The sequence below is a fragment of the Verrucomicrobia bacterium CG1_02_43_26 genome (assembly GCA_001872735.1).
Taxonomy (GTDB): Bacteria; Verrucomicrobiota; Verrucomicrobiia; order Opitutales; family CG1-02-43-26; genus CG1-02-43-26.
In genome coordinates this window covers 1-53324 of the sequence record MNWT01000017.1, presented here as the reverse complement: position 1 = coordinate 53324, position 53324 = coordinate 1, and the positions used below count along the sequence as shown (strand labels likewise).

42 protein-coding genes, 2 tRNA genes and 1 other RNA gene are annotated in these 53324 nt (G+C 43.7%); 21 read left to right on the top strand and 24 right to left on the bottom strand.

What is annotated here, in order from left to right:
* Positions 1–534: 534 nt before the first annotated feature.
* Together AUJ82_06745 and AUJ82_06740 are read right to left on the bottom strand one after the other, a co-directional pair.
* The gene (locus AUJ82_06745) at positions 535–3120 is read right to left on the bottom strand and encodes an ATP-dependent chaperone ClpB (protein ID OIO59248.1); all 2586 of its coding nucleotides are present in this window, start codon (positions 3118–3120) and stop codon (positions 535–537) included.
* 198 nt (positions 3121–3318) lie between these two features.
* Positions 3319–3999 carry a hypothetical protein gene (locus AUJ82_06740; GenBank protein OIO59247.1) on the bottom strand — a complete coding sequence of 227 codons (681 nt, stop codon included), beginning with the start codon at positions 3997–3999 and terminating at the stop codon, positions 3319–3321.
* 510 nt (positions 4000–4509) lie between these two features.
* Here AUJ82_06740 and AUJ82_06735 point away from each other — a divergent pair.
* The 6 genes from AUJ82_06735 (at position 4510) to AUJ82_06710 (ending at position 12368) form a co-directional block, all read left to right on the top strand.
* Entirely contained in the window at positions 4510–6741 is a 2232-nt protein-coding gene (locus tag AUJ82_06735) for a hypothetical protein (protein ID OIO59242.1), read from the top strand.
* A gap of 37 nt (positions 6742–6778) precedes the next feature.
* Complete coding sequence (locus AUJ82_06730; GenBank protein ID OIO59241.1) at positions 6779–7252, top strand: hypothetical protein; 474 nt, start codon at positions 6779–6781, stop codon at positions 7250–7252.
* A gap of 42 nt (positions 7253–7294) precedes the next feature.
* Positions 7295–8005 carry a hypothetical protein gene (locus tag AUJ82_06725; protein OIO59240.1) on the top strand — a complete coding sequence of 237 codons (711 nt, stop codon included), beginning with the start codon at positions 7295–7297 and terminating at the stop codon, positions 8003–8005.
* A 26-nt stretch (positions 8006–8031) separates the two neighbouring features.
* The gene (locus AUJ82_06720) at positions 8032–10668 is read left to right on the top strand and encodes a hypothetical protein (GenBank protein OIO59246.1); all 2637 of its coding nucleotides are present in this window, start codon (positions 8032–8034) and stop codon (positions 10666–10668) included.
* A gap of 123 nt (positions 10669–10791) precedes the next feature.
* Positions 10792–11934 (top strand): response regulator, encoded by a 1143-nt coding sequence (locus AUJ82_06715; GenBank protein OIO59245.1) that lies wholly within the window; start codon positions 10792–10794, stop codon positions 11932–11934.
* A gap of 29 nt (positions 11935–11963) precedes the next feature.
* On the top strand, positions 11964–12368 hold the full coding sequence (locus AUJ82_06710) for a hypothetical protein (protein ID OIO59239.1): 405 nt from the start codon (positions 11964–11966) through the stop codon (positions 12366–12368).
* A gap of 13 nt (positions 12369–12381) precedes the next feature.
* Here the strand turns inward: AUJ82_06710 and AUJ82_06705 are convergent, their stop codons facing one another.
* Positions 12382–13737, bottom strand: coding sequence for an MBL fold metallo-hydrolase (locus AUJ82_06705; GenBank protein ID OIO59244.1), 1356 nt, complete (start codon positions 13735–13737; stop codon positions 12382–12384).
* Between the two features lie 351 nt (positions 13738–14088).
* On the opposite strand from AUJ82_06705, the gene AUJ82_06700 reads away from it, so the two are divergent.
* From AUJ82_06700 to AUJ82_06690, 3 genes are all read left to right on the top strand, one after another.
* Positions 14089–15720, top strand: a complete 1632-nt coding sequence (locus AUJ82_06700; protein OIO59238.1) for a hypothetical protein — start codon at positions 14089–14091, stop codon at positions 15718–15720.
* 212 nt (positions 15721–15932) lie between these two features.
* On the top strand, positions 15933–16562 hold the full coding sequence (locus AUJ82_06695) for a hypothetical protein (GenBank protein ID OIO59237.1): 630 nt from the start codon (positions 15933–15935) through the stop codon (positions 16560–16562).
* A gap of 90 nt (positions 16563–16652) precedes the next feature.
* Positions 16653–16740: transfer RNA gene (locus AUJ82_06690), tRNA-Ser, on the top strand.
* Positions 16741–16747: 7 nt separating this feature from the next.
* Here AUJ82_06690 and AUJ82_06685 read toward each other — a convergent pair.
* Positions 16748–18052, bottom strand: a complete 1305-nt coding sequence (locus tag AUJ82_06685; GenBank protein ID OIO59236.1) for a hypothetical protein — start codon at positions 18050–18052, stop codon at positions 16748–16750.
* A 166-nt stretch (positions 18053–18218) separates the two neighbouring features.
* Between AUJ82_06685 and AUJ82_06680 the strand changes: the two genes are divergently transcribed.
* Positions 18219–18404 (top strand): hypothetical protein, encoded by a 186-nt coding sequence (locus AUJ82_06680; protein OIO59235.1) that lies wholly within the window; start codon positions 18219–18221, stop codon positions 18402–18404.
* A gap of 8 nt (positions 18405–18412) precedes the next feature.
* On the opposite strand, the gene AUJ82_06675 is transcribed toward AUJ82_06680, so the two are convergent.
* From AUJ82_06675 to AUJ82_06665, 3 genes are read right to left on the bottom strand one after another with little or no spacing between them, the layout of a single operon-like run.
* Positions 18413–18919: a signal peptidase II gene (locus tag AUJ82_06675; GenBank protein OIO59234.1), complete on the bottom strand. Its 507-nt coding sequence runs from the start codon at positions 18917–18919 to the stop codon at positions 18413–18415.
* A 34-nt stretch (positions 18920–18953) separates the two neighbouring features.
* Positions 18954–19826, bottom strand: a complete 873-nt coding sequence (locus AUJ82_06670; GenBank protein ID OIO59233.1) for a hypothetical protein — start codon at positions 19824–19826, stop codon at positions 18954–18956.
* Positions 19823–22648 carry an isoleucine--tRNA ligase gene (locus AUJ82_06665; GenBank protein ID OIO59232.1) on the bottom strand — a complete coding sequence of 942 codons (2826 nt, stop codon included), beginning with the start codon at positions 22646–22648 and terminating at the stop codon, positions 19823–19825. Before AUJ82_06665 ends, AUJ82_06670 begins: the two co-directional genes overlap by 4 nt.
* A 279-nt stretch (positions 22649–22927) precedes the next feature.
* Between AUJ82_06665 and AUJ82_06660 the strand changes: the two genes are divergently transcribed.
* From AUJ82_06660 to AUJ82_06650, 3 genes are read left to right on the top strand one after another with little or no spacing between them, the layout of a single operon-like run.
* The gene (locus AUJ82_06660) at positions 22928–23914 is read left to right on the top strand and encodes a hypothetical protein (GenBank protein ID OIO59231.1); all 987 of its coding nucleotides are present in this window, start codon (positions 22928–22930) and stop codon (positions 23912–23914) included.
* Between the two features lie 15 nt (positions 23915–23929).
* Entirely contained in the window at positions 23930–25534 is a 1605-nt protein-coding gene (locus AUJ82_06655) for a phosphoglycerate mutase (2,3-diphosphoglycerate-independent) (protein OIO59230.1), read from the top strand.
* A 22-nt stretch (positions 25535–25556) separates the two neighbouring features.
* Positions 25557–25886, top strand: coding sequence for a hypothetical protein (locus AUJ82_06650; GenBank protein OIO59229.1), 330 nt, complete (start codon positions 25557–25559; stop codon positions 25884–25886).
* A gap of 59 nt (positions 25887–25945) precedes the next feature.
* Here the strand turns inward: AUJ82_06650 and AUJ82_06645 are convergent, their stop codons facing one another.
* On the bottom strand, positions 25946–27913 hold the full coding sequence (locus AUJ82_06645) for a hypothetical protein (protein OIO59228.1): 1968 nt from the start codon (positions 27911–27913) through the stop codon (positions 25946–25948).
* Here AUJ82_06645 and AUJ82_06640 point away from each other — a divergent pair.
* The 4 genes from AUJ82_06640 (at position 27912) to AUJ82_06625 (ending at position 32757) form a co-directional block, all read left to right on the top strand.
* A complete protein-coding gene (locus tag AUJ82_06640) occupies positions 27912–28109 on the top strand; it encodes a hypothetical protein (protein OIO59227.1) in 198 nt (65 codons plus the stop codon). The two genes, AUJ82_06645 and AUJ82_06640, sit on opposite strands and share 2 nt — an antisense overlap.
* Positions 28110–28200: 91 nt before the next feature.
* The gene (locus tag AUJ82_06635) at positions 28201–29922 is read left to right on the top strand and encodes a sodium:calcium symporter (protein OIO59226.1); all 1722 of its coding nucleotides are present in this window, start codon (positions 28201–28203) and stop codon (positions 29920–29922) included.
* 182 nt (positions 29923–30104) lie between these two features.
* Positions 30105–31832, top strand: coding sequence for a sodium:calcium symporter (locus tag AUJ82_06630; protein OIO59225.1), 1728 nt, complete (start codon positions 30105–30107; stop codon positions 31830–31832).
* A gap of 4 nt (positions 31833–31836) precedes the next feature.
* Positions 31837–32757, top strand: a complete 921-nt coding sequence (locus AUJ82_06625; GenBank protein OIO59224.1) for a tRNA (adenosine(37)-N6)-dimethylallyltransferase MiaA — start codon at positions 31837–31839, stop codon at positions 32755–32757.
* Here the strand turns inward: AUJ82_06625 and AUJ82_06620 are convergent.
* The 7 genes from AUJ82_06620 to AUJ82_06590 form a co-directional block, all read right to left on the bottom strand.
* A complete protein-coding gene (locus AUJ82_06620; GenBank protein OIO59223.1) occupies positions 32754–34373 on the bottom strand; it encodes a hypothetical protein in 1620 nt (539 codons plus the stop codon). The genes AUJ82_06625 and AUJ82_06620 overlap by 4 nt on opposite strands.
* A 103-nt stretch (positions 34374–34476) precedes the next feature.
* Positions 34477–35253, bottom strand: a complete 777-nt coding sequence (locus AUJ82_06615) for a hypothetical protein (protein ID OIO59222.1) — start codon at positions 35251–35253, stop codon at positions 34477–34479.
* Positions 35254–35291: 38 nt separating this feature from the next.
* Positions 35292–36107, bottom strand: coding sequence for a hypothetical protein (locus tag AUJ82_06610; GenBank protein OIO59221.1), 816 nt, complete (start codon positions 36105–36107; stop codon positions 35292–35294).
* Positions 36108–36166: 59 nt separating this feature from the next.
* A complete protein-coding gene (locus AUJ82_06605) occupies positions 36167–37498 on the bottom strand; it encodes a protoporphyrinogen oxidase (protein OIO59220.1) in 1332 nt (443 codons plus the stop codon).
* A 6-nt stretch (positions 37499–37504) separates the two neighbouring features.
* Positions 37505–38533: a uroporphyrinogen decarboxylase gene (locus AUJ82_06600; GenBank protein OIO59219.1), complete on the bottom strand. Its 1029-nt coding sequence runs from the start codon at positions 38531–38533 to the stop codon at positions 37505–37507.
* Positions 38534–38536: 3 nt separating this feature from the next.
* Positions 38537–39469, bottom strand: a complete 933-nt coding sequence (locus AUJ82_06595; GenBank protein ID OIO59218.1) for a coproporphyrinogen III oxidase — start codon at positions 39467–39469, stop codon at positions 38537–38539.
* A 90-nt stretch (positions 39470–39559) separates the two neighbouring features.
* Complete coding sequence (locus tag AUJ82_06590) at positions 39560–39973, bottom strand: hypothetical protein (protein ID OIO59217.1); 414 nt, start codon at positions 39971–39973, stop codon at positions 39560–39562.
* Between the two features lie 115 nt (positions 39974–40088).
* On the opposite strand from AUJ82_06590, the gene AUJ82_06585 reads away from it, so the two are divergent.
* Positions 40089–43190, top strand: coding sequence for a hypothetical protein (locus AUJ82_06585; GenBank protein OIO59216.1), 3102 nt, complete (start codon positions 40089–40091; stop codon positions 43188–43190).
* 159 nt (positions 43191–43349) lie between these two features.
* On the opposite strand, the gene AUJ82_06580 is transcribed toward AUJ82_06585, so the two are convergent.
* Together AUJ82_06580 and AUJ82_06575 are read right to left on the bottom strand one after the other, a co-directional pair.
* A complete protein-coding gene (locus AUJ82_06580; GenBank protein ID OIO59215.1) occupies positions 43350–44078 on the bottom strand; it encodes a hypothetical protein in 729 nt (242 codons plus the stop codon).
* 116 nt (positions 44079–44194) lie between these two features.
* Entirely contained in the window at positions 44195–45766 is a 1572-nt protein-coding gene (locus AUJ82_06575) for a murein biosynthesis integral membrane protein MurJ (GenBank protein ID OIO59214.1), read from the bottom strand.
* A gap of 119 nt (positions 45767–45885) precedes the next feature.
* On the opposite strand from AUJ82_06575, the gene AUJ82_06570 reads away from it, so the two are divergent.
* Complete coding sequence (locus AUJ82_06570) at positions 45886–46881, top strand: aspartate-semialdehyde dehydrogenase (protein ID OIO59213.1); 996 nt, start codon at positions 45886–45888, stop codon at positions 46879–46881.
* Here the strand turns inward: AUJ82_06570 and AUJ82_06565 are convergent.
* A complete protein-coding gene (locus AUJ82_06565) occupies positions 46878–47381 on the bottom strand; it encodes a hypothetical protein (protein OIO59243.1) in 504 nt (167 codons plus the stop codon). The genes AUJ82_06570 and AUJ82_06565 overlap by 4 nt on opposite strands.
* Before the next feature lie 179 nt (positions 47382–47560).
* Between AUJ82_06565 and AUJ82_06560 the strand changes: the two genes are divergently transcribed.
* Complete coding sequence (locus tag AUJ82_06560; protein ID OIO59212.1) at positions 47561–48064, top strand: hypothetical protein; 504 nt, start codon at positions 47561–47563, stop codon at positions 48062–48064.
* 61 nt (positions 48065–48125) lie between these two features.
* Complete coding sequence (locus tag AUJ82_06555; protein OIO59211.1) at positions 48126–48365, top strand: ferredoxin; 240 nt, start codon at positions 48126–48128, stop codon at positions 48363–48365.
* Between the two features lie 34 nt (positions 48366–48399).
* On the opposite strand, the gene AUJ82_06550 is transcribed toward AUJ82_06555, so the two are convergent.
* The 6 genes from AUJ82_06550 to rnpB form a co-directional block, all read right to left on the bottom strand.
* Positions 48400–49875, bottom strand: coding sequence for a hypothetical protein (locus tag AUJ82_06550; protein OIO59210.1), 1476 nt, complete (start codon positions 49873–49875; stop codon positions 48400–48402).
* A gap of 64 nt (positions 49876–49939) precedes the next feature.
* Positions 49940–51358, bottom strand: coding sequence for a hypothetical protein (locus AUJ82_06545; GenBank protein OIO59209.1), 1419 nt, complete (start codon positions 51356–51358; stop codon positions 49940–49942).
* Positions 51359–51373: 15 nt separating this feature from the next.
* A tRNA-Ser gene (locus tag AUJ82_06540) sits at positions 51374–51463 on the bottom strand.
* A gap of 33 nt (positions 51464–51496) precedes the next feature.
* Positions 51497–52288 (bottom strand): hypothetical protein, encoded by a 792-nt coding sequence (locus tag AUJ82_06535; protein ID OIO59208.1) that lies wholly within the window; start codon positions 52286–52288, stop codon positions 51497–51499.
* Positions 52289–52397: 109 nt separating this feature from the next.
* Complete coding sequence (locus AUJ82_06530; protein OIO59207.1) at positions 52398–52640, bottom strand: hypothetical protein; 243 nt, start codon at positions 52638–52640, stop codon at positions 52398–52400.
* A 72-nt stretch (positions 52641–52712) separates the two neighbouring features.
* Positions 52713–53112: RNase P RNA component class A (gene rnpB / locus AUJ82_06525), an RNA gene on the bottom strand.
* Positions 53113–53324 lie beyond the last annotated feature (212 nt).

The window sequence follows — 53324 nt, the reverse complement described above, 5'->3', positions numbered from 1 at the left end:
TAGCTTCAGTGATTACTGGAATAGCTATAGAGAAGTGTTCAGCAATCAAACCCACAAAAGCGTGGGTAAAGAAAGTGGTCAAACAGCTCACATTGAGCGTTGGAATAATACGCTTAGACAACGTCTGGGTCGATTTGTTCGCAAAACGCTTTCATTCTCAAAAACTCAACATATGCACGAAATCTGCCTGAAGATCTTCATTTACGAGTATAACCTTTCCCTTAAATCATTCGAGTCGTAAGCATTACCATTTTTGGTTAGGCGTATTGTCAGTCTTTTTAGAAACTGTAATCTTTGGCTCTTCACTCGCTTCGCTTCTAGTAAGGCTACGCAAATCCTTGCTAATGTTTTTTAAAAAGTTAAACATAGCATTAATCCTTTCTTTTGATTGCTGTTTGTACCTAATATATCACAGTTTTCTTAAATCAACAACAAATGGGGTTTTTTATAAAAAGTGAAACTTTGTATATAAATAGAGACAAGCCCAGCATTTGATGACATACTGGGTTGTCTTAAAGAGAATATTGAGAAGCTTTAAGCTTTTACCATTAGCTCATCATTTTTCTCTATGAACTCGATGGTCGAGTTATCCTTAATGTCTCCACTGATGATGCCGCGAGCCAGTTTGGTTTCCATTTGTTTTTGGAAGAAACGCTTGAGGGGACGGGCGCCATAGACGGGGTCATAGCCTTTTTCGGCGACCCAGTTTTCCGCTTTATCGTTTAGCGTGACCGTGATCTTTTTATCTTCGAGACGCTTGTTTAAGTCTTTGAGAAGAAGTTCTACGATTTGCTTGATTTCCTTCAGCGTGAGTGGTTTGAAGAGGATGGTGTCGTCTACACGATTGAGGAATTCTGGGCGGAAGAGACGACGTAATTCTTGCAAGACGGATTCACGGACTGTTTCCGGAATGACGTCTCCGGTGACCCCATCGATGAGGTAGTTACTGCCCACGTTAGAAGTCATGATGATGATGGTGTTTTTGAAGTCAACGGTGCGCCCTTGGGAATCGGTGATGCGACCATCATCCATAATTTGTAGGAGAATATTAAATACATCCGGATGAGCCTTTTCAATTTCGTCGAAGAGAACGACTGAGTAAGGTTTGCGGCGGACTGCTTCTGTGAGCTGACCACCCTCATCATAGCCCACGTAGCCTGGAGGGGCTCCTATGAGACGAGAGACGGAAAATTTTTCCATGTATTCGGACATGTCGATACGGACGATGTTGTCTTCGGTGTCAAACAATGTCTCAGCAAGCGCTTTAGCGAGCTCTGTTTTGCCCACTCCTGTTGGCCCCAAGAATATAAAAGAGCCGATAGGGCGACGAGGATCCTTTATACCGGATCTTGCTCTTAAAATAGCCTCTGTGACGGCAGTGACAGCTTCGTCCTGGCCGACGACCCGTTCATGTAAGACATCCTCGAGGCGTAGGAGTTTTTCCTTTTCCCCTTCTACAAGCCTTGTGACGGGAATGCCTGTCCATTTAGCAACAATGTCTGCAATTTCTACTTGGGAGACCTCTTCTTTAAGTAAAGTACTCTTTCTTTCTGCTTTTTCCAGTTCGGATAATTTAGCTTCTAGTTGGGGGAGCTTGCCATGGCGGAGCTCGGCGGCTTTATTTAGATCGTATTGGCGCTCGGCAATTTCCATTTCCTGGCGAGCTTTCTCGATGTCCTCTCGAACCTTCTGAACCTTTTGTATGGCGGACTTTTCGCCTTCCCATTGGCGCTTCATTTTGTCCGTTTCCTCACGCAAGTCTGCGAGCTCTTTACGCAGAGCCACTAAACGATCCTTGGAAGCTTGATCTTTTTCCTTGGTTAAAGCAGCCTCCTCAATTTCCAACTGCATGACCCGGCGACTTAGGTTATCTAATTCAGCGGGCATGCTATCCATTTCTGTACGAATCATGGCGCACGCCTCGTCTACGAGATCGATTGCCTTATCCGGGAGAAAACGATCAGTGATGTATCTGTGGGAAAGAATAGCAGCTTGGACGAGCGCGTTGTCCTGGATACCTACGCCATGGTGGAGTTCGAAACGCTCCTTGAGACCCCGCAAGATAGAAATCGTGTCCTCTACATTAGGCTGGTCAACAAGCACGGTTTGGAAACGACGTTCGAGAGCGGCATCCTTTTCGATATATTTGCGATATTCATCTAATGTTGTGGCACCGATACAATGCAGTTCTCCTCTAGCCAGCATCGGCTTAAGCATGTTACCGGCATCTATGGCACCTTCTGATTTGCCAGCACCGACGATCGTATGCAGCTCATCGATAAATAAGAGAATCTTTCCCTCGCTACGCTTGATCTCCTGTAAGACAGCTTTGAGACGCTCCTCGAATTCCCCTCGGTATTTGGCACCGGCGAGCAGAGAGCCCATGTCCAGGCTGAAAATGGTTCTATCCTTAAGCCCCTCGGGAACATCGCCACGGACGATTCTATGCGCTAGACCCTCTACGATAGCGGTTTTACCGACACCCGGTTCACCGATTAAAACCGGATTATTTTTTGTTTTACGAGAAAGGATGCGAATGACACGCCTGATCTCATCATCGCGCCCGATGACAGGGTCCAGTTTGCCTGCTTTGACCTGTTGAACCAAGTCTATGCCATACTTTTCTAAAACGTTATAAGTAGATTCCGGATTTTCTGATGTGACTCGTTGGCTGCCCCTGATGCCCTTTAAAGCCTCGATGACATTTGGTTCAAGGATACCGAAGTTTTTGAAAAACTTATCTAACTCGGGATGGTTCTTGACCGTTAAAGCGCCTAAGAACAAATGCTCTACACTGACGAAATCATCCGTCATTTGCTTAGCGATTTCCTGTGCCTTGGTGAACGTATCCTGGAGACCCTGAGTGATATAAATACGAGAGGCATCCACACTGCCCGTGACGGCTGGTAATTTACTGATTTCCTTTTCCAGCGCCAGGCTAACCGCATTCGGGCTGATTTTAAGTTTCTCTAGAATACTGGAGACAATGCCATGATCCTGTTCTACCAAAGTATAGAGCAAATGCCAGTTATCGATTTGCTGGTTATTGTGTTTACGCGCGACATTTTGAGCCTCCATGACAGCCGCACGAGCCATTTCTGTAAATTTACTTAAATCAATATTCATATGGGTTTACACGGTTGCAGAAAGTATTCCAGATTTGACGGAACCCCTAAGTATATTTGTATCACCTTGTTCCTTAGGGGATTATTTTTTGACAAAGCTAAGGGGATAAGTTGTTTTTAGTGTGACAATCTTTAATAAACGTAACGGATGCGCGACAAAATGTCACTTACGAAAAACAAGGATCAATTGGCTTTACCAAACAAACGCAGGTGTACTTTCCTTGAGCTGCTTTTGGGCAGAAGGAGCCAGACGAGTGAAGAACGTGAGACCCGTTAATTCTTCGATCCGATTGATGCTAGTTAAATAAGGCTTTAGCGGCTCGTTACCGGTAACATCTTGTGGGATGATGAAGGCAATTGACCTGATTTTAGTGGGCTCATATTCATCGATCAAAATCTTGTAAAACGCATCCGGTATAGCAATTTGGGCAGGCGGCAGACGCTTGGGAGATTCATTATAATAAATGGGGCCGGTGATGACCCAAATTTCCTTAAATCTTCTGGATAAACGCTTAGCGACCCGCATTTCAAGCCGTTTCCAAATTTTTCTGTTATTATTCGGAGATTGGGGAACAATATTTGACAATAAAAAGGTTTCAATTTGAGCCTTTATACCAGCGGACATCGCGATACCATAATTAGGGGCCATGTGGCCACGGTCAAAACCCGAGCCAGTGTAATTTTCGTGCTTGATTTGGGAAACCGTACGGGAATCCAATTTGAATTTGGAAGGTCTACTAGCGCGTTTGAAATTCTGTTTCCATTCAATGCGATAGGCAGCCCAAGCAGGGTTTTTCATGCTTTCATCATAACCTACGATGTAACCCGTATTGCGTAAAATTTTCAATTTATGGCCATGAGGAAGCCCCCCCAGCGCAAATTTGTCCTTAACGGGAGATTTTTTAATATCGATTAACTCACCCTTACTGAGGGGGATTTTATCGGCGAGGATATCAAGGCAATATTGGAGATTCTCCGGGGTGTTTTCCCCATCGCGAAAGTATTCCAATATGTTGAGCGCGAATGCCTCTGCATTTTCCTGGGCCGGTCTATCCTGATTCACATACCAAATAGCAGTGCCGAAAACAAGGATAACAACGAAAATCGCAACGTAAGCCAGTTTTCTTAACAAAAAAGGCTGAGGAGCCCTTTTCCCCTTTTGGACCCTCTTGCGAGGACTGCTTTGAGATTTATGTTGTTTTGCCATGGCGCATAAGAGATTTTGTGAATATCGGGAGAAGAGTCAAGACAAGGAACTTCTTTGCAGTTAAGAAGATGAATAAAAACATGCTTTCGAGTTTACGGAAGAACGCTCACTGGCTGTAAAACAGCTTGCGAAATAGCGAGTTTAAAGTTAAGTTTAAAGTAAACATTCTTACCATTCATGAATTTCCCCCTAAAATACCAAGTTATTGGCCTTGCCTTAATATCAGCCCTGCTTCCGGCGCTTGTGGTGACGTACCTTGTGTCTAGCAAAGAGTCCCCACTTGTGAAACGAGTTGATGTAGAGATCGACGCCCTTATAACCCAGCAGCTCAAAGAAACACTGGAAGAAGTGTACGGGCTGTGTGAAACATCCAATGATTTAGTAAAGCAGCAAGTGAGCGAGAATTTGAATGTTGCGCGCTTTTTGCTGAGAGAACTAGGGGATGTTAATTTTACTCAAAATCAGCTGGTGCAGTGGAACGCGATTAACCAGTTTACTCGCAAGTCCGTCTCCATTGAGCTTCCCCGAATGAATGTAGGTGATACCTGGTTGGGGCAGAATACTAATTCAACAGTAGAGACACCTGTTGTTGACCAAGTGAGAAGGCTTGTTGGCGGTACGGTTACGATCTTTCAGCGCATGAATACGGAAGGAGATATGTTACGCGTAGCAACGAACGTACAGCAGCTAAACCGTGAGCGAGCGATCGGAACCTATATACCGGCGATCAACCCAAATGGAAGTCAGAATAAAGTGATTTCAACGATTATGTCTGGCCAAACATACCGCGGGCCGGCATATGTCGTGAATGAATGGTATATTAGCGCGTACGAGCCGATTACAGGTATTGGGGGGGATATTGTAGGTGCTCTTTATGTAGGTATTAAACAAGAAGCAGTTGATAGCCTAAGGCGTGCTATTGAAAACGTAAATGTTGGCGTAAATGGTTATGTGTGGGTGCTGCATGGCAGTGATGCTAATTTTAAAGATAATATTATTTTGAAATCCAGGCTGATTAATGACTCCCAAATTATTAACGAAACCACGAAACCTATTTATGACGAGATTCGGAAAAAAGCCTTGCAGCTGACTGCTAATGAACCAGGTGTTCTATACGGTAGCTGGAAAGACCCCAATAGTGATAATGTGACCGAAAAGACAATATATTACACCTATTTTCCTGAATGGGATTGGGTGATTGGAGTGACCTCGTATGATGATGATTATACCACTGTTTTTGCCGAGATAGGAGAAATTTTTCATAACTTGATTCGACAAATCGTTATCGTGGCGGTTGTCAGCTTTCTTATTGTAGGTTTTTTTGCATTCCTGATTGGCAATATGATCGCAAAGCCAATTACGAGTGTGACCAAGATAGCGCACTTAGTTTCTCAGGGAAATATTTCCGCCGCGGGAGATTATATGGCTACCCTTGAGCCCATTAAGATAAGTTTAAGAACTGCGAATAGAGCTAATGAGACAACGTTTTTGTTTCAAGCAATGGAAGCGATGATCGATAGCCTCAATGCTTTAATTGGGCAGGTAAAACGTACTAGCACTCAGTTAATGAGCACAGCGGCTGAAATTTCTGATAATTCATCAACCCAAGAATCCACCGCAAAAGATTTTGGAGCCTTTACCAATGAGATTGCTGCTGCGGTTAAAGAAATATCCTCTACCTCACAAGATTTGTATAGGACGATGAGCAATGTTTCTGAAGCGGCCCATAGTACGACTTCTATGGCAGATGCCGGTAGAAGCGAGTTAGCTGGTATGGAGTCTACGATGCAAAATTTAACCCAAGCTACAACCTCTATATCATCCAAATTAACGATTATAACAGAGAAAGCCGGTAACATTAACAGTGTTGTGACCACCATTGCGAAAGTAGCAGACCAGACGAATTTACTTTCCTTAAACGCGTCTATAGAAGCGGAAAAAGCAGGCGAATATGGTTTAGGCTTTGCGGTTGTCGCGCGTGAAATACGTAGGTTGGCGGACCAAACCGCACTCGCCACCCTTGATATCGAGCAAATGGTAAAAGAGATGCAATCTTCGGTTACGGCAGGTGTTATGGAGATGGATAAGTTTACGGAAGAAGTGAGAAGCGGTGTGAGCGAGGTGGCCCAAATTAGTGAACACCTTGAGAAGATTATACAACAAGTGCAGAAATTGACACCTCGATATGAAGCGATTAAAGAAGGCATGCAATCACAGTCTCAGGGCGCTCAACAGATCAATGACGCGATGGTCAATCTTACGGAAGCCGCAGACCGAACTGCTCATTCGGCCCATAAATTTCAAACCGCTACGGAAGCTTTACGTGAATCGATTGATAGCCTAAGGAAAGAAATTTCCCGTTTTAATGTTGCTGAAGACAAAGGGACTTCCCGACACAAATTACTTTAAAATCCAGAATCGTTTTTAAACTCCTTTCAAAGAAAATATGTTACTCGTGCTCTTTCAGATGGGAAAATACAAATACGGGATATCTACCGATGATATTCTTGAGATTATCCCTATGGTAGAGACGCGTGAGCTGCCTAAGACACCGGATTATATTTTAGGAATCTTTGATTATCACGGGCACGTGGTTCCCTTAATAGACCTATGTAAAATGACAACGGGTGAGTTTGCGAAACGCGTATTAAGTACGCGTATTATCATTGCTAAACTAAAAGACCCGCATAAGAAGAACGATATGATTGGTCTATTGGCTGAAAAAATGACGGATAACCTGGAAGTTGATCCGAAGGACTTTGAAGATCCCGGTGTTGCTGCATCTAAGGATGCGCTTTATTTAGGATCTATTGTGAAAGTAGACAACGACTATATACAGTATGTAGACATACATAGTTTGTTAAGCGAAGAGACGAGAAGATCGCTTTTTCAGGATGAAGAAGAATCTACTACCCATTAATTTTACTAAACAAGACGAGAAGACACGATAACATTTAACCCTATGCCGAATCCTAAGAATAGATCACCCAGCCCAAGGCAAACAGGTGAAGAACCGAACCGCTGCTGGAGCAGGATAGGAGTCTGGGGGAATCGTACGTGTGCGGAGTTAGATACAGTGGAACATTGCTTGAATTGCCCTGTTTATCATTCATCCGGTAGAACCCTTTTAGACAGGCCTCCCCCTGAAGGTTACACTAAAGAGTGGACAGAAGTATTTCGGCATGCAGTTGTTGAGGAGTATCAGAAATCGACCCCAGTGTTTGCCTTTAGAATAGAAGCGGAGTGGTTGGCACTGCCGATGAGCGCAGTTATTGAAATCACAGAAAGAAAATCTATTCACACATTGCCACACCGAAGCAACAACGTGTTACTTGGAATTACAAACGTGCGAGGCGAATTACATATAGCCGTATCCCTATCCGCCCTTTTAGGATTAGAGAGACTCAGCGACGTGAAGCCTATGCAGTCTATTAATTACCGGCAATACCCGCGTGCGCTTGTCTTTGGGCATGAAGGTGAAGATTTCGTGACCCCGGTTGATGAAGTTTTTGGTGTTGTACAATATAATGCGAAACAACTTGCGCCTAATCCCGTTACGTTGACAAAAACCCTAGCTGCGTTTACCCGAGGTATTTTTGAATATAAAGAGCGACCTATGGGGTTACTGGATGAAGAACTGTTAGTACTTTCCTTGCAAAAGAATTATCTATGAGTGAAGACAATGCGAGCGATCCTTCAATGTTTCAAATATTTCGTCAGGAAGTGGATACACACCTGTCTGCCCTTCAGGATGGCCTGTTGAACTGGGAAAATAATTTCTCTGATGAGGCGCTTGTGAAAGGCTTAATGCGAGCGGCGCATTCTATGAAAGGGGCAGCCGGTATTTTTGGAATGGATAATGCCAAACACCTGGCGCATGCGATGGAGGACTTTTTTGTATCTGTACAGAAAGGTGAGACTGAGCCAGCAAGCCAAGATATTGATATGTTGCTTGCCGCGGTGGATATGTTACTCGAGATACCCAAGCTAGCTGAATCTGAGTTGACGAAATGGCCGATTGGGCGTATGGACGAATTAGTATCATTGCAAAATGAAATTAAAGCCAGAATAGCAAAAGGAAAGACGACTGCCGCTAATCAAATCGTCCAAACAGAGCAACCCGAAACGATTACAGCGAAGCCCCAAAGCGGTGTTATGGGGATGTTTAAAAGTGAAACCCGTTCACGGGTTAAGAAGATAAGAGAAACGCTTGTAAATATTCAAGAGATACCCACCGCACTGGCAAAAGGAATAGATGCGATACGCCCCTCTGTGGAGGCCATGGTTAATCTTGCGGGGATTGTTAATCAAGAAGCGACTGCGGAGAACGCAAAGCGGTTAATCGCATTATTAGCGGCTCAGAATAAAGAAAAGCCCTTGGACCCTAATTTTTTAAAAGCAGCAAATGATATACTAGACGAGATAGAAAGCACGCTTTCAGCGCTAGAAACTGAGCCCTCTATAACAGAAATTTCCGAAAAACCGAAACCGATTGTTCCACCTGCACCTAAAGGCGTTTTTTCGGGCCGTTCCGCTCAAGTACAGAAGGCAAGGATGCCAACGCCTAACCCCTTTAGGAAAAATTCGTTACAAGGAACAGATTATGATTTTCCGATACGCGTTTCCGCGAAGAGCCTGAATAAGATTATGGCTCTGGCGGCAGAGTCTATGATAGAAGTGAAAAGACTTAGCGGTTTTAGGGACGGCTTGTTGAAGTTGAAACAATTTCAGAATAATTTGAGCCTGATTATTAATAATTCGCTAGAGAGCTATTATGCGCAAAGTGATGCTAATTTATTGCTGCATTCCTTTAAGACTATACATGATAACGTTGAAAAATATAGAGGAATTATTCGGGATCAGCTTGATGGGTATGATTCCCTCCTGAAGGATTATACCGGAAGAACAAATCACTTATACCATGAAGTGCTCTTTAGCCGGATGAGGCCATTTGTGGATCGCGCACACGCATTCCCGAGGCTGGTTCGGGATACGAGCCGTTTATTGGGTAAAAAAATACGCTTTGAGTTGATAGGCGAGCGGACACCCGTGGACAGGGAAATTTTAGAGAAACTTGAGTCTCCGATCAACCACATGCTCAGGAACGCCTGCGATCACGGGATAGAGAGCCCGGCAGAGCGCGCAAAGACGGACAAACCCGAGGTAGCAACGATTCAGATAGAAGCTAGACATAATGCGGGTATGCTGCTCGTAGAGATCAGAGATGACGGGCATGGTATTGATGCTGAGAAGATTAGAAAAAGAATTCTTGATAAAGGACTTGTGACCCCAGAAATGGCAGAGACGCTGACCCAGGATGAGGTGATGGAGTTTTTGTTTTTGCCCGGTTTTTCTTCTGCTGAGAAAGTGACCGAAATTTCAGGACGCGGGGTTGGCCTGGATGTTGTGAACAATTTAATGCAAGAATTGGGTGGGACAGCTAAGATAAAATCTGAGTTAGGGAATGGGACCTCTATAATGCTCCGCATGCCGATTACACGGTCTGTGATTAGGACATTATTGATTGGGATTGATGGGGAGTGTTATGCCATTCCGCTGAGCCGTATTGACCGTACGCTACGGATACAGCATGATCAGATTTTGGCGATGGAGAACCATCAATATTTTCATTTAGGGGATCAGAATATAGGAGTGGTATCTGCTCGAGAAGTACTTGGACTGGAGTCGGTTATTCCCAGTGAAGGCAATATACCAGTTGTGCTCATCGGAAAAGATGATTTGCTGTATGCTATTATAGTGGATCAATTTCTGGGGGAGACGGATTTGGCAGTAAGGCCCCTAGATAGAAGGTTGGGTAAAGTTCCTTGTGTGAGTGCTGCGGCGTTGACGGAGGATGGAGGCCCTGTGTTGATCATGGATATAGACGATTTGATTAATAATATCGACAAGCTTTTATCTAAGGGGAAGTTGGGCACGCCACTGAAGTCAAAAAAAGCAGACACTTCCGGCGTGAAAAAAGTATTAGTGGTGGATGACTCAGCGACCGTTCGAGAAACGGAGCGTCAGATTTTAGAGCAAGCCGGGTTTGTAGTAGAAGTGGCCCAAGATGGCGTAGACGGTTGGAATACATTGCGATTAGGGAAATTTAACCTCGTGGTTACAGATGTTGATATGCCTCGCATGAATGGTTATGAGTTTGTTTCATTGATGCGCGATGATCCTGAATATAAGAACATACCCGTTATCATGATATCTTATAAAGACCGTGAAGAAGACTACCAGAAAGGGCTGAAGTCCGGTGTGAACCTCTACTTGACGAAGAGTAGTTTTCGCGATGATAGTTTTATAAAAGCAGTGAAGGAGTTGATATTATGACTAATTTATGCTATGTTTGTTATTAATTATAAGAGATGAATGACGCTAACTAGAATTCCATTTCATGCAGTTGAAGATTCTGTTCGTAAGGTAACGACCGGCGAGCATACGATAACGGTGTTGATGGTTGATGATCAGGCATTGTTTGGGCAAGCTGTACGCAATATGTTATCGGATCAGCCTGATATTAAATTTCATTTTTGCGATAAACCGACCGAAGCCCTTAAAGTCGCGGAAGAGATACGCCCAACGGTGATATTGCAGGACTTGCTGATGCCGGATATTGATGGGTTGACGATGGTGAAGTTTTTTAGGGCAAACCCGGTGACCAAGGAAGTGCCGATGATTGTATTGTCATCTCGCGAGGAAGCGGATGTTAAGTCTGAGGCCTTTGCGCTAGGCGCAAATGACTACATGGTGAAGTTACCAGATAAATTGGAAGTGTTGGCTCGTATACGGTATCACTCGCGTGCTTATATTAATTTATTGCAGCGGAATGAGGCGTATAGTGCTTTGGTGGCTAGCCAGGAAGCCTTGAAGTCTGAACTGGCTGAGGCAGAGCGGTATATTAAATCATTATTACCGGCTAAAATAGATAGCGAGCATTTGAAGACGGACTGGGTATATACCCCCTCGACCGATTTAGGAGGAGATGCCTTTGGCTATCATTGGTTGGACGATGAGCATTTCGCTATTTATTTGCTGGATGTGTGTGGGCATGGCGTGGGCGCTTCGCTGCTTTCTGTGTCGGCGATGAATGTGTTGCGCTCAGAAAGCCTTCGCGGAGTTGACTTTTTGAAACCCACTTCTGTTTTAAGCGGTTTGAATGAAGCGTTTGACATGGATAAGCAAAACCAGATGTATTTTACGCTGTGGTACGGTATATATAACCGAACGACAAGGATTTTAGAATATGCCTCAGGGGGGCATCCCCCATCGATTTTAGTTCGAGCCAAAGGTACTGAAATCAAACATTTGATGACGCATGGTATTGTTATCGGCGGGATGCCTGGTGCGCCCTTTCCTCAAGCCTCGATAGAAATTGAACCGAACGACAAATTGTATGTTTTTAGCGATGGTGTTTATGAAGTTACCCCCCCTGGACAAAAGGAAACCATTACGGTAGATGATTATGCGGCGGCGCTTGTAGAACCGCCTATAAAAGGATTGTCTAAAGTAAAATCAATGGTGAAGTTCTCCCAAGACGCCCAGCAGAAAGAACCTTTTGAAGATGATTATTCTTTAGTTGAAATATGTTTTCTGTGATATAAGTTATTATCTTTGACCTATAATTGATGAAATTCACCTACCCCAATAGCCTAAAATCCCTAGAGAAGCTTGCAAGCGACTTGGAAGTCTTTCAAGAGAAGGCTAATATTGATTCGAAAGCAATATTCGAGCTCAATCTGTGCATGGATGAGATCATCACAAACATCATTTTATATGGATTTGAAGACAAAGATCTCCATACGATCGATGTGATATTGGATTGGACCGACCAGGAAATTATTGTGGTGATTTCTGATACAGGAAAACCCTTTGATCCCTTGAAAGACGCGCCCGTGCCTAATATAGAAGCTGAGATTGAAGATAGGCCGGTAGGAGGCTTAGGGGTATACTTTTTGAAACAATATCTGGATTCCGTGAACTATATACGAGAAGGTAACAGCAATAGGCTTGTTTTGCGGAAAAAGCGATAAGCGCAAGTATTGACTAGACTTGGTACAGAACCCCAGGTGCTGGGTCTATGACTTTGGTTTCCGGCATCAGGAGAGCGAGCTCTTGGTCAAACCAAAGGCGGGAAGATTCTTCGCCGTGAGTGAGGACAATGGCGCGCGGTGAGACCTTTTGAGCATAGTTGAGAAGTTCATCTCTGTCTGCATGGCCACTGAGGTCAAAAGAATGGATATGTGCTCTTACGGGGGCAACGTAATCCATGTCATCAAAGAGGAAAGCATCACCCTGTTGAGCTTTGAGCAGTTTCCCTCCCGCGGTATCGGGATCACAGTAGCCTACAAAGCAAATACTGTTATGGTGGTGCTCCAGCATGGCTGCTGCAACGTAATAAGAAGGTGTCTTGGGGATGACCATGCCACTGCTAAGAATATATATTCCTGGCGGAACATCTTGACCTGCACGAATTTTCCGCGGAAGAGGCCTTACCTTTAAGTTGTGAACCGTTTTGCGACGGAAGTGAGGGCCAAAATTCTTTTTAGATAAAGAATCCAAGTAGTCCACGAGATCCATGCCCAAGCCGGAGCTATAAATCGGGCAGGCTGATAATTTTTTATCAGATCGAGCCTTTTCCAAAATAGCAAAGAGCTCTTGCATACGCCCCAGAGCAAAAGCAGGGATAAGGCAGGAGCCGCCTCTGCTGAGGGCATGGTTAATGGTCTCGATAAGGCGATTTGTTTCTGTTTCGCGATTAGAAAGAGATTCGCGTTGTGTCGAGCCACGCGTGGTTTCCAATATGAGTGTATCGAACGGGCCATCCGGGAATTTGGCACCCGGGAGCGTGAGCTGGTCTTGGAAAAGAACATCGCCGGTGAAGAATATTTTTCTATGCTTGTATTGCAGTTCGACCCCTACAGCACCAGCTATATGGCCTGCGGGGTGAAAAGTGATATTGATTGAACTCCCATTCTTTATAAATTCCTTTTTTAGCGAGAAAGGCATAGGGAGAAAATGCTCCTTTAATTTTTCGATCTCAGAAGGGTAGTAGAGTGGGTATTCCGGGACATTGAGCTCCTCCTTGATCTTTGTCATGACATTGTAGGAGTTTTTGAGCATGCGGGGAGCCAGAATAGTTGACGCATGGCTGGCGAGGATTTGGGCTTGAGGTTGCTTGCGGAGAATAACAGGTAGAGCGCCCAGGTGGTCTAGGTGGCAGTGTGTAAGGATGATATAGTCTAAGGAATAATCCTCAACTAAAGAAAAGTCTGGCATGGCGGCAAAACCGTTTTCCTTAGGATCTATGCCGGCATCAACCAAGAGCTTGAAAGGGCCGATCTCGATATAAAAAGAATTTGCGCCGATCCGTCTGGAGTTACTGAGGTCTATTAAATTCATGCATATATTGTCTTCTGAGAATATCATTGTCGCAGCAGTATACCAGATTTTTGTGAGGTTTGACAGACTTTTGAGAGAGGCCGTCATCGTTATGGCTTTTTAAAATTATAATTCCGGTTCAGTTATTCGTAGTGCGCGGTTGAATTGTCGTTCTTAGGATGAGTTATTTTGAAGTGTGGTTGTGTTAAAACGCCTATCATTCGGTTTTCATATAAATAGATAATATGCAACTATTTGCAGTTAGGATATGATTTAATTGTTATGGATATTTTTTAATTATTTTGTTTTTGGTTTGACGTATCTTCTGAAGAATTACAAGTTACGAAGCATTGTAACCCAATAACCCAAACGATGTATAGTATAGTTAAAACAGAAGGGGAAAATTGCTTCAATTGCAGTAATCGTCTTGAAGATAAAAATGATTCCAAACAAAACAAAGTTTTAGGAAAGCGAAAAATTTCTGAGATTTCAACAGGACGAAAACCGCTGGGTGAGATTTTTGCTTCTAAGCAAAATTACTCTTTGGAGGAATCAATTTATAACAGGGAAGTTAATCAAAATACCATCAAGGTGTTGGGATTAAAGGGTTCAACAGACTTTAAAGAATACGAAATAGACATACTTGAGCTCTACGTAAAGAGTGAGCATTATAATGAGGATATTTTAAAAGATCTGGAGATGAACGGGTGTAAGATATTGTTTTACGCCTATTGTGTTTTAAAAGAAGGAGAGATTAATCTCATGGCGATCAAGACTTTAAGTAATGCGGCTCTTCGTTTAGGAGTTGCTATAGGGATAACGAATACATACGTACTCAGGGGTGCTTATGAATTTGCGCCACAGTGGTTGTCGCTATCTTGGTTATTGCCGGGATCTGAAGAGAAAAAATTGATTCAGGATTTTTGGTGTACCGTGGAACCGAGCAAAAAGCTTTTGGCTATTGAAGGCCATTTGAAAAAAGCATTGGAAAAATGTGAGAAGAAAGATGAGGCGCGTTTTTTTGAAGCATTGTTATTGGTTGCTATTAGTAAAGCAGATCATGTTTTTGGTGAGTATTGGATTGAAACTCTGAAAACATACGAGACATTTTTAGAGCAGTTGCAGAAACGAAAGAGCGCGGAGATGTGTTATCTTTTGGGAAAGTTGTATCTCGCTCTCAAGTCTCACAAATTTGTTTCCAAAGAATTAAAGATCTCATTCATCGATAGGGCGATGACTTTGATCAAGATTGCGGCCAGGGGTGGCCATTCAGCCGCGATGATACGGTGGGCTGAATATTTGTATCGAGAGGAGAAGGAAGATAGCGCGCTTTATTGGATAAAGTGCGCAAAGCAAAAAGATAGCGAAGCTGGTTATTATTATTGGGGGGTTCATCTATTAAATAATGATGAGGATGACAAAGAGAACAGGAAGAGTGAATCGGAAGCCTATGACTTGTTATGTTTGGCTAGGAAGCTGGGTTTCCCTAAAGCGGCATCTGGACTGGCTTATCACTATATCGTGCAGTATAATAATAATTTGGGGGAAAGAGGTGAAAATCTTCAAAAAGCACTTTCGTATTGGATGATTGACTTGAGGGAGAATTGGTATTGGGGGGATTTTTTGGTCACATTTAGTGATTTGGAAAAATTCTTCGAGTTAAAAGATAATTGGCCGATCGTTTTTGGTGGTTTAGCCGAGTCGTTTGGGTACGAGCTGCAGCAGCAAGAAAAATTGGATGAAAAAGAAGAGCAGATTATCAAAAAGAAGGTGTGTGAGATGATTGTAGCATCTGGTATTGTGGCATATGATGAGTTATTTAAAAAAATACTGGCCAATCTTGAAGAAGAAGATCTCGCTAAACGGCTGTATGTGCTATTGCACTCTTACATGCGTTATAAGGGAAAATATTACGGTTTGACAGATGAAACACTCGCAAGAGGGGTGCAAGGGTTAGGGAAGTTTATCTTGAAATTGTTGGAGGTAAATGAAAAGAAAGAGTGATCGCGGATTGACTTTTGGTGTTTTTTTATATGACGGTTGGAATGAGCAAAAAATTATATGGGACGGGGCAACTTAATTGACTGAACAAATCAATTAAGTTGTCTTGGTCCATTATTAATTAGGGAGCTCCTCTCGGCTAATATCTTGACATGGAGGGTATTAAATTGTAAGATATCCATAGATATTAATATTAAATTGGACTTTTTAAGCAAATGGATCGGGCAAGAGAGATAAGAAAAAAGGCAAGAGGGAATACAATTGTACCCTTTTTCCCGCGTGGGGGGACAAGTGAGCCGGAGTTAGAAGCTAAACCCAAAGATTATAAGAAGCGGGTTAGAAAAGCTTATTGGTTTGATGTCGAAGAAGACGAATACCCTGGGCCACCCGATGCCTATTTAGCGTATTTAGATAGTGATGGGAAGATACGAGCGTTTAGGAAAATGGTTTCTAGTCGACGTGCGAAAATCATTATGGATACCCGTTATGATGCGGAGAAGAAACGTGGTTTGCGGGGAAAAAACCAATACCGCATTAAGATACAAGAGTTATTTACTTTTATTAATGACACGCACCCGCAAGTGGTTGTGCGGTTGATACAGATTTTTGACAGGAAGATAGGAGAGGGGCTTATTGGGAATGTTGCCCAGATGGAGGCTTTTTATAAAAAGTGTTCTGAGCTGGCAAGTTGCTTGAAAATCTTTTTGGAGAAGTCTGAATTTTACGGGAATTTCAAAGTGGATTCGGACGATATCATCGATGATCTGTTCCAGACGGGATTCTCGGAAGAGAAGCAGCGCAAGCACGATGAGCAGCATGGGGATTACTTCAAGGGCTCAGAGTAGCCCTTAAAATTAATTGCCCGGAGTTTAAGAAAAGGACTGGACATTTGGCGCTGGGGGTGCCATAAAGTTTGGATACGTTATTTTGTGCACGGAAGGGTGGCAGAGTGGCCGATCGCGGCGGTCTTGAAAACCGCTGAGCTGAAAGGCTCCGGGGGTTCGAATCCCTCCCCTTCCGCCATTAATAACTAAAAAGTTAACGCGCCTGCGATCGTTGAGCTTAAGAAACAAGCGAGGTTACCACTGATAACAGCCAAGAAGGCCAGCCGAGAGACTGTGCTGCGTTGGTTAGCGGCAAGCGCGCCGAAGCCACAGATTTGAACCCCCATAGAGGTGAAGTTGGCAAAGCTGCAAAGCGCATAACTGGCTAAGGTAATAGAATGAGGATCTGTTATCTGACCCGTTCTGAGACCGTTTCCTAGGCTGATGTAGGCAACAATTTCGTTTAGAACAACTTTCTCTCCCAGTAATTGGCCAACGTAGAGGAGATCTGGTGTGGGCACGCCGATGACCCAGGCAAAGGGGGCAAAGAGGATACCGAAGACAAATTGAAGAGTAAAGGCATCATAAAAGCCGCCTGTGAGTTTGGCGATTAACGGATTTATGCCCAGAAGCGCGCCAACGCCATCTGCCAGAGCCCAGTTACAGAGGGAAATGAGGGCTGTGAAAGAGATTAGAATAGCTCCGATAATGAGGGCTACTCGTAGACCTTCGTCTGTCCCCTTGGAAAAAGCATCAACTACATTTGCGCCCATATCCTCGTAATGAATTTCGACATCTTTATCAACGGGGCCATGTTTGGGAATCATGATGTGGGCGATGACGAGAGCCGCTGGGGCGGAAAGAATGGAGACGATGAGGAGGTTATTTGCAAATTGAAGGCGGGCAACGGGGTCTTCACCGCCTAAGATGCCAATGAAAGCGATCATGACGGTACCGGAGATCGTGGCCATACCACTTGTCATGACGCAGAACATTTCCGAACGGCTCATGGTGGCGAGGTAAGGTTTGATGAGAAGGGGAGCGGTTATTTGGCTTAGGAAGACGTTTGCTGCGGCTGCGAGGCATTCCGCACCGGAGAGCTGGAAGGTATGTGTAAGTAGGAACGCAAAGCCCTTTACGATTTTAGGTAAGATTTTAAAGTAGTAGAGGAGGGAAGAAAATGCGGCAAAGAAGATGATGTTCGGCAGGATATGGAAGGCGACTATGTAGCCGTAGCTTTTTGTGTTTGTTACGAGGTCTCCGAAGACAAAGGCGGCACCGATATCGCTAAACTCCATGAGCCTTATAAAGAACATAGACACCTGATTAATTGCGAATTGGGCCCAGGAGACTTTGAGCATAAGGAATGCTAGTACAATGATAAAGCCAAGCCCGCTCCAGACGATACGCCATTTGATGTTTTTACGGTCACGGCTTAAGAAATAAGCGCATGCAATGAGGACAAATATGCCGAGAGAGGCACGACCATAATGGGATAACTGGGCTAGCATTGGGTAATAACTTGGTTAAAATTACCAAAATGATGGCGGCTTTTTCTGAGGTTGTAAATCGTTTTTTGAACGGAAATGAATAATTGGTGCGGTTCGGTTCAATGAGAAAAGCAAAAGAGCTTTCCAACGGAGGGCTCTTAGTGAAAGGTAGAGTAGATTAACTTCGATGATTACAAAAATGTCTGACAAAAATATCGATATTCAGGTAAACGAGCATGTGGACTTAGTTGTTTCTCAGTATGTAGTAGATGCAAATGTAATCCTTTATTACAGTCATCGTGAACTAGATGAGTCGATGAAAGATGTCACTGAAGAACGAGAACAGAAACTGGAAAAAATAGACGCAGCCTAAAGGATCTTTTATTGTTTGGAGCTGCTTGTTTGCTGTTTTGAGCGGAAGGTTTCGTAGAGGCTGTAGAGGAGGTATAGGGTGACACCGGTGGTGATGCCGATGTCCGCTATATTAAAAGCGGGCCAGCGGTAGCCGGGGAGGTGAATGTCTATGAAATCTATGACATAGCCGTATTGAAAGCGGTCTATGAGGTTGCCGATGATGCCGCCGGTGAGGAGGCCGAAGGCGTATTGGACCATGGGCGCTTTTAGGCCAATGGTATGGCGGAAAAAGAATATAAGAATGAGAGTGATCAGGGCAAAGACGCCAAGAATAAAGCTGTAGCCGGAGAATATGCCCCAGACAGCACCCTCGTTGTGGATGTGGACGATATAGAAGAACTTCTTAATAACCGGGATGGGAGCCGGGTAGTAGTAGGTGTTTACCGGTATGTTCGCGAGTACCCAGAGCTTTGAGAGTAGATCGAAGACGAGCACGAAGGCAGCCACAACAAAATACCGAATGTATGATTGCATTCGGCATAGTGTGGAAAGTGTGGTCGGGGAAGATTTAGTCACCGTTATCTTCGCCTGTATATTGGGCTGAGTCCTCTAATGTTGTTTCTGAGAAGACACTACCGCGATCGACGGCTTTCTTTTTAACAGATTCGAGCTGTTTTTGACCTGAAAGGGAGTAGCGAGTGAAAGGTACGGCCATGAGGCGGTCTTTTGCGATGGGTTCATTTGTGATTTCACAGACACCATAAGTACCGTCCATGATGCGGATGATAGCTTCTTCAATTTCATAAAGAACGTCTTGTTCACTGGAAACGAGGCCCAGGGCAAAGTCACGGTCAAAAGTATCGGTACCCGCATCAGCCAGATTGAAGCTAGAGAGGTCGCCAGAATCTTCCTTCATAGAACGCTTCAATGTTTCTTTGGTGTGAAGATCAAGACCCGCTTTTACTTTGTCTCGTAACTCGAGCAAAGCTTTGTAGTAGGGTAAAAATTTCTTATCGACCCGAGATTCATCGAAGAGAGAAACGGGCCTGCTTTTTGCATCCGCGGGATTGAATCCGAGGATATCGGACAGGGAAGCGGCACCGAGAATACGCTTTTTTGTTTCGGTTGTGTCGACTGTTTTCTTGGTGGTTACCGTGTGTTTTGAGAAAGCGGGTTTAGCAGTTGTTGGCTGCTCATTTTCTTCACCCTTTGAGTCCTTGTTCTTTTTGATGTACTCGTGGACTTCATCGAGAGAGAAAACAACCGGTGTGTGCTTTTGCTTCTTTTCTTTTACCTTAAAAATGGCGGGAGTTCCCTTACGTTTTCTGGCACCGAGCACGATAGATTTCTTTTTATCTTCGTCTTTATCTGATGTGTTTTTCTTTGGCATATTTGTATCAATTTTCTTTAAAGGTTGATTCGTCGTTTTTTTCGCGCTCATGATGGGGATATTGTGTTTTGTGAGTATTTAGAGGCCAAAGCTTCTTTACACCTTGGAGAGACTTCTCCAAAGCCCTCTGCTTTGACGAGGGATGGTACCCAGCGCCAGCTGCGGGGGCATCTGACACCTTCCGCGTGAGTGACAGCGACTGTCAATTCATCAGCGGAAGTGGGGTTGAGTTCAGCTTGTGAAACTATAAAAAATTCGGGAAGCTCTTTAATGTAGCGTTGGAGGAGTTTAAAGGAATCATTACTATTGGAAGCGCTAAAGGTCACCTTAGCGTCTAAGGATTGGCCGAGTAGTTTTTTCTGGCGGGCATCTTCCATGTGTTCGTTAACGAGAGATCTTATTTTAAAAAGTTTTTCGATGTCTTCAGCAATTTCCGGATTTTTCCAGTCCTCATTGACTGCGGGAAAAGCTTCTAGATGAATACATAGTTTACCATATTCCTTCTTATGAGTGAAGAACGAAAAGGCTTCATCTGCAGTGAAAGAGAGAATAGGAGCCAGCAAGCGCACGAGAACATTAAAGATCTCGTAGATAACGGTTTGCGAGGAGCGCCTTTCTGGCCAATTAGGTGCGTAGGTGTAGAGACGATCCTTTAGGATATCGTGATAGATGGCAGAAAGGGTGACGGCACAGAAGCGATTAATGAGTTGATAAGCACGGTGGAATTCGTAATTTTCGTAGGCCTCTGAGACCTTTTCTATGAGAACAGCCGTTTCGTGTAGAGCCCACTTGTCAATGTAGGTTAAGTCTTCGAGGGGGATGGCATCGGTTGGATGGTCGAAGTCATAGAGATTGCCAAGTTGAAAGCGAAGAGTATTGCGGATGGTTCGGTAGGTTTGGACAATATGTTTGAGAATGGGCTCTGAGAAGGGGATGTCGGAGCGGTAATCCTCTGAGCAAATCCAGAGGCGCATGACGTCGGCGCCATATGTGTTGATGTAGGAATCTGCCGTTTGCGGCTTTCCGTCACTTTTTGAGATTTTCTTTTTCTGTTCATCGACTATAAATCCGTGTGTTATGACTGTTTTAAACGGTGCAGCGCTGTCTGCGATGACACCTGTTAGTAGAGAGGATTGGAACCAACCTCTGTGTTGGTCACTCCCTTCGAAATAGAGATCAGCGGGCCAGCTAAGCTCTTTGTTCTTTTGCACAACTGCCCTGTGGCTTGAACCGGACTCGATCCAAACGTCGAGGGTGTCCATGCCCTTTGTGAGTTTTTTATCTAAAATTTCTTTTGGTAAATCGATGCCGTTAAGGAGTTCTTCAGCGGATTTGGAGAACCAGATATCAGTGCCCCCCTTCTCGATTTTATCGGCGAGGGCGAGGATGACCTTGGAATCCATGAGCGCATTACCCGCTTCATCGTAGAAACAGGGGATAGGAACGCCCCAGGTACGTTGCCTACTAATACACCAATCGGGTCTGTTGGTGACGGCACCGGTGATACGGTTTTTGCCCCAATCAGGGATCCATGTTACTTGGTCAATAACCTCTAGCGCGCGGGTACGGACATTTGATTTATCTAATGAGACGAACCATTGGTCTAAAGCGCGATAGATGACTGGCGTTTTAGAGCGCCAGCAGTAAGGGTAAGTGTGGTGACACTTTTCCTGATGAAGCAGTGCGTTATTCTCTGTTAAAAGTTTAAGAACAGCCTCGTTTGCCGGGCATTTGTTATTACCCGCGAGTACTGCAACCCCTACAAGTTCTGCCGGAATTTGGCCATCGTCAACATATTTACCATTATCGTCTACGGGACAATAAGGCTCGAGGCCAAAGTTGATGCCGTTTAAATAGTCCTCTAATCCGTGGCCAGGTGCAGTGTGTACGCAACCCGTGCCGGATTCCGTAGTAACATAGTCTGCGGTGATAACCGGGCTTTCTCTGTCTATGAAAGGATGGGCGGTGATGAGACCTTCGAGGTCTTTGCCCTTGTGTAAAACACCCTTGGAGACGTTTTCCAGTTTGCAGGTTTTAATAAAAGTATCTGCAAGATCTTTAGCAACAAGGAAAGCTTCTGTACCATCGTGGGTAATGAGCTGATAATCGAGCTCGGGGTGAACGGCGACTGCGAGGTTTGCCGGAAGCGTCCAAGGCGTAGTTGTCCAAATAACTAAGGAAACGGGAATAGAGTAGCCTATGCGAGAAGGCTCCTTGAGATTAAATTTTACCCAGACGGAATCACTCACATGATCCTTGTATTCGATTTCGAATTCGGCGAGGGCGGTTTTACAAGGGATGGACCAGTAGACCGGTTTTTTACTACGGTAGACGAGATTATGCTCTACGAACGAAGCGAATGTTCTTAATACATCGGCTTCATAGGCGGGATCCATGGTTTTGTATTCATGTTTCCAGTCTGCGAGAACACCCAGGCGCTTGAATTGGCGGGTTTGGATATCGATGTAGTTTTGGGAAAATTTAGCACATTCCTTACGAAGATCGAGCGGGCAGAGCTCCTTTTTTTCCTCTTGGAGACGGACAGCTACCTTGTGCTCGATAGGGAGGCCATGGCAGTCCCAGCCAGGTATGTAAGGCGTTTTGTAGCCCTGCATGGATTTGTAGCGCAGGATAACATCCTTTAAAATTTTATTAGAAGCCGTACCGATGTGGATGTCACCGTTAGTGAACGGAGGGCCATCATGAAGGACGAACGTGCCCTTATCCCTCTTTTCGTTATTTTCCTGAATAGCGTAGTATAATTTAGTATCATCCCAATGTTCAATACGTTTGGGCTCACGTTCAACAAGACTTGCCCGCATCGGGAAATCTGTTACAGGGAGGTTAAGCGTATCTTTGAGATTATCGGACATGGAAAATGTTTGTGGAGGGAAAAATTAAAAAACCAGACAGGGGTAAGATGCTTCAATAAGCGTATAAAGTCAAGTGAAAGTGAAGATTTAGGGGGTAAGCGCAAGCAAAAAGGTTAAGCCTTTCAATAAATAGAGGAACAATTGATTGTCTATCATTGCTTTATCTTATGAAAAGGCAAGACTAAAATGGTTGTGGGGTGCTTTTGGATAAAGAAGATTTGCTATAGGAAGCATCAACATACTTGACAGGATACCCGAAAAAAAAAGAGACTCTTAGGGATGATCGATTATTCCTCGTTAAGCATTTTACTACTTGTGCTGATTATTGTAATCGGCTTGGCATTTTTGTATGGCGGGGGCGAGTGGCTCTGCCGTGGGGGTACGAGCTTGGCGTTACGCTTTCATGTGGCGCCATTAGTTGTGGGATTAACAATTGTAGCCATGGCTACAAGTTTGCCAGAACTGGTTACCTCGCTGATAAGCGCTTATAAAGGGAGCCCTGGGATTGCGGTGGGTAATATTGTGGGAAGTAACATTGCGAACGTCGGGCTTATTTTGGGTATAGCAGCGATGATGTGGCCCATGCAGATACATGCCCGGATAATTCGTTTGGAAATGCCGATCTTGGTGGGCGTGAGTATTCTATTAATGGCATTTGCTGCTAATGGGACAATACAGCGGTGGCAGGGGATTGTACTGCTCGTAATATTTATTGTTTATATTGTTTACATAACGAAAGAAGCGTTAAAGGAAAAACAATCGGTAAAGAAAAGCATTGAGCACGAAGTTAAAGAGCATGAAGTGAAGTCTGTTCGTACGATCGTATTTTTCTTAATAGGAGGCGCGGTGGCATTATGGTTAGGAGCAGAGCTGCTTGTAAACGCATCAATTGAGACGGCGAGACGAGCCGGGATAAGCGAAGACTTTATCGGATTAACCGTTGTGGCCGTTGGGACCAGTTTACCGGAATTAGCAACCTCTGTGGTGGCGGCTATGCGTAAGGAAAGTGATATATGCGCGGGGAATCTTGTGGGGTCTAACCTGTTTAACATATTGTTCATTGGCGGTACGGTATCGACACTTTACCCGTTAACGGTGAGCATGCGGATGGTCGCAGTTGATTTCTCTATCATGATTCTTTTAACGCTCCTGATCTGGAAGTTTTTTGTGACGGATAAAGAAGTGACACGTAAAGAAGGGGCACTGCTGGTGATCTTTTATATAGGATTTATTGTGATAACAGGATTGTCACAAGGCTGGGTTTAGTACTAAGATTTTGTTATGGAAGACATTCGCCCCGTGGTGTTAATTATTCGAGATGGCTGGGGGAGTAACCACAATCCCGAGCATAACCCCTTTAATGCTATTTACCAGGCCGATACCCCGGTTGATGATGAATTGGCGCGCCATTGGCCTAGAACGGAGATAAAAGCCTGCGGGCGAGATGTAGGGTTGCCTGACGGTGTAATGGGCAATAGTGAAGTGGGTCACCAAAATATAGGCGCCGGAAGAATTGTGGATCAAGAGATCGTGCGCATTGATAAAGCGATTGAGGGTGGGGAGATCAGTAAAAATAGCGTTTTAAACGAAGCCTTTGAACATGTAAAAAAGAATAACAGCCGATTGCACTTTATTGGACTGGTTTCGGATGCCGGTGTGCACGCGATGTTGCGCCATTTATATGGGTTACTAAAGTGCGCAAAAGACCAAGCGATTAAAGATGTTTTCATACATGCGATTACGGATGGCCGGGATACCGCGCCGACCGGTGGGGAACGTTATATAAAAGAATTAGAAGCGCAATGTCAGACGATAGGCGTGGGTAAGGTTGCAACGGTGAGCGGGCGGTATTGGGCGATGGATCGGGATAAGCGGTGGAATAGAGTCCAAAAAGCGTATGATTGCATGTGTGGTGTTAGTGCGATTTACCAAGATACAAGCGCGGAAAAGATTCTAGCGCATGCCTATAAAACCCCTGTGAGTGAGACCCAAAAAGGAGATGAGTTTATAGAGCCCTCTTGGGTAGTTGATGATGCTGGAAAACCTATTGGCAGTATAGCCGACGGCGATGTAGTGATCTTCTTTAATTTTAGGGGAGATCGGCCTAGGGAACTGGTGACCGCGCTGACAGATAAGAATTTTAAGGGATTTGAGCGAGCTATTTTCCCTAAGATTATGATGGTGACGATGACCTCTTATGAAGAAGGCCTTTGCGATAGAGTATTATTTACGAAGCCTCCCAAAATGAAGAATATACTTGGGGAATATGTTTCCAATAAGGGAGTAGCCCAGTTTAGGTGCGCAGAGACAGAGAAGCACCCCCATGTGACCTTTTTCTTTAACGATTACAGAGAAGAGCCTTTCCCGAAAGAAGATCGAAAAATGGTCGATAGCCCTAAAGAAGTGGCCACTTATGATGAAAAGCCTGAGATGAGTGCGTATGCGGTATGTGCCACGACCAAAGAAGCGATTTTATCTAAAAAGTACGGGTTAATTGTAGTGAATTTTGCAAACGCGGACATGGTAGGGCACACGGGTTCATTGGAAGCGGCTACCAAAGCTGTAGAAGTCGTGGATGAGTGCGTGGGCGTTTTACTAAAAGCGATAGATGAGATTGGTGGGGCAGCTATTGTCACTGCGGACCACGGTAATGCGGACCAGATGTGGAACCCGAAAATAAATTCCCCCCATACGCAGCATACCCTAAATTTAGTGGAACTTATTGTTTACGGGAAAAGTTTAGAGAAAGCGGTGATGCGTAAAGAAGGGCGATTGGCGGATATAGCGCCCACGATCCTTGAGCTAATGGGATTAGATACCCCAAAAGAGATGACGGGGCAGAGCTTAATAAAAACCCTCAAGCCTGAATATTCTTTACATAAGTAACTCGCTGTAATAGATTAAAATTATGAGCCCCTATGAATTTACCCTGAGTGATAGCGATACGAAGTTGCTCATAGTAGTCCATCAAAACCGATTTGAAGCGGCCACGATTGGGGAGTTTAAAGAGGGTTTGGAGGATATTTGGAATGATAAAATTAGCAACGTCGTCATTGATTTTGAGGATGTTAATTTTATAGACAGCTCCGGTATAGGCGCTTTGTTAGGTGTGCAAAAGAAGTTGAGAGATACGGGTAGCCCGGTACAATTGATAAAGGCGAAGCCCAATGTGATTAGCGTAATAGAGTTATTACGCCTACATCGCGTGTTCGAGATTAGTGAGCCCGAGAGTGTGTGAAAGGAGTGAGTTGCTTCAGTCTAAAAGCACTCATCCCTCATCTCTTAGAGTTTTGAACCTCAATTTCCTTTTTGCTGCGAGTACAGGGGGCTAATTTGCTCCTGTGAGAGACCAATTTCTTCTAATGCCTTACTTACTTCAGTATTCTTCTCTTGTCCAAACAGAGATGTCTTACCGGCTTTATTTGCGATGGAAAGGAGTATAAAGATTTGCTCAGGCGAAAGATCAACTTGCTTCATATCTCTGAGGGTCGGACCTAAGGAACCAATAAACGATGCGGTTCGCAGAGATGTATAGCCATCATCGCCCTGTATGGAAAGGAGTGTAAATATTTCTTCTGACGAAATACCTACTTGCCTCATTCCTTTGAGGGTCAAACCTAAGTTATGATGATATGCTGCGTAATGCAACGATACCTCGCCTTTATCATTGGTCAAGGAAAGGAGTATAAGTATTTGCTTAATTGAAAAGCCCTCTTGCTTGATCACGAAGAGGTTCTTTATTAGGTACCCAAGATACGCTGCGGTATGAAACAGTGTCTTGCCGTATTTATCTGGTGTAGAAAGGAGTGTAAGTATTTGCTTAGTTGAAATGCCCACATTTATAATATCTCTGAGGGTTGAACCTAAATGATCTTCATTCGCCGCAGTATACAAAAGTGTTTCGCCGTTTGTATTCCTTGTGGAAAGAAAAGTCTCAATTTCTTTTCCGTTGAGCCCAATGTTTGCAATCAAGATATCGAGGGTATTTGCCAGCGCACCCGATTGGGATATCTCGAATATATATTTTTCTGCTAGCTTGAAAATATCATTCTTGCTATAGCCTAGACCAATAAAGCACCGATAAGCATCTTTTTGCTTAAATATAGAGCAAATACAGGATGTAACCTTTCTTTTATCGGCGAGTTTGTCTTCCAGAAGTTCTTTGATCGAGTAATGGCTGCTTGTTTTATCCAGAAAGTTCAGTGCCTCGACATTTCCTCCGTTAATGATTTTATTTAAGAACAAAAGATATTCTGGGGTGTGCATAAAATACTTAATTTGGTAGGAGTGCTTCGTCTCATTGAGTTTATATTCCTTCGAATATGAATACTCTTCGCGGAAGTAGTTGATGAGATTCGATAATAAGGGATCCTCTACTGTATAGTTGGGATTGTTGAGTGCGTTTTTGATATGATTTTTTATCGAGTTATTGGAGTGTTGTAAAAATATGTTTGTGTCGAGGGACTCAAGAAAACCTTTTAGGATAGATTGGTATTCAGAAGTATTCATAACGTAATCGTAGCCGGTTTCCTTATTTTCCTTGAGCAATTTCCATTTCTGATAAGCCTCATCGCGACATTCCTTAATAACGGATATATCCCCGGCTAAAATAGCGCGGTGCTCCATGTATTTAAAAACAAACTCTATATTGTTTTTATAATCCTTAACATCATTGCCATGCTGTTTGATGAGGTCTTTGATGATAGTGGAGTCCGGATTACGAGTGATTTCATCAAAGAGGACATCTCCTACGAACTCGAGATCCTTGGATTGAAAGACGATGCTCCAAGGGGTTTCCTCAAAATGGTTTCGCTCGCTGAGTGGTGCGGGATATTCTGCTTGATCAAGGATATTCCGAAAAGCGATCCAGGCCTCGCTTGAACTAATTTCGGCAGCCCAGTGAAGGGGATTGTGTCCTTGGTAGTCCTTTGCGTTAAAACGAAATTTGTTGAGGCTATTAAAATGATTAATAAAATTTAGTACGATATCTGTTTTGTCCCCTTCGCCATCTTCCATGATAAAGTTAAAGAGGAGCTCGTATATACTAGGTATCGTATTGGTCGTTTCTTGTTGGGAAGTATATTTCTCGTTTATTATGCTTATATCCCGTTCGATGAGGTCCAAGTTCTCAATTTTGTCCCTGTCTTCTTTGTTATAGTTTGTGTATGTATAATTTCCGGATAAGGCTTGCTCGAGGTTGGGGTTGTAGTTTTCGTCTCCCTTAACTATGTAATCGAGATTATTTCTACTACTATTATTGATCATGGGTGTTTTTTTTATTAAATTTCTTGGTGATTTTCGATTATTGCGCTTTATTTTGAAACACTTGGTTCTGAGGAACGAATTGGTGAGGAAATGGACATATACGAGTTTCTGGCGCAAAAGCAAAGGTTACAGCATAATTCGTGCTAGAGTGAAGGCAAATGAGATCTTTTTTATTTTATTACTGTTTGATTTTTAATGGCTTAGCGGTTTATTGATAGATTTTGACGAAGGCTTGGGTAAAATATTCTCGCAATTGCAAGAGAATCGTTTTCAATGGTACACTACCTATGGCTACATCTTCAAAAAAGAAAGACGGTTGGGGGTCAAGTGTTGGCGTGATTTTTGCGGTTGCGGGAAGCGCGGTTGGCCTTGCGAACTTTTTACGATTTCCAGGTAACGTTGCCCAGTTTGGCGGCGGTGCCTTTATGTTGGCGTATTTTGTATCTCTGCTGGTGATTGCGCTTCCGGTGGCTTGGGCGGAATGGACATTAGGCCGTTATGGAGGGCAGCAAGGGTATCATTCCTGTCCTGGGATATTATTTTCCATCGGAAAGAAACCCATCTTTAAATACTTGGGTTTACTTGGGGTGATTATACCCCTTGTGATCTTTATGTACTATGTGTACGTGGAAGCGTGGTGTTTGGGGTATGCGGTTAACTTTGCCTTAGATAACTTGCATTTTGGAGAAATAAAGGATTCAAGCGAGTTTTGGCTTAATTTTGTAGGAGCCTATCAAGATGGTTCTGCAGTCGGATTTGGGGTGAAGCAAGTCGGTATCTATTTATTAATCGTATTCGCACTGAATATGATGTTGATTTACCGCGGGATTTCCAAAGGAATAGAAGTGTTTTGCCGTTATGCGCTGCCGACCTTGATTGTGATCGCAATCATTGTGTTAATTAAAGTGATGACGTTGGGCACACCGAATGCGGCGAAGCCTATGTGGAACATAGAAAACGGATTGGGATTCATGTGGAACCCGACCAAGGTGTATCTTGAAGAAAAGCTTCCTAATGGAAACTGGACAAGGGGCGATGAGATTATAGGTCGCAAAAACTTGGATAGCAAAGAGGCATTAGTCGCTGCCGAACCCGATACGTATCGGTTGAAAGAGATGACGGTATGGGATCAATTAAGACGCCCGAAGTTGTGGTTAATTGCGGCATCACAGGTATTCTTTTCATTATCGGTAGGATTTGGGATCGTTTTGACGTACTCCAGCTATATGAAGAAAGACGATGACGTTGTGCTCAGCAGTTTATCTGCAGCCAGCGCGAACGAGTTTGCTGAAGTGGGGCTTGGGGGGCTTATCAGTATTCCCGCGGCTTATGCCTTTCTTGGGGCGGCCGGGGTGATGGGGCAGACCCTCTTTGGTTTAGGATTTAACGTACTACCGATGGTATTTTCCGTAATGCCATTAGGAGCTTTGTTTGGATTTTTATTCTTCTTCCTATTATTCTTGGCAGGCGTGAATGCTGCGATTTCCACATTACAGCCAGGGGTAGCCTTTTTAGAAGAAAATTTGAATATTGGACGCAAACGATCTGTGGCGATTATTGGCACGATTACCCTGATGGGAGCGAGCTTTGTTATTTGGTTTAGTAAAGACTTGAAAGCGTTAGATTCTTTAAACTTCTGGGCAGCGGACTTCTTGATTTATGTGATCGCGTGTATTCAGGTGATTATATTCGGCTGGATATTCGGTATTGATAAAGGATTTAATGAACTGCACCGTGGAGCCGCGATTCGTATTCCTAATATTTTCAAGTATGTGATTAAATACCTATGCCCATTGTTCTTGTTAACGATCTTTGCGCTGTGGTTGTTATTAGATGTATTTGGACTAGGCGGAACGGGTATTGACCAACGGATATTGGATTTGACCGGCCATGGGGATATACCCCCGAATCCAGTCGCATGGATGAGTGTAGGCATTATCGTGATGCTACTTATTTTTATGGGCTTGATTGTGGCTAGCAATCCACGTTATAAAAAACTTAATTATTAAAAATCAGGAGACACACATACGATGACTATAGGCGGTTGGATTATAATGCTTTTATCTGTAAGTTCGGTAACCATGTTAATGATATGGTGTATCTATAAAGTTTTAACGACTCCGGGCGAAACAGAGCATATTCATGGCTTTGAGCAGAAGACGCCGGATGAGGATGAGGATTAAAACCTACTATGTCATCCAGGCCTTCTGGCATTAAAGAAACTTGGAACACCAAGCTAGGTGTTATTTTAGCCGTTTCCGGGAGCGCGGTAGGGATCGGTAATTTCCTACGTTTTCCTGGGCAAGCGGCTCAGTACGGTGGCGGGGCGTTTATGATCGCCTATGTAATCTCATTCCTGATCCTAGGGTTACCGATGGGTTGGGCAGAGTGGACGATTGGGAGACTTGGCGGAAAAAGAGGCTTTAGCTCCTGCCCCGGAATATTAAACGCCGTGTGGAAGCACCCCTTGGCGAAGTATATTGGTGTGATCGGTGTGGTGATACCGGTTTGTATGTACATGTATTATGTATATATAGAGGCCTGGTGTATGGGATACGCGGTTAATTTTGCGCTCGGCAATATGCATTTTGATAGTGTTGAGGAGTCCAGATCCTTTTGGGAGCATTTTGTAGGCTTTCATGCAGACGGCTCGGCCTTTGGATTTGGCGTAAAGCAAGTGGGGATGTTCTTGATACTGGCATTTCTCTTTAATTTTTATTTTATATATAGAGGCGTGGCCAAAGGGATAGAGATCTTTTGTAAATATGCACTGCCCAGCTTGATCATTTTAGCCATTGTTATTTTAATACGCGTATTAACCATGGGGACACCCGATACGGCACAGCCTTATAATAATGTAAACAACGGCTTAGGCTTTTTGTGGAACCCGGTGAAAACCTATCTACAAGAAAATGTAGAAGGGCAGTGGGTAAATTCATCTGAGTTGATTGGAGTGGGTTTGATAGAAGAGAAAAAAGAATTTGCATCGCTTAACCCCGAGCAATATCGCGTTTATGAGAAATCGGTATTGGAGCAATTGATGAGCCCGAGATTATGGTTAGCAGCGGCATCTCAGATCTTTTTCTCGTTATCTGTCGGGTTTGGGGTGATCATGGTCTATTCCAGTTACATGAAACCGGATGATGATGTTGTGCTCGGTAACCTGACCTCGGCGAGTGCTAACGAATTTTGCGAAGTAGCGTTAGGCGGATTAATTACAGTTCCCGCAGCGTATGCTTTTTTGGGAGCAGCCGGTATTGTTGGGCAAGGGATATTTGGGCTAGGGTTTAATGTTTTCCCGATGGTGTTTTCTAATATGTCCTTTGGGAATTTCTTTGGTTCGCTGTTCTTTGGGTTACTTTTTTTAGCCGCAATAACGAGCAGTATTTCCCAATTACAGCCCGGGTTAGCCTTTTTGGAAGAAGCCTTAAATGTGAGACGAAAAGCGGCGATTGCACTCTTGTTAGTGATTACCTCCTTTGGCGCGATGCTTGTTGTGTGGTTTAGTAAAGATGTGAGGGCCTTGGATACCTTCGATTTCTGGGTATCGACCTTTATGATCTATATGATCGCGACTATCCTGATGTTGATTTTTACGACGCAGCTAGGGGTTAAGGAAGGATTTGAAGAAGCGAGCCGAGGAGCTGCGTTTCCGATACCTAAGATCTTCTGGCCAATTACAAAATTCCTCTGCCCGATGTTTTTGCTGACTATCTTTTTCCTCTGGCTGATTATTGACGTTATAGGTGTTGGCGGAGCCGGTATTGACCACCATATTACGGATTTGTTTGGCGGCAAAGGCAAGACGGTGCAGCCCGTTGCGTGGTTTTGCGTGATCACGATTGTGATTTTGTATACCGTATTTTGCATGTTAGTGAGCCGCGTGAAGCGTTATAAAGAGTTTCAGGAAAGGGTTTAAATGGATGGGCAATGTATTATATGTTTTGACGGGCCCGACTGCTGTTGGTAAGACAGAGCTTGCGTTGCAATGGGCTGAAGAAAATGGTGCCGAGATTGTATCCTGCGATTCCTTACTTGTTTATAAAGGTATGGATATTGGAACCGCCAAGCCTACGCGTGAGGAGTTAGGCCGCATTCCGCACCATTGCATTGATATCGTACCGGTTAATAAACGCTTCTCGGTGAAAAATTATGAACAAGTGGCACATGAAGCGATTGAATCGATTTTATCTCGTGGAAAAAATGTACTGATTACGGGCGGTAGCGGCTTTTATTTGAAGTGTTTTTTTAGCCCTATTGCAGATGCAGTAGATGTTCCTGAAGCTATTGTGCATGAAGTTTTGGAGCTGTACCATAAAGAAGGCTTGGCAGGGTTAGTGGAAGCTCTGCGAGAACGCAACCCAAGCGGAACGGGAAAAGTTGAGTTAAAGAACCCCAGGAGAGTGATCCGTGCCCTAGAGAAATGCATGACAACCGGGCAAGAAATTACGGCTATGGAAGAAGCGTTTGCAGGGCAAACATCCCCGTTTGATAAATTCGAGAAACGCGTGTGTATGTTAACACGCTCTCAAGAAAGCTTAAAGGAACGCGTGCGATCGCGTGTAAAACAGATGTTACAAGCAGGCTTGTTGCCAGAAGTGGCACGCTTAAAAGACCAAGGTATTTTGGATAATTACAGTGCCGCTCGCTCTATAGGATATCGGGAGAGTTTGTCGTATTTGGAAGAACCGACTAGCTTGCAAGACCTAGAAGATTTGATTACTCAAAATACGATGCAACTGGTGAAAAAGCAGAAGACGTGGTTTAAATACCAAATCAAGGTCGACCATACGATCGACCTTGATATTGAAAAGTGCCCTGATTTGGATCAGCTTTTTGGTTAATTTTTGCCGATGCTTTTTTCTACTCCCTTGGAAACAAATTCCTCAATCGTGGCGTAGCCGGTAGCTTCAGCAGCGAGCGGGACCATTTCCTTGTAAATCTTTTGGACTTCAGCATTATCCGCTTCAAACTCAGGCTCCTTCTTGTCCTTTACGTAAACGTAGAAGACCTTAGTATCAGTAATAATTGCCTTTGAAAGTTTGCCTGTGGACATCGTGAGCATTGACTGGAGGATGAGTGGATTAAGCCCCTTTGGGGAATCCTTCAGCGTAAAGTTATTGAAAGACTCAATTGAAACGCTGTCCTGTGCGGCTACTTTGCTAAAATTAATTTTATCCTTTAAGTCCTCAGCAAGTTGCTTATGAATTTCCTCTGCCCTTGTTTGAAACGCTTTTGCTTTCAGTTCGAGGAGGACATCAGCTTTTACCTCGTTACGTACCTTAGCGAGAGGTTGGACAACGGAAGGCTCCTTGCCATTAAAGATTAAGAGCGCGCTATTTTCCTCTACAGGGAGAACATCCGAGACGAACTGTTGATCGCTAAGCGTGAAAGCTTGTCTGAGTAAAGCACCTGGTAAAGAAGAATCCGGCAGGAGGTTATCCTTATCGTAAGCGGGCAAGTCTGCCAGCGTTACATTATATTTATCCATAAGCTGATTGAACTCAGGGGAACCCTTTTGGATCTTACCATCATAAATTTCGTAAGCGAAGTTAAAGGCATCCTCACCGGCTTCACGCTCAGCCTTCTTATTCATATAAGCTTCAGTAGCTTCTTTTTTTACATCATTGAGTTGAGGGATCGTACCATCCGCTTTGGCAAACATGCCTGTGTTTTTATTAAAGAACGCTTCAAGCTCTGCATCAGTAGGGAGCTCAACTTTGCCCTGATAGTGGTCACGTTTGAACAAAATCAAAGAGGCGTGCACTTGCTCTGAGGATACGTATTGATCTTTGTGATTCTCGTAATATTCGTTAATTTGCTCCTCGGTGACCTGGATTTTAGGATCAAACTTATAGAAATCAAATTCAGCGACATCGATTGACCAGAGCGTTTCCAATTTATCGGCATCAAATTGAGCCTCATAGGGGATGACGTAGCCAGGACCCTTGAGCACTTTTTCGACAAGGCTGATACGGTAATCATCAATAATGGTTTCCCGTGCGATTTGCTGGTTTAATACGGGGTCGTTTTTAACCATTGTTAAAAATTCTTGATATTGAGTATCATTAAAACGACCTTGGAAATCTTGGAAATAAGGAATTGTTTTAATATAAGCAGCAAGCTCGGCCTCGGTTGGCTCTGGAATTTGTAACGTGTTTGCCAAGTGGATGAGAGCGGCGCGTTGCAAGAAAGCTTGCTCGGCTTGGGCTTGGAACACGAGGGCTTGACCTGTGGCAAGTAAGAAACTGATGTTTGTAGCAACCATTAAATCTCTGACTTCGTGCTCGGAGTTCAGATCGACCCCATAATAAAGGCTTTTTGCCATTTTCCCTTTAGCTCGACCAATACCGGGAGATGCCCCGATAGTGAATACGAAGGCGATAATAATAACGCCTAAAAGAATAGTGAAAAGCCACTTATAGTGCTTTTGTAGTAGATTTTGTAACCAGGAAATCATAGTTGAGAGGAAATTTGACTTACAAGGTTTTAAACTGGTCTATAAGCCATTCTATGTCAATAGCAGTTTGCAGCTCGTGGCGCTAAAAGAGCTCGTAATTGGCCTAAACACCTAGAAGCGGCATAATGACTTTGAATAACAAACTACCAAAGGCGATCAGCCCAACAATGATTGAGGGGATTAATACGAATGGATTTAAGCAGACGGTGCAAATAAATAAGGCGAGGTAGCCCAATGTATACGCAGCAAGTAGGCCAGGAGTTTGCGTAACAAAAAAATAGTAGAGGCAGAAACCAACTCCGAGGCTAGCCCGTAGCCGTATTAGCGGAAATACTTCTGTTAGGGCAAGGGCGAGCAGCAGCATCATGAGTAAATCAAACCCGCCAAGCAGAATAAGTGGATTATCCAACAGAGGCTGAAAGCTTTGAAATTCGATCAGCGATCTAACTTCTGAAAAATAGGGAATGAGCAAGACCAAGGCACTTAGGAACATCATAAGCGCAAGTGCGGGAAGCATGAGCCCCGCGGTAAAATCTTTAGATTTTCTTTTGGAGGTGATGTATTTTGTCTCAGCAGACATTCCCTCGGCGGCTGCGAGTAGATCTGAGACGTTGATGATTTTCCCCCCTTCTTTGTTGATCATAAACGGTAACATGGTTTTTCCGCTTCTAGCTCTTAATTCCAGGTTTTTTTCGTCTACAAAGAGAACCGTCATAAGGTATTCGTTATCCTTGATGGCGATCCAGGATTCTCTTACCTGGTCATAGTACAACGTATCCTCGTTTACCATACCGTTATGCATGAGCACTGCGAGCTCTTCGATCGTGTAAGGCCCTTCTGTTTTGGTGGTGCCGGGCTTGCAGATAGTATACTTGACCATTTTTTGGGGTGGGGCGGGGGAGATTTAAAGTAATGCTTTTACCACTTTAATTTTTTTCTAAGAATTTGGAAATAGGAATAATTTTGGGGTAAAAGTAATGGAAGGCGTTGTTTAGCGATACTTATATGTAATGGAAAACAATCCAAACCTTCGAGGCTTTTCTGGCCATCAAAATATACGGCGAGTTGGCTGTGTTCGTCTGCGCAATGAACCGTCAAACGATTATCATCTGAAAAGATAACGGTGCGATTCGTGAGCGTATGGGGGCAAATAGGAGTTAATGCAAATACCTTATCGCAGGGATAGATAATGGGGCCGCCGGCGGATAAATTATAAGCGGTTGAACCAGTAGCGGTGGCAAAAATAAGACCATCGCAGTAATAATTATTTACCAGTTGCTCATCGAGATAGACCTCTAGTCGGATGAGACGAGATTGGTAATTTTGGCGAATGACCACATCATTGAGCGCCACGTGTGATTTGTTGTCCGCAGAAACACAATCAAACAAGCCACGATAAAGTACTTGGTAATTTCCTGCAATCACGTCCTTCAAGTTATTTAAAATATCCTCTTCCGAATAAGTAGCCAGAAAGCCGAGTTTGCCCAAGTTAATACCGACTATGGGTACCTGATGTTTTACGGATTCCTTAAGCGTGCTTAACAAAGTACCATCGCCTCCTACGCTCAGGCAAGCATCCTGGCCAGCTAGGAAATCGTCCTTAACAGGGTAATCCAGCGAGATTTTGGTTTCACAGCCTTCCATCTCTGCAAGAGAAGCTACCTTAGCGGCAAATTCTTCAGCACGGGGTTTATTTTGGTTTACTAAAATAGCAATTTTTTGCAACCGCTTCATTTGAATAAAATGTATGCCTAAGTTGATTAAAAGGCAATCATGATATGAGGTATGGACGCTTACGCCTTAAATTGGCTTGCGAATTTGATAGCGGAGTGGATGCATTGCCCCACAGCAATTCCCGTGCGGTAGTTACCCGCAAAATGAAGACCGGGGATATTGTCTTCGATCGTTTGCATGCCCTTTAAGATTTTATCATAACCTAAGTTATATTGAGGGATTGCTTTTTGGTATGTTTTGACGGAGGAGAATATCGGGGTACCCTTTATTGTAAACAATTTTTTAAGATCACTGAGAACAAGATTGATCATAGCCTTTTGTGGCATGATAGGGGCTTCCGGAAAACGACTTCCGCCGATAAAAGTTGTCAGTAAAACATGGCCTTTGCCTGCCCTATTAGGAAGCATAGTAGAGGGATAGAGTGTGCCCAGTATATTCATTTTTTCTTTTCGCGGCACAAGAAATCCAAAGCCATCGAGTTTGCCGGAAATATCTTGCTGCCTAAAGCCTAGATTAACCGTGGCAATAGGCGCATATTCAATCTGATCAAATACGGAAAGTTTATTTGAGATCTCTTGAGGCCAGGGGAGAGACTTAACCTTGTGAGCCGGAACCGTAATGATCAAATGAGAGAAGATTTCCTTTTGGCCATTCCAGGTGAGCTCCCAAGCGTCACCCTTTTGTTCTATCGCCTCAAGGGTTGTTTTTAGATGAATAGGGGAATTTAATTTTTTCTCAATGGCTTCGGGTAACATGTGCATGCCCCTACGGAATGAAATAATTCGTTTTTTGAAGCGCGGACCATTCTTCCTTTTAGCTAAAAAGCCTCCCTTGATTAAAGAGCCGTATTGCGCTTCGAGCTCATGCAATTTTGGAAAAGCTTGTTTTACGGAAAGTTTAAAGGGATCTCCTGCGTAGACACCGGCGACAAACGGGTCTATTGCGTAATCGAGAAACTCTTTTCCGAGCCTGCGTGTTACAAAATGCCCCAAACTTTCATCATCTGATCCTTTATAGGCGGAAACAAACGGCTCAGTAAGTAACTTTAACTTAGCTTTTATTGAAAAAAGAGGCGTTTTTAAAAACGAACAGAAAGATAACGGCAGTGCTTGAAGCTGCCCCTTGTGGACGATGTAGCGATTGCTTTTAGACGGGATCTCAAAGGTATCTGCTGTAAGATTCATTTCGTTTATGAAATGCTGAACTTCCGGCGTTTTGATTTCCAGGGTATGAGCCCCTTTTTCGCACAGAAAGCCATCAAATTGAGAGGAGTTGAGCACACCGCCTACTTTTTTTGCGGTATCAAATAGAACAGAGCTAATGCCCTTTTTTTCCAATTGGTAGGCGATTGATAGCCCCGTTATACCTGTTCCTACAATGGCAACCTTCATAAGAGCCTATTTTGATCTAAAATTGACAACTGTGTTGGTGAGCATTTCCATGTTTTCAATCTTTGCTTTAGGGGTAATGCCATGCCCTAAGTTAAAAATAAAGCCATTGTGGTGTTCCATTTCATGAAGAATTTTCATGGTTTCTTCGCGAACAATCTCGGGAGTTGTGTTGAGTACGATAGGATCCAGATTACCTTGGATTGCGTAGCGTTGAGGAATGGATTTGCGTAATTCGGTTAGCGGCATTGTCCAGTCTGCAGCCAATACAGTGGGATTAGTCCGGATAAGCTGTTGATGTAGATGAGACATTCCCTTTGCATACAGGATTACCGGGAAATCTGTTGGCAAAGCGTGTATGATTTTTTCGATCCATTTGAGGGAAAATTCCCAGTAGTGGCTAGCGGGGCACATAGCGCCCCAGCTATCAAATATTTGAATAGCATCTACGCCGGCACTTATTTGCATCTTGAAATAGCCGATGAGCGCGGTGGTTAATTTTTCCATCAACGCTTCAAATACAAGCGGCTCTGCATACGCCAAACTTTTTATTTTAGAAAAATCTTTGGTAGATTCCCCCTCAACCATGTAGCTGGCTAGTGTCCATGGAGCACCCCCAAAACCGAGTAGAGCCTTTTCATTACCCAGCTTTTCCCGCGTGAGGCGAATAGCATCCCTGACGTAACTCAGCCTTTCTACGGTTCCGTCAACAACGATTTTTTCGACCTTATCGATAGAATCCAGAGCAAAGGACATTTTGATGCCCTTGGAGTTAAATTCGTAAGGCTGGCCCATGGCTTCCGGCACGACTAAAATATCGGAAAAGATAATGGCAGCATCTAACGGAAAACGTGCTAAAGGCTGCAGTGTGATTTCTCTAGCGAGCTCTGGTGTTTTGACCATTTCGAGAAACGAATATTTTTCCCGTAAAGCCCGGTATTCCGGTAAATAGCGACCTGCCTGCCTCATTACCCAGACCGGAGGACGGTCTACTGGCTGACTATTACAAGCGTTTAAAAAGCGATCTCGAGAATTCATAAATTAAGCAAAAGAAAGCTCAGGTTTTAAATGTACCCAATCTTTGGGTTTTAAGAAAAATTCATGTAGACGGCTTTCAGGAGTATTTGCTTCAGGAGACCAGTTATACTCCCAGCGTACTTCCGGTGGCAATGAAGCGAGAATAGACTCTGTACGCCCATTTGACTTTAGACCGAAAAGAGTACCACGGTCATAAATAAGATTAAACTCAACGTAGCGTCCACGACGATAGAGTTGGAAATTTCTTTCACGCTCACCATAGGGTGTATTTTTTCGGCGTGCCAGGATGGGCTGATAGGCTTTTATAAAATTATCCCCTACGCTGCGCATAAAACCAAAAGAGTGGTCGAAATTCTTTTCATTAAAGTCATCAAAGAAAATGCCCCCGATGCCACGTGGTTCGCTCCTGTGTTTTAAAAAGAAGTAATCATCCGCCTCTTGCTTAAAACGAGGATAGAGGTTTATGCCAAAAGGATCACATGCGGCTTTAGCTTTTTTGTGAAAATGGACAGCATCCTCTTCAAAACCATAATAAGGTGTGAGGTCAAAACCGCCGCCGAACCACCAGTGTGTTGAGCCATCATTCTTATCATTGACCACAAACATTCTTACATTGGCATGAGTCGTTGGGGCATAAGGGTTGGACGGGTGGCATATAATAGAAACACCAAGTGCCTCAAAACTCTTGTTTGCCATCTCCGGGCGTAAGTCCGTTGCGGAAGCCGGGAGCTGATCCCCATGCACATGCGAAAAATTAACACCGAGCTGCTCGATCGCATCACCTTTATAGATGCGCGTGATTCCGCCACCACCCTCAGGGCGATCCCAGCGATCTTCAATGAACTTTCCTGTACCATCTTCATTGTGAACAGCAGCACAAACGGCATTTTGGAATGACAATAAATACTCTTTAACCAGTTCTACTTTATCTTTCATGGGAATAAATTGAGTGAAGCAATTCGATTCAATATGAATACAACTGATCAATCAAGGTGATTTTAGCGATAAAAAGGCGGTAATATTTTTTTAAGGCCTTGTTAGCGGGGCATCGGAATCTCCAAACGAGCGTACATACCCCTTTTTCGGGCTATATCTTTTGATTGAGCCAAAAACCGGGTATTCTAGTATGGCTCTATATAGATGCCAGAATTTATAGACAAGAAGCGCAATAAAAGCGCCACTGAAATCCGCAATCATATCCGTGTATTCAAAATTTCTTTCCGGTGTAAAGGATTGGTGAATCTCATCACTTGCTCCAAACAACGTTACAATAAACAAAACTAGGATAAGCCCAATTAACTTAAGATTCCAAAAAAAAGGGATCCTGTAAAAGGCGGTTGCTAGCAGCCCGAACACGAGGAAATGGCCTATTTTATCAAAATAGTCTATCTCGATTCCGTGCGTGGCCAATTTAGACTGGCCAGAAGCAAAAAAAAGCATTACACATATAGCGATGGGGAAAATCCATCTCATAAACGAAATTGTATATAATAACGATCCTAAGACAAGGATTTAATAAAATAGCCCGAAGTGGCGAACTATAAACTTTTACTCGATGTTAAAATCTGATAATCAAAGCAAGATGCCAAACACAGCAAATTTGGAACTAAATATTGAAACGAAGAAAAGGCTAGCTCGCCTGATGTTGATTAGCCGACATGGTGATTTGAGGGAGCAGCGATTGATCCGGCAAGGTAAGGGTTGGTTTCATGTATCCGCAATGGGCCACGAAACCTCGGCCATCTTCGGCATGTTGATGCAAGAAGGTGATTATGGTTTTCCATTCTACCGAGATCGTGCGTTTGTCCTCTCCAGGGGGATTAGCAATTACGACTTAGCGCTTGCCTATTACGCTAAAAAAGAATCCTCCAGTGCCGGCCGACAAATGCCGAGCCACTTTAGTAACCGTAAGTTAAATATTTATAGTACGGCTTCTACCATTGCCGCCCAACATCTACCGGCTGCGGGTGTGGCTTGGGGGATGCAGATGGACAAAAAACAAAATGTTGTCTATGTATCTATCGGCGAAGCAGGTACACGCCAAGGAGATTTCTATGAATCTATCGCGTTTGCCAAAGAGAAAAACCTGCCGATGATTTTCGTGGTGCAGGACAACCGCTTTGGTATCAGCACCAACACCGAAGAAATGGCAGCGCTAGCGATTAAGGCCCTGCCAAATGATGATTGGGTTGAGATCGATGGTACCGATATACACCAGGTTTTCGAAGCTGCGAATATCGCGATTAATAATGCTAGAAGTGGTAAAGGGCCTCAGTTTATCTGGAGCCATGTAGAACGCTTGTCTAGCCACTCGAGCGCGGATGACCACCGTAATTACCGTGTGGAAGAAGAGCTAGCCGCAATCGTAAAGCGCGATCCGCTAAGCCGCATTAAAGAAGAATTTATCCTCGATGGCATTTTCAATGAAGAAAGTTGGGAGGAATTTGATAAGGAAATAGAAACCATTACCAAAGAAGATTACCAACGTGCTGAGACGGCTAAAAACCCAACGCCTGGAGATGAAACGAAACAAGTATTTGCGCCTTTCCAAGTGGGTAAAATGCCAACGCTTCCTGTGGGTGAAAAGTGCCGTATGGCGGATGCCATTAACAAAACCTTCCGTGAAGCACTCAGTAATGATAAGGATGTTATTTTCTTCGGTGAAGATATAGCAGACCCATTAGGTGGAGTATTTAAGCTCACTAAAGGGTTGTCTACTGAATTTCCTGATCGTGTGATTAACTCACCCTTGGCGGAGTCTACCATTATTGGTGTTGCAGTTGGACTAGCTGCTTATGGCAAGCGCCCTGTTTTTGAAATACAGTTTATCGATTTTATTACACCTGGTTTAAACCAGTTGATCAGCAGTATGAGCAATCTGCGTTGGCGTAGTTATGGCGATTGGACTTGTCCTGCTGTTATTTATGCACCTTGTGGGGGATATCTCCCCGGGGGCGCTATCTGGCATAGCCAGACTAATGAAGGCCTTTTTAGCCATGTTCCTGGTCTTTCCGTTATTATGCCAAGCACACCGGAAGACGCTGCTGGTATGATTAGTAGTGCGATTGCGTGCGAGGACCCTGTTCTCGTATTGTTGCCTAAACACATGTTCTGGGAACCACGTGAGATCCCGCAAAATATGGCACCGATCCCATTAGGTAAGGCTGCTATTCGTCAAGAAGGCAATGATGTTACTGTAGTTACCTGGGGTAATTGTATGGAAGTAGTTGGTAAGGCAGTTGAAAAACTTAAGACAGACGCGAGTATTGAATTGATCGATCTGCGCTCTATGGTTCCTTGGGATAAGGAGACCATCACTTATTCTGTTATGAAAACAGGCCGCCTTGTGATCGTGCAAGAAGATGGTGAAAGCTGTAGTGTTGGCCAAATGATCATTTCTACGTTGTCTGAAGATCCTGCGGTTTGGAAAGCCATGGTTGCACCGCCTCAATTGGTCAGTAAGCCAGATGTTTGTGTGGGATATAATCCGGTTTATGAGTATTCCTCGCTTCCGGATCAAGATCGCGTGGTCGCCGCTATTAGCAAAGTGATTGCGATGTCCACTCAACGCGTAGGCGATATTCCGGCTGTTAAGCAAGTTGCAAGCGAAGGTGTAGGGCCTTCCCATACCTCCTTAACGGTAGAAGAATGCGGTAAGAAGACTGCGAAGACAACGATCGTATTGCCTCACTTAGGTGAAGGTCTGTTGGAAGCGCGTGTCATTAGTATCTTTAAAAAAGAAGGCGAGCAAGTTCATCCAGACGATGCGCTCTGTGAAGTTGAAACAGACAAAGCGGTGTTTCCTGTAGAATCTTCGATTGAAGGTATTCTGGAATCCTGGAAGATCAAAGAAGACCAAGTGATTACAGTTGGACAAGAAATTGCGGTTCTTGCACATACGGGAGGAACACAGCCGGTGCAGACGGAGCAATCTCAATCATCCTCGCAGCGGCCGGTTGAGCAAGAAGCTCCTGTTATTTCTGAAGCACCCGCAAGCAAGCAAGCCGCGCTTTCACCTGAAATTTTACGTCAATTGCAAGGTGTTCTTCCAGCGAGTTTAACCCTAACGGCGGATTGGTCTAAGATGCGTGCTGTTTGGGGGAAAGACAGAGGGCGTTCTGCGGAAGGCACTTATACGTATACAACTTTAGTTGCGTGGTGTGTTACTAAGGCTTTGGAGAAATATCCACAATTCCGATGTCTCTTGCAAAACGGGCAAATTTCCCAGCCGCAGAAGGATTTTGATGTTGGATTTGCCGTTGCGTTGGAAAATGATGTTTTAGAAACAGCTGTTCTGCCGCATGCGAATACATATTCTTGGCTAGAGTTTGTTAAGACCTATCGTACGGAGCTTAAGAAAATCAAGGATGGTGTTAGTGTGTCTAAAGCAAGAACCGTCATTAACATTACCAGTATGGGGCAGTATAAGATACGCTTCGGTAAAGCAATTGTTGTTCCGCCAGCTATCTCTACGATCTTTATTGGCCAACCATTCTATGATCTGCAAACAAATGATGCAGGCGAAATCAAGCCGGTTGAGGTGGTTAATCTCGATTTTACGTTCGACCATCGTTGGGCAAATGGTGCAGGTGCAGGTCGTTTCCTTAAAGAGATTAAGGATAATATTGAAAATGTTGATACATTGCTGAACGCGTAAAAGCGCTTTTAAATCATTCCAAGGACAAGTAAGCTGCCTAATAAATAAAGCAAGGCAGCTACAACAGGCATTAATAGAGTTCCTAGGCCGAAGCCTGAAAATAGAGTCAGCAGCGAGGCGAAAAAGGCGCTTAAGCTGATCAAGAGCAGCGCCATTTCTCTAATCTATAAAAACGGCTACAGCCGTTGTATTGTCGGGGCCACCTCTGTCATTGGATAAATTGATAATCGTTTCCACGAAAAGTTTGGGAGAATCTATTTGGAAGGCCAGTTCCTCGAGCTCATCACCGGCGATTGTTTTTGTAACACCGTCTGAATAGAGTAAGAAACGATCTCCGGGCAAGATTTGGTATTCGTGGGTGTCAATCACCAATTCAGGAATGTTGCCAATACAGCGGGTTAGCGTGTGGTGAAAATATTCCGGAATATAGGTGTTTTCATCAAAGTCTTTATGATCGCGCATTTCCTGAGCCATGGTGTGATCCTTGGTCAATTTCAGGTAGTGGTGTCCTTTGCGGTAAAGAAATAATCCTGAGTCGCCCACGTGACCGACCAATAAGCGATCCCCTTCAATTTTCATAGCGGTTAGGGTTGTCGCGATGCCCATTTCATTGTTGATTTCTTGACCAACTTGAATGACCACTTCGGCTATCTGGTAAAATATTTTTGCAAAATCGAGCGCGAGTGTACCCTCAGAGGTATTAACCATGGCATCGAGTTCTTCGATGGCTACCCGGCTGGCGAGATCACCTTTAGGTAAACCGCCTAAACCGTCTGCTACAGCAAATAGGTGGATGGAGTTATTAATTAAATAGTGGTCCTCATTCACTTGCCTGACGAGGCCGATGTCTGATAATCCGTATGATCTATGTTTTATAACTTCTGGCATTGAAAAAATGATTATATGTTATTTAGTGAGGCAATTTTACATGATTGTAACATAAAAATACGATTACGTAAAGCCATATATCGCTTATTATAGGCTCTGATGGTAGAATATGCCTGTTAAGAAGAAGCTTTCCGGCGTTTTAGGATCAGCAGACAATAGCGCTTAAACTCATGTTTGTCCTCATAGCCCAATATCCATAAAGTTGCAAAGTAGATGAGCATCCCGCCCGGAATAACTGTCAGGATGGCTACGGTTGCAAATAGTTTGCCGTTAAATGAAAAAGCACTTTCCCAGGCGAACAGCATGAGGTATAAGGTGATTATCATTGAGCAAGCTGCAAAACCAATCTGGATCATAGGTGCACCCAGTCCCTTGAGTGAAAAGGATTCCTCTTTAGCGGTCAATTTTACTTGTAGGAGAATCGTTTGGATGATGTTTGCCGTTAGATTGGCTAATGCTAGACCTGCTACGCCATAGGGGAACATGAGGGCTACGGACAGAATTAGGTTGATGCCGAACATTACCATTCCGATTTTATAAGGTGTACGGGTGTCTTGTAGGGAATGGAAGCCACGTGTAGAAAGTGTAGAGAGTGCAAAGAAAGGTAAACTGAGCGCTACAATGGCTAATATTGGGCCCGTTGCTCTTACGTTTTCTGCGTCAAATTGCCCCCACTCGAATAGGAGGGATAATATAGGTTCGCGAAGGACGATTAAGCCGACTGTCGCGGGAATGGTTACAACCATGAGCATCCTTAATCCCTTTAGGTAGAGGTCTTTTAAGTCGCTCTTTTTGTCTCCTTGTATAACCAGTTTAGAGAGGCTTGGGAAAAATACCGTTACCAGCGAAATAGTGAATAGACCTTGGGGGAGCTGTATTAAACGATTCGCCAGGTATAACGTAGCTACGGCAGAATTGGTTAACCAGAAAGCCAAGAGCTGGGTAACCATGAAGTTGATTTGATAAATCGCTGCACCACCAAACCCAGGAATAAACAGTTTAAACCAAGATGAAAGAGCGGGGGAGGGCGAGAGATCAAACTTCGGTTTCCATCCGGATCGCATAAGAGCAACCGCAGGCCATATGACTTGTATCAAGCCACCGATTAATACCCCTGTGCAGAGATAGTATACCTGTTCCTCGGCATTTTTACCAAACAGATAACCGAAAACACCCAAGGCAATAATCATGGCAAGGTTGAGCCATATTTGGGAAGAAGCAGCGATGCCAAAACGCTCAAATACATTAAGCGCGGCTGCAAATGCAGCTGCCAAGCACACGAACAGCATGTAGGGAATAAGGATCATGCCGAGTTTTGCACCCAGGTACCAGCGCGGTTCTAAATTGGGTATATGGTCGACAAAATTTAACCCGGCAATTACCAGTAAAATCAACATCACCATGCCCAATGAAACCCAGGTGATGAGTTTATTTAAAAAACGAAAAGCTTCTTCCTTACCATGTTTATGGTGTTCTTCGGAGAGGATGGGAATAAGCGCGGATGTTAACGCACCTTCGCCCAAGAGCCGCCTGAAGAGATTAGGAAGCATAAATGCTAGTAAGAACGCTGAGTTAATTGCTCCGGCACCCAAAAAGGTAAATGTAACCATGTCCCTAAATAGCCCCAACACTCGAGATCCCAGTGTGGAAGAGGCTACTATTGTAATATTCTTAAGTTTTTTAGACATGGATAATTATGCAAGTAGCTTAAGGAGTTTTTAGGAAGTTGTCAGTTAAATAGAATGGAGGCCTTTTTTTCTTTCCATTTCCCTTTACCTAAACGCTGTGCTAAAATATCCTCATAGAAATGAAAGTACGGATTGGTATATTAGGCGCGACAGGCGCGGTTGGCAAAGAAGCCCTACAACTGCTCCTTGAGCGTAATGTGCCGTTTGCCAGTATTCGACTTTTGGCTTCCAAGCGTTCTTCTGGCCAGGTTGTTACTATTGAGGATAAAGATTTTACCGTAGAAGAAGCGACACCGGATATTTTTAAGGAGTTAGATTTCGCCATCTTTTCCGCAGGCGGAGATGTTTCGAGACAATTTGCTAAAGAAGCTGTTAAACAAGGGTGCGTGGTGATCGATAACAGCTCCGCTTTCCGTATGGACGAAGACGTGCCGTTGGTTATTCCCGAGGTTAACCCGAAGGCGCTGTCTGGGCATAAAGGCATCATCGCTAACCCGAATTGCTCGACCATTTTGACCTTGTTGGCATTATTTCCCTTACATAAAGCGTTTGGCTTAAAGCGCTTTTTTGCCAGTACTTACCAAGCCGTTTCAGGGACAGGGCTTGCTGCGTTAAGGGAGCTTGAAACACAAGTAAAACAGTGGGCTCATGGCGAGATGATCGTGCCCTCTGTTTATCCCCACCAAATTGCGTTTAATGTGATACCGCACGTGGATGCTTTTCTGGAAAACGGTTACACCAAAGAAGAGATGAAGATGCTTGTGGAGTCTCAAAAAATATTAGGTATGCCTGATCTGCAGGTTTCCTGTACGAGTGTGAGAGTTCCTGTTTTTCGAGCGCATTCGATTGCGATTAGCGCAGAGTTTGAACAAGCGGTTTCTGTTCAAAAGGCAAGAGAGGTTATCTGTAATTTCCCGGGTATAGAGCTCTATGATGAACCTGAGCAAAATCATTACCCCATGCCGATACAATTTTCGCAAAAAGAAAAATGCGGGGTGGGGCGTATTCGTAAGGATCTTGTTTTTGGTAACGGGCTTTCCCTCTGGGTCTCTGGAGACCAGTTGTGGAAAGGTGCCGCGTTAAACGCAATCCAAATATTGGAGCAGTTACTCTAAACCTCTACAGCTAGCTCGCGCTCGATTAATTTCACGATCTCGCGATTATCTGGAGCTGTTGTGGAAGGAAACTCACCAATAACATCACCATTTTTGTCTATAATAAACTTTTGGAAGTTCCATTTGGGTTCTACACCGGTTTCTAAATACAGCCAACGATGGAGTGGGTTTGCATTTTCACCAACGACATGTTGTTTAGATGTCATCGGAAAAGTAACATTATAATTCTTTTGGCAAAATTCCTGTATCTGTTTTTCTGAGCCAGGCTCTTGTTCCGCAAAGTCGTTTGATGGAATACCTAAAATGACTAAGCCTCTATCCTTGTACTCTCTCCAGAGCTTCTCCAGAAAGGCATACTGAGGGGTAAAGCCGCATTTGGAAGCGGTATTAACAATCATGATCACCTTGCCATCATAATCAGACAATTTGATTGTTTTTGAGGCATCGTTAAGTGCCGTGAACGAGAATTGATGGGCGTTCTTTTTAGAATCTTTTGCCATACTTGCTATTGGGGTTAATGAAATTAAAAGGTAAATCAAAAACAGATTGGGGCCATTCATGATATAAATACTTAGGTAATATAGTCCAAAAGCCTATTACAGGTCAATATGTTTTCATTCTTGGATTTGGTTCCTTTTGATAGTAAATTCAAGGTGTATTATATTATCTTTGATTCATTATGAAAGCTGCTGAACTCTATACCAACATTGGAACCTCCATTGCATTGCTAATCATCATAGGAGCCACCCTCCTTATTGTCGCAAAAATATTTTCTCTACACCGATTGAATAACAAACTGCGAGTTCGTAGAAAACGTCGGTTAATAAAAGTCATCAATTCACTCGCTGTGCTTGTTGTTTTATTAATCCTTCTGGGTATTTGGGGTATAGAAGCGAAGGAGGTCTGGATCTTTATTACGTCTATTATTGGTCTTTTGGGCATTTCCTTATTTGCGGGTTGGAGTTTGTTGAGTAATATCTTTGGTGCCTATATCCTCTTTTTTGCCAGCCAATTAGATATCCATGATGTTATTATCGTAAAAGATGGGGATAATACGGTGAAAGGGGAAATCATCGACATGGGACTCTTCTTTATACGGGTCCGTCAAGTAGATGGCAGTATTGTTAATGTTCCTAATAACATTGCCTTGCAGCGTATGGTAGTTCTTTGCGAAGAAACTTAAGCCGGATGTGTCTATTCCTATCTTGACTTTTATTACAATTTAAATAATAATTTCACCTCTTATGGCAGATAAAAACGACAAGTGGCCGGAAAATGTTCCTGGTAAGTTTTATGTAGATGAGCAATGCATTGACTGTGATCTTTGCCGCGAAACGGCTCCTGATTTCTTCACCAGAAATGAGGACGGCGGTTATTCTTTTGTCTATAAACAGCCAAAAACGGAAGAAGAGATAGAGATGTGCATGGAAGCCCTCGAAGGCTGCCCTGTAGAGGCGATTGGTGAGGATGGAGACGAAGACTAATTACTTTTCGGTAATTAGCTTTATAGATATCATCTTAAAATTTGCGCCATAGTGATGGAAGAAAAAGCGCTAAAATCGTATAAAATTCTAGACGACCAATTATCATTGCGAAGCTTAATATAATTTTTGAAGTCATGTTGTAAAAGGCATAGGTATGTGTTGGGCCCGTTTCGGCAAGTCCTGGTCCAACGTTTGCCATACAAGCAATAATGCCTGAAACATTTCCCTCAAGGCTTACATTTGGTTGAGAAATTGCGAGCCCTATTAAACAGACAAAGAAGACTAACCCTGCCATGACGAGAAAGATCGCGACAGTTTCCTTTGTCTTTTCTTGTATAGGCTTACCATTTATTAAAATGGAAGACACTAACTTGGAGCGAAATGACTTTTGAACTTCTAGTAACATTGTCTTGAATGCAATAACAACGCGTATCACTTTGAGTCCACTAGCCGTTGAACCAGTACAGCCGCCAATAGCCATTAGAGCTACTAGGATTATATGGAGTACGGGGGGCCATGAATCGTAATCAACTGTACTGAAGCCGGTACCTGTTTGAATGGATACTACCTGAAAGGCACTCATCCTGAACGTATTTTCCATTTCCTTTAATTGATAGCCGTACAAAGGAAAAAGGGTTACCGCAAAAAACAAAGCAGCAATGAGCATAATAGCTAAATAGGTTTTAAACTCAGTGTTTTTAAAAACTTCTTTAAGGTTACCGGTTGTTAGGCAAAGCAACATCACAAAACTACTTCCTCCAACGATCATAAAAAAGATTACTGCCCATTGTGTTGCAGGGTTTGTGAAATGAGCCATGCTATCACTGTAATTACCGAATCCACCTGTGGAAAGTGTGGTAAATGTATGGCATATAGCGTCAAAAAAATTCATGCCCGTCAGCATATATACGCCTGTACAAAGCAACGTTATGCCAAAATATATTAATAATACTTTATGCACAACGTTCTGTATCAACCCAGAATTAATATCTGCGGAGGTTGCAGCGGATTCGTGGGTGTATAGGATTTTAGCACCAGCTCCCAGATTTCTTAAAATACCAACAAAGAATACAACGATGCCTAATCCGCCCATCCATTGGCTCATTGCACGCCAAAATAAGAGACTCTTGGGTAGAAGCTCAGGTTTACTGAATACGGTAGCTCCTGTTGTAGTTATTCCTGAGCTTGATTCAAAAAAAGCGTCTGCATATGATAATTCTGGCATAATAAGCCAATAGGGTAGAGCGCCAATCAAGCAAACAATTATCCATCCTGTACCAATGGTTACAAAAGCCTCCTTTTGAAACATTTTTACAGTGCTTTTTCGCCCTAAAATGTAAAAGATAACGGCAATACAAAGACAAAAAGCGATACTGAACCACCAGCCAACGTAAACCATTGTTAAAGCTGTTTCTGTGAAATAGAGCTCCACGCCCAAACATAGCAAGAAGGCACAACTCATGGAGCCAACTAATATACTTAACAACTTGCTAACTAATGGGTAATTCATGAAGTTGACTGCATTCTAGTCAAAAACTGGCTTAGATGTCACGTTCCAAAATGGCCTAATAATTCTACGCATGGCCCTTTTTGACCTGTTGGTAAGCTTCAAGGGCTCGTTCTCTTGCCAATTTGTGATCTACAATAGGCGCGGGGTATTTTTTCCCAATTACATTTACACACTCCCATGGCCTATGGATTGCTTTTCCGGAAAACTCTCTTAATTCGGGTACCCATCGTTTGATGTAAATGCTTTCAGGGTCGAACTTTTCGCTTTGTATGATCGGGTTGAAAATACGGAAATAAGGAGCCGCATCCGCACCACAGCCGGAGACCCATTGCCAGCCGCAGGTATTGTTTGCCAGATCAGCGTCTACTAAAGTATCCCAAAACCATTTTGCACCTACTTGCCAATGGATTAGTAAATGCTTTGTCAAAAAGGAGGCCACGGCCATGCGGATGCGATTATGCATGTAGCCTGTTTGCCAAAGTTCTCGCATACCTGCGTCAATTAAAGGATAACCCGTTTTCCCTTCTTGCCAGGCAGTGAGTAACGCCTTGTTTTCTTGCCACGGGAAATGATTAAAGGTTGGATTAAACGCTTCTTCTGGCAGGGTGGGGCAATGGTATAAGAGATAATTCGAGAACTCACGCCAACCCAGTTCAGATAAAAACTTATCGGCATTTACGGTGTCTTTTGTTTCGGTTTTATACGACTGGATAGCACTCCAAATTTGCCTTGGGCTAATTTCGCCAAAATGCAAGTAAGCGGATAGTGTAGACGTGGCATCCTCACTTGGGTAATCTCTCCCAATAGCATAACAGTTTAACCTATTTGCAATAAATTGTTCTAAACAGTTTGTAGCAGATTGCTCACCATGCGCCCAAAGGCCATAAAACTTCGTGGCCCAATTATGGCCTTTAGGGAGTAAATTAAGTTCATCGAGCGAAACGTCTTGCAACCTCAATTCACTAGACTTAACCAATCGAGCTACTTTTGCTATGCCAAGGGGGGCATTTACCCCATCCTCAGCCAAACAACATTTCCAGAAGGGGGTAAATACTTTAAAATAACTGCCCTGCTTGTTTTTAATCTGTTCGGGGTCGAGCAAAAGCCTGCCATTATAGATTCGAGTATCTACGGAAAGCTTACGCAAAGTGTCTTTTAATTGGTCTTCTTCCTCAATCGCATAAGGTTCATATTCTCTATTCCAATAAACTGTTTTTGCATTAATCTGCTGTGCGATTTCGGGTAATAGCTTTTTTGCTTCCCCTTTATAAAAATATAAATGACCGCCATGGCTTTCGATGGACTTCTTTAATACTTGCAAACTATGATGCAGCCACCACCGACTTGCGGCACCCGATTTCCATTTTCCCGGGGTGATATCATCCTGAATATAAACAGCAATGACCTTGCCCCTTTTGGTAGCTTCATACAGAGCAGGATTATCAGTAAGCCTTAAGTCCTTTCTAAACCAGAATAGGTTCATATGTAAAATCTAAATTGGCGGAGAGGAAGGGATTTGAACCCCCGGTACCGTTACCGGCACACCTGATTTCGAGTCAGGCACATTCAGCCACTCTGTCACCTCTCCGTGTGTGTGAAATTATACTAATCGATCGCTACGCTAAATCAAGTTTGTAATGTCTAGCTTTTTCAAGGTCACCTTGAATTTGGGAGGTATCTCCGCTTCGATCACTCCAATTCCGGAGCCTTCTACTTTGCGCAGGTGGAGCATTGGCCCTTCGTGTAGTGGGCGCTCTTCTTCGCCTTTGCGTTTGTAACGCTTTTTCATTGAGGATAAATAGATTTCGGGTTCTTCGCTGTACAGGCGTTCTCCTACGATTCTTAACCCGCATTCCATGGCATGCACGGGTATTTGGTGTAGGCGTAGGTAATTTGTCTGGGCTTGCCAGAGGCAGTATTTTTCGTTTCCGCCTATTTTTTTGAAAATCGTTTTGGTTTTCTTACCTGTTTTGTGAGAGACGAGTACTTTTGGCTCTTGGCTGTGTACGGCTAAGGGTAACTCACATATAATTTCGTCTTTAACGTCTTTAACTTGGCGAGCCAAGAATATGAATTCAAATGTCAGCATGTCTGAGCCAACGGCGTTCTTCACTTCAGCGGCTTTTTCTTCGCTGGTGCCGAGTACGACAACTCCGGTCATTTCAGGATCCATTAGGTAGGTTGCATGGACTTCCTGAACGCCTAGATCAGTTAGGATACCACGTCCCTCGGCAATTTGCTCACGCAGCGCGTTTAGCAAAGTAGGCAACTTAGGGTACCAAGGATGGGGAGCGATTAAGACGTTTCTGTGTTTTGGGAGTGCGAGCACATTGTCCTTAAAATACAATATAGGCATCCGGCAGGGCTCTTCCCCTAAAGCGCCTTCCGGGAAACTGATTCTTCCAAAGCTCATATTTATTAATTAATACCGGTACTAAAACAGAGGCCCCCAGAGCATAAAGCTTGCTGGGGGCCAGGGATGGATGGGATGGGAGGAGAAATTCTTCTCTTCTTAAAAATCCTTAAACGGCCGCAAAAGCAACTTTAGAAGCCCTTGACTTCATCCGGCTAGCTTTGTTCTTGTGGATAATGCCACGTTTAGCAGCTTTATCAGCAGCAGAAATTAAATCACGAGCTGTCTCAGCATCCCCGTTTTGCTTTAACTTCTTCCCTAAAGTCTTGATCCTCGTGTTAACCGTTCGGTTACGCTCGGTGCGTTTCTCTATGTTTTTAATATCCTTTTTTGAAGACTTTTTATTTGCCATAACTTTTATTCAACAATTTATGATTCTAACTCAATAAGCCTCGAAGTCAAGTAACTTCTAGCGAAAAAAGAGCGGTTTAGCGGGGAGTAAGCCGGATTTTGTATACCAAGGCAATTTGCATCGCGCTTGGCTGCATTCATTTATCTACCAAAGATATTTTTACATAGCTTCAGTCCCCATAAATGAGGTGCGGTATACCCGGAGCCATCAGACGGGCCGCCTGGCCCCCTATTTTACCTTGCACTAGATTGGGTTTTCCCTGCCTCCTTAGTCGCCCTTGGAGCGGTGAGCTTTTACCTCGCCATTTCACCCTTACCTGCTTGCGCGGGCGGTATATTTTCTGTGGCACTTTCCGTCACCTCGGGGTTGTCCCCGAAGTGCCCTTGCTTTCACAAGGAATCCTGCCCTATAGTGTCCGGACTTTCCTCTCCATACTGTCAAAAGAACAGAGCGAATGCGATCACCCCTCTAAACCGTGTCCCAATATACACCGTTTCTTAAGATATTCAAGGGCATAAAAAAGCCTGCCGAGAAGGCAGGCTTTTTATTATTATATAGAGAAAATTTTGGTTATATATTATACCGAGAAGGGGTTTACTACTTTAGGATAGACAGTAAGGGAAGAAGAGGATTAAATGAGAGAGATGAAATGCCCTAAATGCAAAAGCGAAAAGAAGGTAAAGA

What these genes read in the sequence shown, in the direction of transcription:
- AUJ82_06655 (OIO59230.1), top strand. Translation starts at nt 23,930, where the DNA reads ATGGAAGACATTCGCCCCGTGGTGTTAATTATTCGAGATGGCTGGGGG.
- AUJ82_06660 (OIO59231.1), top strand. Translation starts at nt 22,928, where the DNA reads ATGATCGATTATTCCTCGTTAAGCATTTTACTACTTGTGCTGATTATT.
- AUJ82_06720 (OIO59246.1), top strand. Translation starts at nt 8,032, where the DNA reads ATGTTTCAAATATTTCGTCAGGAAGTGGATACACACCTGTCTGCCCTT.
- AUJ82_06645 (OIO59228.1), bottom strand. Translation starts at nt 27,913, where the DNA reads ATGATCAATAATAGTAGTAGAAATAATCTCGATTACATAGTTAAGGGA.
- AUJ82_06675 (OIO59234.1), bottom strand. Translation starts at nt 18,919, where the DNA reads ATGCAATCATACATTCGGTATTTTGTTGTGGCTGCCTTCGTGCTCGTC.
- AUJ82_06610 (OIO59221.1), bottom strand. Translation starts at nt 36,107, where the DNA reads ATGAAGCGGTTGCAAAAAATTGCTATTTTAGTAAACCAAAATAAACCC.
- AUJ82_06570 (OIO59213.1), top strand. Translation starts at nt 45,886, where the DNA reads ATGAAAGTACGGATTGGTATATTAGGCGCGACAGGCGCGGTTGGCAAA.
- AUJ82_06620 (OIO59223.1), bottom strand. Translation starts at nt 34,373, where the DNA reads ATGATTTCCTGGTTACAAAATCTACTACAAAAGCACTATAAGTGGCTT.
- AUJ82_06545 (OIO59209.1), bottom strand. Translation starts at nt 51,358, where the DNA reads ATGAACCTATTCTGGTTTAGAAAGGACTTAAGGCTTACTGATAATCCT.
- AUJ82_06560 (OIO59212.1), top strand. Translation starts at nt 47,561, where the DNA reads ATGAAAGCTGCTGAACTCTATACCAACATTGGAACCTCCATTGCATTG.
- AUJ82_06630 (OIO59225.1), top strand. Translation starts at nt 30,105, where the DNA reads ATGTCATCCAGGCCTTCTGGCATTAAAGAAACTTGGAACACCAAGCTA.
- AUJ82_06555 (OIO59211.1), top strand. Translation starts at nt 48,126, where the DNA reads ATGGCAGATAAAAACGACAAGTGGCCGGAAAATGTTCCTGGTAAGTTT.
- AUJ82_06575 (OIO59214.1), bottom strand. Translation starts at nt 45,766, where the DNA reads ATGTCTAAAAAACTTAAGAATATTACAATAGTAGCCTCTTCCACACTG.
- AUJ82_06700 (OIO59238.1), top strand. Translation starts at nt 14,089, where the DNA reads ATGTATAGTATAGTTAAAACAGAAGGGGAAAATTGCTTCAATTGCAGT.
- AUJ82_06550 (OIO59210.1), bottom strand. Translation starts at nt 49,875, where the DNA reads ATGAATTACCCATTAGTTAGCAAGTTGTTAAGTATATTAGTTGGCTCC.
- AUJ82_06670 (OIO59233.1), bottom strand. Translation starts at nt 19,826, where the DNA reads ATGAGCGCGAAAAAAACGACGAATCAACCTTTAAAGAAAATTGATACA.
- AUJ82_06535 (OIO59208.1), bottom strand. Translation starts at nt 52,288, where the DNA reads ATGAGCTTTGGAAGAATCAGTTTCCCGGAAGGCGCTTTAGGGGAAGAG.
- AUJ82_06705 (OIO59244.1), bottom strand. Translation starts at nt 13,737, where the DNA reads ATGAATTTAATAGACCTCAGTAACTCCAGACGGATCGGCGCAAATTCT.
- AUJ82_06625 (OIO59224.1), top strand. Translation starts at nt 31,837, where the DNA reads ATGGGCAATGTATTATATGTTTTGACGGGCCCGACTGCTGTTGGTAAG.
- AUJ82_06715 (OIO59245.1), top strand. Translation starts at nt 10,792, where the DNA reads ATGGTTGATGATCAGGCATTGTTTGGGCAAGCTGTACGCAATATGTTA.
- AUJ82_06685 (OIO59236.1), bottom strand. Translation starts at nt 18,052, where the DNA reads ATGCTAGCCCAGTTATCCCATTATGGTCGTGCCTCTCTCGGCATATTT.
- AUJ82_06615 (OIO59222.1), bottom strand. Translation starts at nt 35,253, where the DNA reads ATGGTCAAGTATACTATCTGCAAGCCCGGCACCACCAAAACAGAAGGG.
- AUJ82_06680 (OIO59235.1), top strand. Translation starts at nt 18,219, where the DNA reads ATGATTACAAAAATGTCTGACAAAAATATCGATATTCAGGTAAACGAG.
- AUJ82_06635 (OIO59226.1), top strand. Translation starts at nt 28,201, where the DNA reads ATGGCTACATCTTCAAAAAAGAAAGACGGTTGGGGGTCAAGTGTTGGC.
- AUJ82_06605 (OIO59220.1), bottom strand. Translation starts at nt 37,498, where the DNA reads ATGAAGGTTGCCATTGTAGGAACAGGTATAACGGGGCTATCAATCGCC.
- AUJ82_06530 (OIO59207.1), bottom strand. Translation starts at nt 52,640, where the DNA reads ATGGCAAATAAAAAGTCTTCAAAAAAGGATATTAAAAACATAGAGAAA.
- AUJ82_06585 (OIO59216.1), top strand. Translation starts at nt 40,089, where the DNA reads ATGTTAAAATCTGATAATCAAAGCAAGATGCCAAACACAGCAAATTTG.
- AUJ82_06730 (OIO59241.1), top strand. Translation starts at nt 6,779, where the DNA reads ATGTTACTCGTGCTCTTTCAGATGGGAAAATACAAATACGGGATATCT.
- AUJ82_06600 (OIO59219.1), bottom strand. Translation starts at nt 38,533, where the DNA reads ATGAATTCTCGAGATCGCTTTTTAAACGCTTGTAATAGTCAGCCAGTA.
- AUJ82_06695 (OIO59237.1), top strand. Translation starts at nt 15,933, where the DNA reads ATGGATCGGGCAAGAGAGATAAGAAAAAAGGCAAGAGGGAATACAATT.
- AUJ82_06665 (OIO59232.1), bottom strand. Translation starts at nt 22,648, where the DNA reads ATGTCCGATAATCTCAAAGATACGCTTAACCTCCCTGTAACAGATTTC.
- AUJ82_06650 (OIO59229.1), top strand. Translation starts at nt 25,557, where the DNA reads ATGAGCCCCTATGAATTTACCCTGAGTGATAGCGATACGAAGTTGCTC.
- AUJ82_06710 (OIO59239.1), top strand. Translation starts at nt 11,964, where the DNA reads ATGAAATTCACCTACCCCAATAGCCTAAAATCCCTAGAGAAGCTTGCA.
- AUJ82_06640 (OIO59227.1), top strand. Translation starts at nt 27,912, where the DNA reads ATGGGTGTTTTTTTTATTAAATTTCTTGGTGATTTTCGATTATTGCGC.
- AUJ82_06580 (OIO59215.1), bottom strand. Translation starts at nt 44,078, where the DNA reads ATGCCAGAAGTTATAAAACATAGATCATACGGATTATCAGACATCGGC.
- AUJ82_06565 (OIO59243.1), bottom strand. Translation starts at nt 47,381, where the DNA reads ATGGCAAAAGATTCTAAAAAGAACGCCCATCAATTCTCGTTCACGGCA.
- AUJ82_06725 (OIO59240.1), top strand. Translation starts at nt 7,295, where the DNA reads ATGCCGAATCCTAAGAATAGATCACCCAGCCCAAGGCAAACAGGTGAA.
- AUJ82_06590 (OIO59217.1), bottom strand. Translation starts at nt 39,973, where the DNA reads ATGCTTTTTTTTGCTTCTGGCCAGTCTAAATTGGCCACGCACGGAATC.
- AUJ82_06735 (OIO59242.1), top strand. Translation starts at nt 4,510, where the DNA reads ATGAATTTCCCCCTAAAATACCAAGTTATTGGCCTTGCCTTAATATCA.
- AUJ82_06595 (OIO59218.1), bottom strand. Translation starts at nt 39,469, where the DNA reads ATGAAAGATAAAGTAGAACTGGTTAAAGAGTATTTATTGTCATTCCAA.